Here is a 55,596-nt window from a genome sequence, read left to right on the forward strand (position 1 = left end):
GGTCTGAAGCATGACAGCCCCAAGCGTACCACCAAGCACGATGATAAGCGCAGGACCATTAAACAGTGCAGAAACAACCCCGCCCTCTAATGCATAACCAAAGGCGATGGCACTTACTGCGACAATTAAGCCAAGGAAAGACAGTTTATCCACAACCAGTCTCACGCGTTAAACGATTCGCAACATCTGCGAGCGCTAAGCTTTCACTCGCCAAGCCGGCATTAGCAACAGCTTGTGGCATACCATACACCACACTGGTTTTTTCATCTTGCGCCCAAACAGTCGCACCGACTTGCTTAAGCATACGCGCACCATCACGGCCATCTGCGCCCATGCCCGTTAATACTACAGCTAGCACATCACCGCCGAAGGTTTTTGCAGCACTTGCAAAAGTCACATCAACACTCGGCTTGTAAGTAATACGCGGACTATCGTCTTCAAATACTCGCAGAGTGCGAGAACCACCACGCCCCTCTATTAGCATTTGTTGACCACCTGGCGCTAAGTAAGCGGTGCCAGGCACTAAACGGTCACCATTTTGCGCTTCTTTAACATTGATTTTGCATAAGCCATTTAGCCTTGCAGCAAAAGCTGGCGTAAACGCAGCTGGCATATGCTGAATAAGCAAAATAGGATGTGGGAAATTAGCTGGCAGCTGAGTCAAAATTGTTTGAAGCGCCACAGGTCCACCGGTTGATGTACCGATAGCAACCAATTGATATTTCTTGCCCGAAGCGCGAATATTACTCGTATTCGATGACGATGCAGCCGGCGAACTTGCAGCAGCAGGACGACTAAAACTGCGATCAGGCTGGACAATACCGCTACTGCTTGTAGCGCCACTACTTCTTAGTGTAGGAGTCGGAGTTGATCTCGAAATAGGTGCTGGTCGCGAAAAACGAGAAATGCGACGGCGACCAATTTCTTTTACTTTATTTTGTAAAAGCGCGATTGCATCTTCATTATTGCGTGCAATGTCTTCGAACTTTTTCGGTAAAAAATCAAGGGCCCCAGCATCCAATGCATCTAGGGTTGCTGTTGCGCCATCACGGGTGAGTGATGAGAACATTAAAATAGGAGTCGGTGTTGCTGCCATTATTTCTTTCACGGCACTAATGCCATCAAGAACCGGCATTTCAACATCCATAGTAATTACATCAGGTTTTAATTCACGGGCTTTATCGACCGCTTCACGACCGTTTACGGCAAAACCAATTACTTGAATATTGCTGTCTTGCTCTAAAATTTCGCTGACTCTGCGGCGAAAAAAGCTTGAATCATCAACAACTAATACTTTGACTGCCATTGGCACTCTCTTGTTTTATATCACTTAAAGTGCAGTTAAACGCTGCACTTTATTATTTATTATTAGCCAACGTAGTGTTTAAGCATGCTAGGTACGTCGAGGATCAATGCAATCCCACCATCAGAAGTAATTGTCGCACCAGCCATGCCTGGCGTACCTTGCAATAAGGCATCTAAAGGTTTGATAACAACTTCTTCCTGGCCAATTAACGAGTCAACCACAAAGCCCACTTGTTTAGTACCGATTTGCACAATAACTACGTGACCTTCAGCTTTACGCTCTTGGCGGTTGGCACCTTTTACTAACCAATGTTGTAAATAGAAAAGCGGGATCGCTTTTTCACGCACAATTATTGTCAGTTGACCATCAACGACATTAGTTTTAGTTAAATCAAGATGGAAAATTTCACTCACACCAGCAAGTGGTAAAGCAAATGTTTGCTCGCCAACAATAACCATAAGAGTCGGTAAAATAGCCAGTGTTAATGGCACCTTGATTTCTAATACAGTACCTACACCCAGCTCTGACTGAATATTGACAGAGCCATTTAACTGGGTGATTTTTGTTTTTACTACATCCATGCCGACGCCGCGGCCTGAAATATCAGATATCTCTTCTTTGGTTGAGAAACCAGGCGCAAAAATTAAGTTGTAAGCTTCGGTATCCGACAAGCGGCTTGCTTGGTCGTGATCAATCACACCTTTGCTGATAGCAATTTTTTTCAACTTCTCAGCATCCATACCTGCACCATCATCACGAATGGTCAATAAGATATGATCGCCTTCTTGCGAAGCAGAAAGAGTGACTGTACCGGTACGTGGTTTACCCGCGGCTTCACGCACATCTGGCATTTCAATACCATGGTCAACCGAGTTACGAACTAAATGCACGAGCGGATCGGCAAGCGCTTCTACTAAGTTTTTATCTAAATCGGTTTCTTCACCAACCAGCTGCAGGTTAATGTCTTTTTTCAAGCTGCGAGCTAAGTCACGCACAACGCGTGGGAAGCGGCCAAATACTTTCTTAATTGGCTGCATGCGGGTTTTCATCACCGCACCTTGCAGGTCTGCAGTTACCACATCTAAATTAGAGATGGCTTTACCCATTGATTCGCTGTTACTGTTATTTGCAAGGCTAACCAAACGGTTGCGTACTAATACCAGCTCACCCACCATGTTCATGATTTCGTCCAAGCGCTTGGTATCAACACGAACCGTTGTTTCAGCTTGTGGTGGTGGCGCTTTTTTCGGTGCAGCAGAAGCTGCTGGTGCTTTTGCAGGAGCTGGAGCCGGTTTAGGTGCAGCTGCGGCAGGCTTAGGAGTAGGTGCCGGTTTTGATGCTGCTGGCTGTGCCGGTTTTGCAGGTTCAGCTTTAGGTGGTTCAGGCGCTTTTTCTGGCGCAGCCGTTTCTAAAGACTGTGGAGCTGTACCTTTACCATGTAATTCATCAAGCAACGCCTCAAACTCGTCATCGCTAATTTCATCGTCTGAGTCACTGCTTGTAGTATCTACTGCTGGCGCTTGAGGAGTTGGTTGTGCAGATTTTACTGTTTCAGGTTTGGCTATATTTTCTTGTTTTACTTCACCAAAATTACCAACACCATGTAATTCGTCTAATAAACTGTCGAATTCATCATCGGTGATGTCATCACTATCACTGCTAATAGCTTCAGGAGCAGCCGCTGCTGGCCCTTGACCTTTACCATGTAATTCATCGAGGAGGCTTTCAAACTCATCTTCAGTAATTTCATCAATATTCTGTGGTTCAGCCTTACTATCAGCAAGACCGCCGCCATCAAACAACATATCAAACGCAAATGGATCATCTTCATCAATATTGTCTGTTGCCGTGTTAGCTGTTACTTCAGGTGCATCAACAACAGCCTCTTCAACAGCAGGTTCTTCAGGTGCAACTGCTACATCGTCTGCTACTGATACATCTTCACCTGCAAGCTCTTCCGCTGTAGGTGGTTGGCTTAATTTATGAAGAACGTCTAGAAGCGCAGGATCTGCAGGCTCTGGTTGCTCACGATTTTGAATCGTTGCGAACATTTCGTTGATGGTATCCAGAGCTTGTAAAATAACATCCATAAGCTCAGGAGTGACACTGCGAACACCTTGGCGTAATAAATCGAAAACATTCTCTGCACCGTGACACGCATCAACAAGTTCAGTCATGCTTAAAAAGCCTGCACCGCCTTTGACAGTGTGGAAGCCTCTAAAAATGGCGTTTAAGAGATCTTTGTCTTCGGGATTGTTCTCAAGCTCAACTAATTGCTCTGACAAAAGCTCTAAGATTTCTCCTGCCTCAACAAGGAAATCCTGTAAAATATCTTCATCGACTTCAAAGCTCATGCAGCTACTCTCCTCTTAGAAGCCCAGACTTGATAATAGATCATCGACTTCATCTTGTCCTGAGACAACATCATCACGAGAGTCTTTATCAATAATCGGCCCTTCAGGACCTGCTAGTGTATCACTTGTTGCAGGTGCTTTTTCTATGGCCTGTTTTTCTTGTTGTTGATGACCATCTTCTTGACTGCCAAACACAGTTAAGAGATTAATTAAACTGTCTTCTACTTCTCGCACTAACTCAATGACGCGACGGATTACTTGCCCCGTCAAATCTTGATAGTCCTGTGCCATCAGCACATTGGTCATCAAGCCCTGTAGCTCATCGGTTTTAGTATGCGAGTTATTCATAAAATTATCTAAGCTATGACATAGCTTTTTAAACTCACCGAGCTCTATTTCTCGGCTCATTAAACGATCCCACGTTGGTTTTATCGTCGCTATTTCATCTGCAAGTTGTTGCGCTATAGGTAAACTAGCTTCAACTGCATCCATGGTTTTGTTAGCGGCGCTTTCTGTCATTTCCATAACATAATTTAAGCGCTGCTTAGCGTCTGGGATCGCATCGGTAGTTAAATCTGAAAGACGAGTATCTAGATCAAAGTTTTTTAGCGCTTCATGTAATTGTCGCGTCAGTTTACCGATTTCAGCAAACAGCTCTGATTGTTCTTTTGATGCTGTTTCAAGTATCAGCTGATCAGCTTTTTCTTGTTCACCATTTTCAAGAAACTCAACAAGTTGACGAGCTTGCTCTAAACTTATTTGAGGCGCAGCTAGTGCTGACATAAGCCTCTCCCCTTAGATTAACCTAAACGTTCAAACACTTTTTCCAATTTGGTTTTAAGTGTCGCAGCAGTGAATGGTTTAACGATATAGCCATTAACACCCGCTTGAGCAGCAGCAACAATTTGTTCTTTTTTCGCTTCAGCTGTCACCATTAATACAGGAATATGCTTAAGGCTATCATCAGCACGAATTGCTCTTAACAAATCAATGCCTTGCATACCTGGCATGTTCCAATCTGTTACAACAAAATCAAATTCTTGATTTTGTAGCATTGGCAATGCTGTTGACCCATCGTCAGCTTCCTGCACATTGGTAAAACCTAAATCCCTTAATAGATTTTTAATGATACGTCTCATTGTAGAAAAATCATCAACAACAAGAATTTTCATGTTTTTATCCAAAACATCCTCCGGTGAGGTTTGAACCTATATTTACTTACTACTAATTAATCCAGTCATTGATTTTTGCTTTGAGCTTAATCATCGCCTGACCATGTATCTGACTCACACGCGATTCACTAACATCGAGTATGTGTCCTATTTCTTTTAAGTTCATTTCGTCGTTGTAGTACAAAGACAAAACAAGTGCATCTCTTTCTGGTAACGATTGGATAGCCGTTAATAGAGACTGGTTAAACCGCTCATTTTTAACGTTATTAAACGGTTTGTCTAGTCCTAAATCCTGACCTACAGGTGTAATGACGTCTTCATCAACGCCTAAGTCCTCTATACCTAATACTTTACTAGAATTTACATCATGTAGAATATGATGGTACTCATCGAGCGTTATATCAAGTTTTTCAGCGACTTCTGTATCTTTAGGTTCACGATTTAGCGTGCTTTCTAATTCGGAAATGGTTTCAGCCACAAGGCGAGCATTTCGGTGAACTGAGCGTGGTGCCCAGTCACCTCTACGAATTTCGTCTAACATCGCACCACGAATACGAATTCCAGCGAAAGTTTCGAAACTAGCCCCTTTGCTAGCATCAAAGTTTTTTGATGCTTCAATTAGGCCTATCATGCCTGATTGAATTAAATCATCGAGTTGGACACTGGCAGGTAAACGAGCAATTAGATGGCACGCCACTTTTTTAACTAAAGAGGCATGTTTTTCAACAATCGCATTTAAGTTTTGTGCTGATTGATATCCCATCGCTTTATTCACCGATGTTGTCATAGTTAGCCGTTTACTAGTTTTTCAATGAAAAATTCTAAATGGCCAGAAGGTTGATTAGGGATCGGCCACTTAACTGCTTTTGTTGCTAATGTTTTAAACGCCACCGCAGCTGGTGAGTTTGGAAATAATTCAACAATCACCTTTTGACGTCGCGTAGATTTACGCATGTTCTCGTCATAAGGAATGGTAGCTACCAACTCCATTGAAACGTCTAAAAAGCGATCCGTTACTTTTGAAAGTTTAGCAAATAATTCTTGCCCTTCACGCAAACTGCGCACCATATTGGCAACAATTTTAAATTTATATACGCCATGCTCACGGCTAAGCACTTTTATAAGCGCATAAGCATCGGTAATTGAGGTAGGTTCATCGCATACAACCACAACAACATCTTGGGCTGCACGAGAAAAGCTTAATACCATGTCAGAAATACCTGCAGCGGTATCGACAATTAAAATATCAAACTCGGTGTTTAACTCACTAAAAGCGCGGATAAGGCCTGCATGCTCAGATGGTGTTAATTCCACCATGCTTTGCGAACCAGACGTCGCTGGTACAATTTTTATACCTGCAGGACCTTCAACGAGAATTTCGTCAAGCTCACACTCGCCTGACAAAACATGAGATAAGTTACGTTCAACACGAAGGCCAAGCATCACGTCACAGTTTGCCAAACCTAAATCGGCATCTAGTACTAATACACGATTTCCTTGCTGCCCTAATGCGATTGCGGTGTTGAGTGAAACATTGGTTTTACCCACTCCACCTTTACCGCCAGTCACAGCGATAACTTTAACGCCACTATTATTATTTTGATTCATTTTGCGCAGGCCGCTTGCTTGATCTAATACTATGTTAATCATACATCCCTACTGTGTTCGACGCTACTGCTTGACGTCGTGAATGTTGTGCTTTTGCTCGTTTTAAATACAATTGTTCAGCTTTTTTCACTAGTTTTTCAGCATTCGCTACGCGAATATCTTCAGGAACACGCTGACCGTTAGTAAGATACCCTATTGGCAGGCGATTTTGAATCGCTATACTAATAATCTCACCTAAACTTAAAGATTCATCCAATTTAGTGAAGATACAGCCACTTAGATGAACCTTTTTAAAGTGTCTTACGGTTTCTTGCAACACATTTATCTGTGCTGTCGCACTCAATACTAAATAACTACGAATATCAACACGCTGATTACGCATTAAGGTGTTTAATTGCTCAGTTAAACGTAAATCACGTTGGCTCATACCCGCTGTATCTATTAATACTAGACGCTTATTACGTAAATGGTATAGCACTTCAGCTAATTCATTCGCATCTTTTACCTGCTTAACACCACAGCCAATAATACGACCATAAGTAGCCAATTGTTCGTAGGCACCAATTCTATATGTATCAGTGGTGATCAACGCCACTTTATCAGCACCATATTTTTGTACGCCCAGTGCAGCTAATTTCGCAACAGTCGTTGTTTTACCAACACCCGTTGGGCCCACTAATGCGAATACACCACCTTGACGTAGGATTTCGTTATTCGTTGTATGCATTTGGTTTTCAACCATTTGCAGTAATGCTTGCCACGCTTGTTGACGTGATACATCATCAGGAATGAAACAGGCCATTTGTTCAGCAACATCACGTTCAATGCCCATACCCGCTAAGCGGTCAATCATACATGCACGAGTCGGATCGCGGCGAGCCATATCTTGTTGCATTAAGCCAGATACTTGGTGTTCAAGTAATTGACGAATCGCATTCATTTCTTCCCGCATAGTCGTCATTTCTGATTGATTCGCAGGTGCTGAGTTTTTATGCTCAGCGGGTGAATCTAAATCATCAAAACCTGAATCTAAATCGTCATCAAAACCAAGGCTATGAGCTTGAGTTTGTACACGAGGTTCTGCCTGCGGTTGATAACGAGGAGCTTGCTTGTATTGTGGCTGTTGCTGCTCAAAGCTTGGCTCTTTTGCTTGATAGTGTTCACTCGTATCAATACCAGATTGACTAAACATTGACGCAAGCTCTGGCGAACGAGGGCGTGGGGCTTGACGCTCAAGTAACGCTTGTAGGCTATCAGCAACTTTCGCTTGCGGCTCAGGTTTAGCACGCATTGGCTCAGGTTTAACAAAGTTATGCTGTGGAGCAGGTGCTGATTGTGCCACTGCTGGTTTAGCTTCGGCTTTCGGGGCTGCTTTGTCGTAATCAACAGCTGCAACGATTTCAACGCCGTTAGCAAGCTTTTTGTTCGACATAATAACCGCATCAACACCTAACTCATCTTTCACTTCTTTCAGTGCAGTGCGCATATCTTTAGCAAAAAAACGTTTAATTTTCATGGTTCAACCCCTTTACTATCCTATTGTTGGCCTACTGAGCTGACAATCTTAATCTGTCTTTCGTCTGGTACCTCTTGGTAAGACATCACCCTTAAACCTGGGATGGTGTACTTAACGAAGCGAGATAGCACAGTCCGTAACATTCCTGACGTTAACAGTATCGAAGGTTCGCCGGCCATTTCTTGGTTTTGGTGCGCTTCATTCAATGATTGTTGAAGTCGCTCTGCAAGGCCTGGCTCTATTCCGGCACCTTCGTCACCTGCATTCTGAAGTGACTGATGCAACATCTGTTCCAACTCAGGCGCCAAGGTTATGACAGGGATCTCAGAAGACATACCAACAGCGTCTTGAACAATCAGTCTGCGTAGTGAAATTCTCACTGCAGCCGTTAGTACATCTGGGTCTTGGCTACGTGGGCCATACTCAACAAGAGTTTGAACAATCGAGCGCATATCGCGAATTGCCACCCCTTCATTGAGTAAGTTTTGTAGCACTTTTACGATAGTAGTGAGTGGTAATACATCAGGAACCAGCCCTTCAACAAGACGAGGATGACTCTTCGCTAACATATCTAATAAGTTTTGCACTTCTTCATGACCAAGCAGTAAAGCTGCGCTATTAGTAAGTAACTGACTAATATGAGTTGCAACCACAGTTGCTGAATCAACGACTGTGTAGCCAAGTGATTGTGCTTCATCTTTTTGATCTGGTTTGATCCAAACCGCATCTAATCCGAATGCAGGGTCTTTTGTGGCAACCCCTTTGATTGGACCAAATACTTGGCCTGGATTAATCGCTAACTCATCACCATGCTTAAGCTCACCCTCACCGCTTGAAACACCCATCATAGTGATTCTGTAAGCGTTAGGGTCCAGTTCTAAGTTATCGCGAATATGCACAGGAGGTACCAAGAAACCAAGTTCCTGAGACAATTTCTTACGCACACCTTTGATACGATTTAATAGTTCACCACCTTGAGATTGGTCAACAAGTGGAATTAAGCGATAACCCACTTCTAAACCAATAACGTCAACCTGTTGAACATCATCCCAACCCAGTTCTTTTTGCTCTTGTTTATTAGCAACACCTGTTCCTGGCGCACCACCATTTGCTTCTTGCTCTGCTTTTTCGGCTTCTGCTTTGGCTTTTTGTTGTTGCGTGAAGTAAGCAAGGTAACCCAGTAATCCACCTAGGCTTAAAAATGCAATATGCGGCATACCTGGCACTAGACCCATGATGATCAAAATACCTGATGCGATATACAAAGACTTTTCGTTACCTAGCTGAGTCTTAACTTGGTCGCCCATGTTGTGCGATTCATTTTGACGGGTAACAACGATTGCAGTACCGATTGACAGTAACAATGAAGGCAGTTGTGCAACTAGACCATCACCAATGGTTAGCAAGGTGTACACTTCCATCGCACGGCTAAACGATAAATCATGTTGGATCATACCAACAAATAAACCACCAACGATGTTAATCACTAGAATAACGATACCCGCTATTGCATCGCCTTTTACGAACTTACTCGCACCATCCATTGAACCATAGAAATCGGCTTCGCGGGTAACCTCTTCACGGCGTTCACGGGCTTGCTCTGCACTGATAAAACCAGCGTTTAAATCAGCATCAATCGCCATTTGTTTACCCGGCATTGCATCAAGAGTAAAGCGAGCTGATACTTCAGAAATACGACCTGCACCTTTGGTGATAACCACAAAGTTAATAATGATTAAAATCAGGAAGACCACTAAACCAACTGCATAGTTACCGCCGATAACCACCGAACCAAAGGCCTCGATAACTTTACCGGCTGCATCACCGCCGTTATGACCTTCGAGTAATACTACACGGGTACTGGCGACATTCAGCGCTAAGCGCATGATGGTTGCAATCAGTAGAACCGCAGGGAACATACCAAATTCAAGGGGTTTCATGGTGTAAACTGTAACCAGTAACACCACCAGTGCTAACGCGATATTAAACGAAAATAGAATATCTAAAAGAAATGGCGGCAGGGGTAAAATCACCATACCCAGCGCAGCAAGTACCATTAACGGCGTGCCGATACCCTTCGCATATTCTTTTTTATCTCTGTTAAGCTGTTGTAATACCGCTTTAAATTCCATAATCCAACAATTTCAAAAAATTGACACTACACGGAATTTGCAATAACTATTCCAAGTTATAAATTTACTGTTTAGTATTTGTAGGCATCGGGTATTGGGAGCTTTTTATTGAGTGGTACAGGACGTTTACCGCGCCCTTTTTGGAAGCGTTTTAACTGGAAGACATAAGCTAACACTTGTGCAACGGCAGTGAATAGCTGATCAGGTATTTGATGACCAACATCGGTGGTGTGATACAGCGCACGAGTAAGCATGGGTGATTCAACAATTGGCACGTCATTCCCCTTGCCCACTTTACGAATTTGCATAGCAAGCTCGTCCACGCCTTTGGCAAGAACAATAGGCGCACCCGCTTTAGCTGTATCGTATTTTAGTGCTACAGAATAATGGGTCGGGTTAGTTACGATCACATCTGCATCAGGCACGTCTTGCATCATACGCCTTTGCGACATTTCACGCTGAGTACGGCGAATACGCGCTTTTATTTGCGGATCACCCTCAGAGTTTTTAAATTCGTCTTTTACCTCTTGTAAGGTCATTTTTAACTGTTTATGGTGTTTGTGACTTTGATAAGGAGAATCTATTGCTGCAATAATGATTAACGTACAAGTTAACCCCAAGAACATCCAAGATAGTATTTCGAGTGCATGGATAAAATTTCCGGGCGCGCTTTCAATGCTTAGGTGCAGTATTTCATCAAAGAAAGTATTAATTAAGAACACAGCAAAGCCTGCAACCACTACAAATTTTAAAATAGACTTAACTAGCTCTACTCCTGCTTGAGGGCCAAGCATACGCTTAATACCTTTAGCTGGTGACATCTTACTTGCTTTTGGGGCTGCCGCTTGCCAACTAAAGTTATAACCCCCCAGTAAAGTATTCCCAACAAAAGCGGCTATGACGATGATCAACACAAACATTGCCATAGGGAATAACAATGCATCCGCAACAATTCCCCACACTGAAAACATCTTAGTGGTGTCGTAGGTTTCATTACGGTTAAGGCTTAATAAACGTACCATTATATTATAAAGACCTTTACCAATTTCAGGGCCATACAATAAGAGTGATACTGCAGAAAAAATAAGCACAAACATGGTACCTAGCTCTTTTGAGCGGGCAACCTGACCTTTCTTCTTGGCATCATCAATTTTTTTCTGCGTGGGTTCTTCGGTTTTTTCTTGACCAGAATCTTCAGCCATGGCGCGCTCCTAAGGTGTACAACCAACAAGGCTGCACATTAACTCAACCATTTTTAACCACTGAAACTCAAATTGAGTCATAAAGTTGCCTAATGTTGCCCAAATAATCACAAGACCAGCTACTAAGGTAAACGGAAAGCCAATTGAGAAAATATTTAACTGCGGTGCCGCTCGGGTCATTACACCAAACGACATGTTAATAACAAGCATGGCTGTCAGTGGAGCTAAAGCAAGCACCAAGGCTGTGGTGAACATCCAACCACCCCAAGTAACGATATCCCAGTAATGATCAACCGCCCACCAATTGCCATCAATTGGTAGCACTTCAAAGCTATGAATGACCATTTGAATCATCATTAAGTGGCCATTGAACACAAAGAAAAGCAAGGTCGCCAAGATTAGATAAAATTGTCCCACAGCGGGTACACTCAGACCATTCGATGGATCAACTACGGACGCAAAACCAAGACCTGTTTGCATCGCGAGTATTTGCCCAGCAAGAACAAAAGTATTTAGCAATAAAACAGATGCAAACCCAATCGCCACACCAATAAGCATTTGCTGAATGACCACAAGAATCATCTCAAACGAAAAAAGATTGTTGAAAGTCGCAGGGGGCAGCATAGGCACAGCAACAAAGGTTACAACTACAGCTAAACCAAGCTTAATTCGGCTTGGTACATTCTTCGCACCAAGGCCTGCCATAATCATTATCATTGAGCTAATACGCACTAATGGCAGCAAAAAGTCGCTGAGCCATTGAATAATGACCGCAAATGGAAATTCCATTTAGCCTGCAATCTCCGGTATAGACATCACTAAACGGGTAAAATAGTCCATAAGCTCTTGCGTGAACCAGTGACCACCTATAATAAGTGCGCTTATGGTAATTAGCAAACGAGGTAAAAAGCTTAAGGTTTGCTCATTGATTGATGTTGCCGCTTGGAAAACTGCTACGACTAGACCGACTAATAAGCCAGGTACTACGATTGCAGACACTAACTTTATAACTAAAAATAGCGCGTCACTGAGTATATCGACAAAAATTTCGGGTTCCATTTTGTCTCTCCTACCTAATTATGTGCCTTGAATTGCATTGTTACACCCCGAGCCCAAAGCTCTTCGCCAGCGTGCCCATCACAAGGCTCCAGCCATCCACCAACACAAACAGCATGATCTTAAACGGCAAAGATACAATCATCGGCGAAAGCATCATCATACCCATGGCCATTAATACGGAGGCCACCACTAAATCAACTATCAAAAATGGGATAAAGAACATAAAACCAATGATAAAGGCCGTTTGCAATTCGCTGGTAACAAACGCTGGGATCAATACAATCAGCGGCGTGTCTTCTGGCGAATCTAATTGCTCATAACCAGCTATTTTCGCAAAGGTCTCTAAATCTTTTATACGAACTTGCGAGAGCATAAACGCTTTCATTGGCTCTTTGGCAAGTTCTAATGCTTGCACTGAAGTAACTTGCTCATTCAAGTACGGCTCAATAGCGCGCTCATTCACTTGCTGATAAATTGGCGCCATAATAAAAATACTTAAAAACAGCGACATGCCTAACAAAATTTGATTCGATGGTGTTTGTTGTAAGCCTATTGCTTGGCGTAATATCGCCAGAACCACAATAATCCGTGTAAATGAAGTCATCATAATGACCGCTGCTGGAATAAAACTCAGTGCCGTCATGATCGCTAATACTTGTAGCGTCACTGAGTAATCTTGAGAGCCATCAGGGTTGGTGGTAATGGTCAGTGCTTCTATGCCTTCAGCGTTAACCGACGGCAAAAACAACACACTTGCTAAAATAAGTATCCACTTGATCATAGCGTTAATTCTTTTTATTTGAAGGTGATTGTGGGTTCAGTAACTTTCCAAATTTCTTGGCAAGTTCTGGCAGTTCTTTTTCTTGTAATGGTGTTTCTAGTTTATGCAGATAGTTAATACTGTGCGGGGTCACACCAATTAAGTGCTGAGCGTTATCGATTTCAATGACCATCAAGCGCTCACGAGAGCCCAAAGGCAAACTGCGCACTACTTTAAATTCATCACTATTAGCAAGATTTGGATTTAGTTTTTTAACCAAAAAAGCCAAAGCAATGATAACCACCAGCACTAAAAGCAAAGACATCACCATAGACAGTAAATCTGCCGTCGGTGATGCCGTAGGAAATGCAGTGCTCGACGCACTTGTTAAAGCAACTAAAGCATTCATCGTAACTTTTTAATACGCTCAACTTGGCTAATAACGTCAGTTAAACGAATACCGAACTTATCGTTTACAACGACCACCTCACCATGCGCAATCAGCGTGCCGTTAACCAATACATCAAGCGGCTCACCAGCGACTCGGTCTAGTTCTACCACCGAACCTTGGTTAAGCTGTAATAAGTTACGAATGTTGATTTTTGAACGGCCCACTTCCATAGAAATAGTAACCGGAATGTCCAAGATGGTATCAAGTTTTCGCTTTTCGTCGCCCGATAGCTCATGTCTTTCATCTTTTAATTCATCAAGCTCTGCCACAGCAGCATCGCCTGAGCCACCCTCAGCCTCTTCAGCTTCGGCTAGTGCCGCGGCCCATTCGTCCATTGTATCTTGATCATCACTCATTATGTTTAACCTTATAAATCGACTACCAGTCTAAATCTACACCTTCAGATAGATGTAGATCTTCTTCTAGTTCTGCTAATTCTGCATCTGAATCCAGTTTTTTGCCACCTTTTGTGAACACATGTAGTTCTGACTTAACTGATTCAGGGCGTTTAATTTTTTCGCTAATTTGTAGTGCCACATTGTCACGTGAGCGGCCCATTTTCGCTCTAAATGTCGGCAGTTCTTCTACAAATACGGTGATATGCTCTGGCATTTCAACTGGGATAATATCGCCAGCTTTAAGCTCCATAATCTGTTGTAGCGTTAAATCAACCTCAAGCAATTGAGTCGATAGGTCGACTTCTACATCCATGATCTCATCACGTAATGCTTTACTCCAACGTAAGTCGGTGTCTTCGGTGTCTGATTGCACACCGGCATCGAGCAATTCGCGAATAGGCTCAAGCATTGAATACGGTAATGCGATATGGAAATCACCACCACCACCATCTAGCTCAATATGGAAGGAGCTAATAACAACCACTTCAGTTGGACTTACGATGTTCGCCATTGCTGGGTTAACTTCTGAGTCAAGGTACTCAAAAGATACATCCATTACCGGCGCCCATGCTTCTTTATAATCTTCGAAGATAATTTTAAGTAGCATTTGAACAATACGTCGTTCTGTTGGCGTAAATTCACGGCCTTCAATTTTTGCATGATAGCGGCCATCACCACCAAAAAAGTTATCCACTAAAATGAATACTAATCGGGCTTCCATGGTAATTAAGCCAGTGCCCTTCAACGGACGAAAACGTACCATGTTCAAACTGGTTGGCACGAATAAGGTATGGATATATTCGCCAAATTTAATCATTTGCACGCCGTTGATTGACACCTCAGCGGTGCGCCGCATCATGTTAAATAGGCTAATTCGCATATGACGGGCAAAACGTTCATTCACGATCTCCAAGGTCGGCATACGACCACGGACAATACGATCTTGTGATGAGAAGTCATACTGTAAGGTATTACTGTCTAAGTCATCACCTTCGTGAATATCTTCCTCTTCGACTTCATCAACGCCGTGTAAAAGCGCATCAATTTCGTCTTGAGATAATAAATCGCTCACGCTGACCCCTTATTGCATCACAAAGCCGGTGAATAATACCCGCTCTATCACTTTGCTACCTTCAACATCACTTAATGCTGATTGTACTTTTTCAAGTGCAGCAACACGCACTGACTCTTTACCTTCACTGGTACCTAATTCATCTGCGGTCGTTGTTGAAAGAACGCCAAGTAAGGTACTTTCGATAAGTGGAATATGCTTTTTGGCAGTTTCTTCGTTCACTTCACCGCGAACAAGTAGCTGAACTTTTATTTGTACAATACGGTCGCGACTCGCACCGGGTACATTAAATACAAATGGGCGTGGCATTGCGACATAGAGAGCCGAACCAATCTGTGCGGAGCTCGATGGTGCAGCAGCCTCAGTCACTGTGGTTTCATCTGCTAGGCTCTCTTCAGGGGCATCATCACCCATAAGTAAAAAGTAACCTGCGGCGGCGCCAACAATCAACACTACAGCTGCAATAATGATAATCAGCTTCTTTTTGCCTTTACCCGTATCTTCTATTTCTAAATTTGCTTCTTCGGCCATTGTTACTTCCCTCAAAGTTACAGCAAGCTGTTTATCACGCTGTAACTATTTTATTTCTTATAATAGCAGGACTTATGCATAGTAATCTATTGATGATGAAGATTGTTGTCGAGAAGTTTCTGCGCTTTGCGCTGTTACTTCTGGCTGTTGCTCCTCAGCTTGTTGATTTCCTGCAAGCTGCCCTTGCCCAGACTGCTCTTGTTGTTGCTCAGGGTTACCTTGCTGAATACTACTTTCACCCAATTCAATACCTTGCTGCGCAAGCATTTCGCGCAAACGTGGCATTGATTGCTCTAAAGCTTCTTTAGCCTGCTGATTTTGAACAACAAAATTAATTTGCGCTTGTTCAGCATCGCTACGTATACGAATTTGCATACTGCCCATTTCTGGTGGGTCTAAGCGAATTTCAGCTTCTTTATTATTAATATTTAGTAACGCACTAACTCGCTCTTGAAGCATCTTTGCGGCGTCACTCTTTATAATATTGATCGCTTGCATTACACCAGGGTCAATGCTCACCGATTTAGAGTGAGCCTGAGTTTGTGTCGTTGCTTGAGTCTGCATTGTTTGTGCGTCTAGTGCTTGCTCATATTGCTGATGAGCCACCTCATAGGCACCCGGTTGTGTTGCTGCATTGGCTTGAGTCGTTAACTGAGTAAATAACTGAGCTACACGCGAAGGCACAGCTTCTTGTGTACGTTCGGTATTAATTTTTGTATCAAGCTCTAAAGTTACTTCTTCACTAGTTGCAGCCTTTGTAACATCGGCTGTAACCTGCGCAGTATTGTTTTGTTTTGTATTATTATTTTCAGCATTGACTGTGGCGGCGGTTATCGGCATCGCTGTGTTGACTATTGCAGGAGCATTAATAGCCTCTTTGAGCACAGTTTGTGCCGCAGAAAGTTTTTCGTACTGAGCAGTACCCGGCGTTAACGTTTGCAGTTGAGTATTCACTTTATTTAACAGTGCTTGCTGCTCATCTTTCGTCAGTGCAGTGATTTGCTTTTCGATGCTAGTCGGCAGTTTAGTATCAAGCGCTTTATTATCAGCTAATTTAGCATCTTGTTTTGTCAGGCTTTCATCAGCAATGTCTTGCTCTACAGCAAATTGTGATACAGGGCTCTGTGCAGTTTGTGTTGTAGGCTTACTACTCATCACATCAGTCAATAGCGACTTGATTGTTGCCAGCTCATCAGCGCCAAGCTTATTGTCAACTTTTAGTTGATTGATTTGTTGCTCAAGTTGCTTTTGTTGATCAGTGCTGAGCGACAAACCTTTAGCGAACTCACTTACAGCCTGCCCGTCGCCACTTTGTAGTTTGGCAAGCAGGTTAACGATTGACTTATCAGTTACTGGTTTATCTGATGCTTTTGCCGCGCTTGCTTCAACGCTCTTCGGAGCTACCTGCTCAGTAGCTAGGTTTACTGCTGGCTTATCAACGTTGCCATGCGCTTGCTTTGTCGTCACTTCAGCCGCTTTTGCATCAGTTTGAACGCTATTATTTGCATCGCTATGCATCTTGCTTAAAACAGCTTTGCTTTTATCATTCGCGCTGAGTTCATTTCCATCAGCTGTTTTTACAGCGTCTAAATCAACAGTGGTTTCTTTACTGTCAGTTGCTTGTATTGCACTGGCAAAGTTAGCTACCTGAGGTTTTGTATCCGGTGTATTAACAGCTGAAACACCCTGCTTTTCTTTGTCTGTTAATGGGCCATCAACAATAGGGGTCACGCTATCTTTTGACGGTAAATCACCAATCGCTTTTAGTTGACTATCTACCGCTGTCGCAACTTTAGACTTATGTAATAAACTTGCGATTGAGTTGTCATCTTCTGCTGCGACTTTTGAATCATCGGTTTGCGCAACGTCTGTCATAGGTGAAGGTATTACAGGTGTAATGGTATCGATTGGGGTTGGTTTTTTATCAACAACTACCGGGCTAAAGTCATTATTTTCAATCAATTTATTAACACGTGTACTCATAGCTTGAGCCGCATTAATTTGCGAAAGCAGTGAGTTATCTTCACCTTCTACAAGTGCAAGCTCATCGCTTTGCTCTTTAGTTACAGCTTCATTACGAACATCTGGATTTATTTTAGGCTGCTGATCTGTAGTTGTGGGAGTAGTTGCAGCTTTAGCATCAGTCGCTGTATTCTCATCGCCTGGTTTTGCATCTGATTTAGGTTCTTCAGAAGTACTGATAGCTTTAGGTTCATCAATTGAGTCAGCATCTGCATCACTTTTTGCTTGCGCGTTTGCCGCTTCACTTGCTTCTGTCAGTGAAGTTAAAAAACTTAAGCCCGATGCTTTGTTGTTAGACTCTGAGTCTTTGCCTGAAAAACCAGTACCTTGCTCAGTTTTAACCTGCAAATTGATATCACTGATCGCCATAATTCACCTAAACCTAGTCATCTAAAGTAATGAGGCAATTTGCCGCCGCAAGTGCCAAAATTAATGCTACTGGTTAGGTAAATGCAATTAACATGCCTAAAAAGGAAGTATTTTAAAGAAGTGCATTTTTAAGTTGACGCTGATAAAACTGATTTGCAGCAAATTCATCCAGCATTTTTTGTTCTGCTTTTGCCACTTGCATCGCTTGTTTTTCAGCTTGCTTTTCGATTAACTTCGCTACTGCTTTTGCTTTCACTTGTTGCTTTAACCACAGTGCTTTTCGCTGTGTCACAACTTGTTTTGCGGTATTCACTGTACTTGCTTGCTGGCGTATCGCTTCTTCAATTTTTGCAATAAAAGCATGATATTGGCTGAAGCCAGCACTAGACAAACCAGAGCGACCTTTCAAATGTAACTGCTGAGAATACTCTAAACGAAAGTTATTAAGCCCTTGCAGTTTTTGTTGATTACTTTGTAAGTGCTGCTGTGCTTTTAAATAATCCATGCGTAAAGACTCTTCTTTATCGCTCTCAAGCTTTAACAATAAATCAAGTTTACTTTTAGCCATTAACCTTGCCCTAATAACTGCGCTAGACCTTGCAGACCTTCATCATAACTGATCACATCTTTCATACCTTGTTGAAGGAATTGATTGACTCGCGGCATCATATTAATTGCTTGGTCGAGCATAGGATCGGTGCCTTTTTGGTACGCTCCTAAGGTGATCATATCTTTGTTTTGTTGATACATTGAATACACTTGCTTGAGCACACGCGCTTGTTGCATATGCGCTTCAGATACAACCTGCGGCATTACACGAGAAATCGATTTTTCAATATCAATAGCCGGATAGTGACCACTGTCGGCTAAATCTCGAGATAAAACAATGTGGCCATCTAAAATAGCGCGGGCAGAGTCAGCAATTGGGTCTTGCATATCATCGCCCTCACTAAGTACAGTAAAAAACGCAGTAATGGCACCTTGCCCTTCACCACCATTACCGGCACGCTCCACCAGCGCAGGTAATTTAGCAAATACTGAAGGCGGATAACCTTTCGTAGCCGGAGGCTCACCAACCGCTAAGGCAATTTCACGTTGTGCCATGGCATAACGGGTAACCGAGTCAAGTAATAACAACACGTTAAGTCCTTGATCGCGAAAGTATTCTGCAATGGTCACTGCACTTTCACAGCCTTTTAAACGCATTAATGGTGACGCATCCGCAGGGGCTGCAACTACCACTGAGCGCTTACGCCCTTCGACTCCTAAAATTTCTTCAATGAATTCTTTTACCTCACGACCACGTTCACCCACAAGGCCAACCACGATTACATCTGCTTCAGAACCACGAGTCATCATACCTAGTAGCACTGATTTACCAACACCAGAGCCTGCAAACAGTCCCATACGCTGGCCTTGACCCACGGTAATAACGGAGTTGATGGCTCGTACACCTACATCCATAGGTTGACTGATTGGTCGTCTTGCCAGCGGGTTAATTGCGTTTTGCGCAAACTTTAAGTGATGCTCAGCATTAATAGCACCTAAGCCATCAAGTGGCCGACCAAGGCCATCTACTACGCGGCCAAGCAAGCTCATGCCTACAGGCAATCCTGTTTCGTTTACTTTTGGGATAACTCGCGCACCTGGTAGTACGCCAGAGATGTGATCATTTGGCATTAAGTACAGTGTTTGGTCATTAAAGCCAACAACTTCAGCATCAACAAAGCCGTTAATGGTTTCAATTTTACATTGACTACCAACAGGTGCTCTAAGCCCTTTTGCTTCTAGCGTTAAACCAACAACACGCGTCAGAATACCGGCAACAGCCGGTTTTGGAGCCTTGATATGTTTTTCATAGCGATGTAAGCGTTCGCTAAGAGTCATTGATTGAGCACTCATAATGAGCCTAAAAAGTGTTAGATACCACTGCTATGCAAAAAGTTTTCCAACGTTTCTTTGACGCGTGTTTTTAATGTCATATCGAGGGATGATTGCGGGGTTTTAATTTCGCAGCCACCACGTTCTAAAGTCGGTTCTGCCACTAACTGCCAATGGTTATCTGCAATAGTTTGTTCGCCATAACTTTCGGTAATTAAAGCAATATCATCAGGATGTAAGTGAATACGTACTTTCACTTGCTCTTCACCTAACGCATCAATGGCTTGCTTCAAAGCATGTAAAATGACTTCTGGTGAGGTTTTGATTTCTTGGTAAACTAAGACTTCAGTTAACATAACAGCTAATTGCACTAACTGCTTTTCGGCACTTTCATCGACTTTAGATAATGGTTGAGAAAGGCTATCAAGTAAGCTTCTTAAGTTAGTGAGCTGCTCTTCTAAAATAGGCTTAATTTCTTCTTGGCCTTGCTCCTTACCAAGCTCAACACCTTCTTTAAAACCAGCTTCTTTCCCCTCATGCGCGCCTTTTTCAAAACCATCTATATAGCCTTGTTCATGACCTTGCTTTAGCCCTTCTTCATAGGCATCTTGACGGATTTTTTCAAGTTCAGCCATGGTCAATGACGGAATTTCAGGCTCTTCTGGCTGCTCTTCGGCCTGCTGCTTTTGCTGCTCTTTACGATATAAGTCAGCTAAAGGCGTGCCATACGCCGTTGAGCGTCCAGCGAGTTTTGTTGTATCTTGCGTCACTTCAGGAATTGGCCAGTTTTCCAATAGTTCATCGGCTGCTTCACTGGCATGTACTGGGCGTCCTGTATGAAATGAAGACTTACTCATGGCTTACAGGAACTCCTCACCACCACCGCCACCAAGCATGATTTCGCCTGAGTCAGCTAAACGTCGTGCCGTAGAAAGAATTTCTTTCTGTGCCGCTTCTACTTCGCTAATACGAACAGGGCCCATTGCCTCAAGATCATCAGCGAGTAATTCAGCGGCACGTTTTGACATATTGCCCAAAATCTTCTCTTTTAATGCTTCGTCAGTACCTTTAATTGCTTTCATTAATACATCTTGCTGTACTTCACGAAGGATCGCTTGAATACCACGGTCTTCAACATCCATTAAGTTCTCAAAGACAAACATAAGGTCTTGGATTTGCTGTGACATCTCTTCATCGTGTTCACGGATTGAATCCATTAACTGACCTTCAACATTGGTATCTAGGTAGTTCATGATATCAGCAGCCGCTTTCAAGCCACCCATTTTCGCAGCTTGTGCACCAGCTTGACCTGCGAACTGTTTCTCCATGATTTCATTCAACTCTTGCAATGCTGCTGGTTGAACTTCTTCAAGGTTAGCAATACGCATGGTTAAATCTAAGCGCACTTTTTCTGGGAATTGCGACAAGATTTCCGCTGATTGCTCTGGCTCTAAATAAGATAAAACAATGGTTTGAATTTGCGGGTGCTCGTTGCGAATAATATTCGCCACTTGCTTTGAGTCCATCCATTTCAATGAATCAAGACCTTTCGCCCCTGAGCCCATAACAATTTGGTCAATAAGGCTGGCCGCCTTGTCTTCACCAAGCGCTGCAGTAAGGGCTTTTTTAATAAAGTCTTCAGACTGGAAGCCAATGGTACTGAAGCTTTGAATTTGCTCAATAAACAAATTATGGACTGCGCTAATTTTCGCTTGCGATAAATCATCTAGTGCGGCCATTGCCATACCCACTTTTTGCACTTGCTTTGGCTCTAAGTGCTTAAGGATTTGCGCAGCATCTTCTTCTGATAAGCTCAGCAATAAGATTGCCGCCTTATCAACACCGTCTAATTTATCAACATCAAACGCCGGTGGTAATTGTTTTTGTTCTTGATCAGTCATCTTCTGTTAACCACGCTTTCACTACTTGAGAAGACAGTTCTGGTTCATTTGCAACCAATGCACGAACTGCTTTGAGTAAATCTTCATCGCCATGTAAGTCTGGCAGCTGTAGTGTACCATCACTTGAGAATCCTACAGCAGCAGAGTCAAAGTCTTTATTTAGCATATCTAGCGTGCTATCACCAATATCTACACCTGCACTTAATGCATCTTCATCATATTCTTCTAGTGTATCGTCTGGGTAAATTAGACGTTTCAGCATAGGTCTTACAACAAAGACAATAAGTACGATGATAACCAGTGCACCTAATGCTAAGCGTAGCATCTTCATGAACCAATCTTGCTCCCAAAGTGGAACTTCAATCGCTTCACCTGTATCTTGTCTTACAAATGGCACTGTAACGACTTCAAGTGCATCACCGCGTTGCATATCAAACCCAACACCACCTTGTAGTAAGCGACGAATATTTGACAATGCTTCGACAGAGCGAGGAACCATAGTTGTTTCACCGTTTTCACCTACTTGTGGTACATAATCAACGGCAACTGACACACTGATGCGGCGGATAACACCGGTTTGCTGGCGCTTATGCGAAATTGTGGTATCAAGTTCGTAGTTACGTGTTGCTTCTTTATGCGAACGACTTGGGTTCGTTGCTGAACCTGCACTACCTTGGCCAGCGACCTCAGGAATATTAGAGTTAACTGGCGGCTGATTCGTTAGCGCACCTGGAATGCCGACAGCAAGACCACCAATGTTGTTTTCTTCGAACGTGGTTTCACTGCGCACAGCGGGTAAGTCTGGGTTATAACGTTTTTGTGTTTCTTCGACTGCACTAAAATCCATATTTAAGTCGACTTGCGCTGTGTAGTTACCTAAACCTACAACTGGAATAAGGATGCTATCGATTTTATTTAAGTATTCTTCTTCACGCTTACGCTCAATTTCATACTCTTTTCGAGAGCGAGCAGCAAGTGAGTTTTGTGAACCTGAATTCAGTAAACGACCATTTTGATCAGTCACAGTAACGCGCTCTGGCGATAAACCTTGGACTGCTGAGGCAACAATATCAACTACTGAGTCAACTTCTTCACCATCAAGCGTACGGCCGCGTTTTAAGGTTAGTACTACCGTCGCTGAAGGTTGTTTTTCACGACGAGCAAATACGTTTTCTTTTGGAATAGCTAAAAGTACTTTGGCGCGAGTAACATTTTTTAGCTCTTCTATGGTACGTGCAAGCTGTTGCTCACGACCATGTTTTAAACGTTCACGTTCAAGGCGTTGGCTTACACCAAACCCCATGTCTTGCATGATGATGTCAGTACCTGAGCTTGGCGCTTGCTCTAGGCCTTCACGAGCCATCAATAATTTGATGTTTTGGTATTCACCTTCTTCAACAGAGATGACGTTACCATCAAGTTCGTAATCAATCTTTTGAGCATCTAAAAAGTCCAGCGTTTGAATAAGCTCTTCCGTTGGCATTTTGCCAAGCGGACGCATATCTGGCTGACGAGCCCAAATAATAATAAAAATTGCGATAGCCAAACAGATTGCTAAAGCAATCACTAAAGTAGCCTGGCGTAAAACGTCTACACCATTTAAGGCACTTAGGTAGCCTGACTTTTGCTCTTGTTGATCGTCAGTATCGGTTGCATCGATACCGCCGCCTGCTAAGGCTAGATCAGTTGATTGATTAGATTGCGCCACAATAATTCTCCACTACCTAGTTACACAGGCATGTTCATAATTTCTTTATAAGCTTCAACAAGTTTATTGCGAACCTGTACCGTCGCTTCAAAGGCAACTGATGACTTTTGCGAAGCAATCATTACGTCCGCAAGTGAAACACTGCGATCGCCCATTTCAAGCGCGGTTACTTTTTGTTTTGCTTCTTGTTGTAAGCCATTCACTGTATCAAGTGCATTGGTAAGTAAATCACCAAACTGTGCCGATGAAGTTGGCTGAGTTTGTGTTGGTAAATTATTAATTGAGTTACCACGACCAACTTCTGAAGCCATAGATTGCATTTCTTGAAATAATGCGCTGTTTTGAACTTTCATAATACTCTCTGACAATGCAGTTTACTTATGCACTGATAAAGCACAAACCGTGCCACAAAATAAAACGAGAATTTTCAACAACTTAACACAGATAATTTACTTGTCAGAGTTTTGACAGCAAACAAGCTCACAAAAATGTGAGCTTGCTTAACTAACTTTTTGGAAGGAGTTTATGCAGGTAAAGCAATACCCAAGTCACGCATTTGCGCCAATTTATAACGTAACGTGCGCGGACTAATACCTAAGGTTTCTGCAACCTCTTTACGCTTACCGTTACAACGCGCTAAGGTTTCTAAAATAATACGATGCTCTTTGTCTTTCAGCTCGTCTTTGTAATTACCTTGCTCACTCACTTGTGGCACGGTATCTAAATTAACTTCAACAGGCTGTTCTTGATATACGGGTGCGTTGTGTGGCGGTGTAGCGACTGGCTTGATATCAACAGTAAGCAACTCTTCAATAAAGACATCATCTTGATGAATACTATTACCATCACATAATATCAATGCCCGTTGAATAACGTTATCGAGCTCTCGTACGTTACCTGGCCAAGCATGCGATAGCAGCTTTTGTTTCGCACCCTCACTTAGTTGAGCTATAGGTTCTTTACTTTTCAGGCAATGACGCTCTATTAAATGCTCAGCTAATACAATAATGTCGCCAGGACGCTCGGCTAATGGTTTCCACATTAGCGGGAATACATTTAAGCGATAATATAAATCTTCTCTAAATAGATTCTCGCTCACTGCTTCTTTTAAGTCGCGGTTACTTGTAGCCAGTACGCGTACATCAAGCTCTATGGTTTTACGGCCACCTAAACGCTCTACTTCGCGCTCTTGAAGTACACGCAGTAATTTAGCTTGTAAGCCTAAATCCATCTCAGTGATTTCATCTAGTAAGATGGTACCACCTTGAGCTTGCTCAAATTTACCCGGGCAAGCTTGAATCGCGCCGGTAAACGCCCCTTTTTCGTAGCCGAATAAGGTTGCTTCAAGCATGTTTTCAGGAATAGCAGCGCAGTTAATAGCCACAAAGGGAGCATCGCTACGATTTGATTTATCGTGGATAAAACGAGCCAACACTTCTTTACCCGAGCCACTTGGGCCGAGTACCATGACACTGGCATCTGAACGGGCAACTTTGCTCGCGAGTTCTAATAGCTTAATACTCGATGGATCGGCAACAATTGGGCCATCGGTTTCTTTTTCTTTTTCAGGCAAATAACGACTCACCATATTAAGAAGCACTTCTGGTGCAAACGGTTTTGCCATGTAATCAATCGCGCCTAAACGCATTGCTTCTACAGCATCATCAATAGTGGCATAGGCTGTCATCATTAAGACCGGCAGCTCAGGATAGTTAAGTTTAATGCTACGTAATAGGTCAAGGCCACTCATAGCGCCCATTTGCACATCACTAACAACCAATGAATAGCTATTTTGCTTGAGCAAGATCACCGCTTGTTCAGCGCTATCTGCAGCAACGCAATCAATACCCGACATTTCAAGGGTATCGATTAGCGCTTCTCGTAAACCTGCGTCGTCTTCAACGACTAAGATAGAGTTAGTATTCATTTTGCCTCCGCTGAGATTGGTTCTGCACTAATTGGCAAGATCAAACTAAAACATGCTCCCCCATGAGCATTATTAGTCACTTCAACCCGTCCTTGGTGCGCATTGGCGACTGAACTTACAACTGCAAGTCCTAGCCCCGTGCCCTGGCTTTTGGTAGTGTAAAAAGGTTCGAATAATTTGTTGGCATGGCGTAAATCAACACCCGGGCCATTATCACTGACACTGATACGAACACAGTTTTCGCTAGTTTCGTCACGTTCGGCACTCAGGGTTACCACAGCCTCAGAACCAATAATTTGAATACTGTTGTGGATCAGGTTTTGAATAGCACTCGCCAGAGCCGTTTTATTACCCATAATTTCAATATCTGGCTCAGGCAAGTTCACGCTAAGTTCACTGTTATTTTGTGCAACCATGGCATCAGCACCGGCTTTTACTTCATTAAGTAACTGTTGCATTGAAACGCTTTCGACCACTTGTTGCTCACCACTTTTGGCAAATAACAGCATATCGTTCACTTGGGTTTCTAAATCTTTTAAACGCGACATTAGCTTCGTATGAAAGTTACCACGCGAGCTTTCTGGCAATCGCTTTGAGCCTAAATTTGCAGCATAAAGCATGGCCGCTGATAACGGTGTTCTGACCTGATGAGCAAGCGAAGCAACCATTTTGCCAAGCGCACTTAAGCGCTGCATATGTGCAACTCGCTTTTGTAAGCGTCTGGTTTCAGTTAAATCTGTCATTAAAATTAATTGTCCTGGCTCTGGAGCAAGCGCAGTAATATCAAGCTTAATTAAACGGCCATCCTTAAGTGATACTTCATGTCCATCGTCTTGCTGTGGTCGAAATGAGCGCTGAATAACGCTAAACCATTTTTCACCTTCAAGCGGCTCACCTAGCATATCAATAGCAATTTGATTGGCTTTTGCGATCATGCCTCGGCCATCTAAAACCACTACACCCGCAGGCATGGTATCAACCAAGTGGCCTAACCAACTGGCTTGTTGGCGCAGCTCACTCAATTCACCCACATACTCTTCTTGCTGTAAGCATGGGTTATATTGTTTGGCTGTGATAAATTGTGGTTTTAGGACATTTGCTAAGGCCATAATCGATACTCAAAAAATCGTGTCTACCTAGCTAAATGCACAATCCGTACCAAATTTATTTTTGTTTTATTTCAATAAATTAAAGACAAAAAAACACTGACAAAAAAATGACAATCGCGAGGGAATAATGCAAAAAGAACACCAGTGTCGTTGCCCATGGCTCGATACCAGCAAAGAAGATTATGTGGCCTATCACGACCAAGAATGGGGGGTGCCATTATATGATGATCACCGCTTATTTGAGTTTATAACCTTAGAGTCAGCACAAGCGGGACTGAGTTGGTATACCATACTCAAAAAGCGTAATGGCTATCGCAGTGCTTTCAAAAACTTTGTTGTTGAAGACGTTGCCAAAATGACCGAAGACGACGTCGAACGATTAATGCAGTTTGAAGGTATTATTCGTAATCGCGCTAAAATCGCCGCCACTATCAATAACGCGCAACGTTTTATTGAGATTCAAAAAGAGTTTGGCAGTTTCTCAAATTACCAATGGCAGTTTGTTGGTGGCAAACCATTGGTAAACGATCTTGATAAATTAGAGGATTACCCGGCTATTACTGAAGCCTCTACAGCATTCGCCAAAGATTTAAAAAAGCGCGGCTTTAAGTTTTTAGGGCCAACCACTGTGTATGCGCATATGCAAGCCTGTGGCATGGTTAACGACCACAGTAATGATTGTTTTAGAAAACAAGAGATTATTGATAGTTATTAGGTGATATGGGCTAAGCTTGGCTTCTATCTTCTCGGTGCTGCAAGCAGCCTCCGGTGGTAAAAAGCTAATTAAGTAACTTATTCACAAAGAGGCTAAGAGACGCTGCGCTTATGAGGTAAAAATAAAGATGTTAAATTTTAGGCTCTAGGCTACTAGGTGTAGCGCGCAGCACCTCGATTACCTTGGTGGTAAAAGTATTAAGAGCCTGATTCACAAATAGGTTAAAGGAATATTGCGCTTTAAATATTAAGAGAAAGGGCTTGGTTTCTCATTTGTTCCTCATTATTTTCTCTTTGTGCAAAAAGCTTTTAGTGATTTATTACCACAGCAGACCCCGAATGAAAGACGGTGAGCGCGCTCGTAAGTTTAGCGCCTATAAATAAAGACACAGCCCATTCTATAGGCGTAATAACCATAGTACTTAGTTAATTTTTGCCTAAAACCTGCTCTTAACTATTAGTCACGCGTTAGGTTGTATTTCTTCATTTTTTCGACCAGTGTGGTGCGCCTAACACCTAAAATTTCTGCTGCACGTGCAACAACGTAATCATAGCGCTCTAATGCTTGGCTGATTAAGCTAATTTCTAGCTCAGCAAGATACTCTTTGAGCTCAATTCCTTCATCTGGTAATAAACCTGAGTCAGCCGTTGTTGCTGGTACTTCAGGTTCTTCATCATCGTAATCACTAAAGCCGGTACTGAAAATATCGTTGAAAGCATCTCGCTCCATCAACTCTTCAGGGTACTCAGGCTCATAGGCCTCAACTTCGATATAACGATATTTAGCTGGTAGGTCTGGCACATCAACTACTTTATCAGGGAACATGATCACCATGCGCTCAACTAAGTTAGCAAGTTCACGAATATTCCCCGGCCACGCATGTTCTTTTAAGCTTTGAATCGCACGCTCAGTGAATTTGGCCGTTGTGCCACTTTGCTCATTAACACGACGCATTAACTCTTTTAACAGCAAAGGAATGTCGTCAGCACGCTCACTAAGCGAAGGATTTTCAATTGGAAACACGTTTAAGCGATAAAAAAGGTCTTCACGGAAGTCGCCCTTTTCAATCATCTCTTCAAGGTTACGGTGAGTCGCTGCAATAATGCGTACATCAGCTTGAATAGGCTTAGTACCCCCTACTCGCTCATAGCTACGCTCTTGCAACACACGTAGTAGTTTAACCTGCATTTGCAAAGGCATATCACCTATTTCATCTAGAAACAGCGTGCCGCCTTGCGCTAATTCAAAGCGCCCTTTGCGTGCAGAAATAGCACCCGTAAAGGCCCCCTTTTCATGGCCAAATAGCTCACTTTCAAGTAGTTCACCAGGAATAGCACCACAGTTTACCGGCACAAATGGCCCTGTATTGCGTTTAGAGAGTAAATGAACGTTACGTGCAACAACTTCTTTACCTGTGCCTGACTCACCTAAGATCAGCACATTGGCATCGGTTTTTGCTACTTGCTCAATTAAAAAGCGCACATCTTTTACAGCTTCGGTTTCACCGACTAAACCATCAAATGATTTGTTAGATTTAGCTTGTTTATGGTCACCCGGTAGCATGCGCTGATATTGCTGACAATCATGTAATAGCTGAGTAGTTACGTCATGGTTAAACGGTTCACAAATTAAACCAACTACATTAGCAATGCTTAGCAGCGGTTTGAGTGTTTCACCAATTAATAAAAACGGAATGGCAGGAAACTGTTTGATCACAGCCTCGTGATTTAGCTGCTGTAAAGCACCAAGAATGACCATGCATTCTTGCTGTTGATGTTTTTCACAAAAAGACTGTAATGAAGTCTCATCAACTAATTGTGCAGTTTCACCAATGAAGGTAAGTGCTGCATGTAAACCTATCGCACGATTATTATTATTGTCTAAAATTAAGATCATTATTGGCGAACCACAGTTACCACGAGGTTAGTTAATTTCTAAATTGTAAGCGAGTTTAGGAGGGATGCAAGCGCTAAGCGGCAATTTATTGACATCAACGCCAAAAAATAGTCACTTAGCACTAAAATTTAATACTAAAGAATTAACTTACAAATTTAGCCTGTTTGAATTTTAAAATATTCTATACTCGTTGCTATAATCTCTATAGAAATGCTCAAAGAAAGATAACATCAATGGCATTAATATTGCTTATCTATTTTTATGAATCGGTGTTTTTAATATAGGATTTTCTCATGGCACATATATCGATAAAAAAGTACAGTCAAGTTAGCGTTAGCAACATTAATGAAATGTCTCCTTATGAGCAGATCAATTTGATTTTCAGCAATATTATCGGACGCTTAGCAGCAACTAAAGGCTTTATTGAGCGTAAAGAATTTGAAAAAAAAGGTGAAAATATTTCTACCTGCATTTTATTATTCGGTGCTCTACAAGATGCACTCAATTTTGAGCATGGCGGGGATATCTCTAGCAACCTACTATCGCTGTACGACTTTTGCCAACGCAGGTTAACTGAAGCAAATGTAAACAACGACATTGCAGCAGTAGATGATGTTATCCGTATCGTTAAAGAAATAAAAGAAGGGTGGGATTCTATTCCGCTCGAAGAGCGCATACCTAAAGCTGAGCAATAATGCCGAATTATAACGCTCTGAATGAATTACTCATTGCATTATCAGAGCACATAGATAAAACAGATATTGAGCTGGCAAGCCAAACGTTAATAGCTATTGACCAAGAGTTAAAACATTGGTGTGAGAGTGAAACACCACCTCAAGAAAAAGAGTTATTAGCTATACAAGCTAAAATTTTAGCCGCTACAGCTAGACTTAAAAACGCGAGAGATAAAACTCAGGCCGAGTTAATCAACCAGCGTAAATCACAAAAAGCTATTTCTAAATATAAAGCAACTAAACGCTAATTTTCGTTTAGTTGCTTTTGACATACTCAGTTATATAAACGCGTTATTAGCGCTATATCAATTGTGAAAAATAAAGTCGCGGTTGTAGATAGTGAATTGGTTTTTGTACTTCTATTCAAACAAAGTAAAATATTTACTAAATAGATCGTTTATGAACCAAAAGCAAAAAAGCGCCAAAAGAGTTGGCGCCTAAATACCGATAAGAAAATAGACTAATCAATTATTTACTTTGCTTAACAACCCCTGGCATATTATCAAGCTGCGCTTGCACATAGCTACTGGTTGAGTTCATCTGGGCTACAAGTAAATCCATGCTATTGTACTGTGCGTATAAACGAGACTCTAACGACTCCATTTTTCTTGCAAAATCAATTCGCTCATCATCTAAGCCATCTAACTGGGTTTGTTTACTGTCAATTCTGTTTTGAACAATACCATCTGAGTCTGTATAAAAGCTCATTAGCTCATCAAAAGACTGTGCAAAACCGCCCTCGTCTTCATTTTCACCTATAAAGAACTCCTGCACTAGGTCTACATCTGCTTCGACTTGCTCGTTTAGGCGTTCTGTGTCTAGGCTTAATTTACCGTAACGGTCTGCTTCAACCCCGAGTTTTGATAACGACAAACTACTGCCATCACTCAGGGTTACTTCACTGGTTAATTGCTGACGGAGTTTTGACATTACCCCACGAAGCATAGAATCACCAGCCATCACACCAGCGCCGTCTTCACCTGATTTACCTAAATTATTACTAAGCTCAAGTAATTCGTTATAACTTTCAATAAAACTGTTTAAGCCTGCTTTAATATTATTGTTATTTTCAGTAATTTTTAACGTGCTATCATCGTCATCAGTGCCATGTGCTTTTTTGGCGGTAATCGTTACACCGTCAATAACATTTGCAAACTCGTTATCACTGCTAGTAACTGTTAAATTACCATCTATGGTAATTGAAGCGTCTATTGCAGCAATTACTTCACTAATGTTTGTCACCCCTGCATCTGTGTCATAGGCTAGAGCCGATAAACCTGCCGCGTCAGTATTATCGCCATCAGCATCAGTTGCTGTAACTTTTATTGCGTTTTCAACACCACTATTTTTTGCGGATAAAACTAAATGCTGGCCATTATCGTCGGTAATAATCGTTGCTGTTACACTGTCGTTATCTTTACTGTCATTAATCGCATCACGAATTTCAGACAAAGTTGCAGTATCTGACACATCAATATCAAAACTATTCTCACCTGACGCTATAGTTAACGTCCCTTCACCAACTGCGGCATCTTCTGCAAATGCACTTGACATCAATTTATGTTCAGTCGCAAGATTGTTTACTTTTACATTATAACCACCAGGCTGAGCCTCTTTATCTGAGCTTAGTGTTACAAAATCATCACTACCAGAAATACTACGTTTTTGGTAGTTATCAACTTCGCCTAGTGCCTCCATCGAGGTTTGCAGTTTTTCAAGCGCTGATTTTAGTGCACCTGCAGCTGAAATATCTGTAGTTAACGTGGCTTCTTTGTTGTTTAAACGTGAAGTAAAAGGGGTACTTTCAGCGCTAACTAACGCATCAACAATATCTGATACTGCTAAACCTGAACCTAAACCATTAAATGAAATAGCCATAACACTTCCTCACATTACACATTTAACTTAACAAAAAACTTTAAACAGTTTGATCAATTAAAAAACCCGCAGTTTCAGAAAGCTTAGCCACTAAGCTTAACACTTCTTCAGATGGGTATTGCTTTATTAGCTCACCACTGTTTTTATCAACCACTTTAATAACATCACGGCCTGAATCTTCATCTACTTGAAACTGCAAACTACGATTCATTTCGCCCATGAAATCTTGCAATTGTTGCGCCATTTTCTCAAGCTGCTCACGGCCTAGCTCGTCTTTATCAGCGCTTTCGTCCAATTTACGCTGCGCTTGTTGATAATTTTGCTGTGTTTGTTGTTGAAGTCTACTGTCCGTTTTATTTGATTCATCAATCGCCGTTGCTGTCAGTTGCGGGCTCGCAGCTAGCTTGTCATCCGCTTTTTGTGGAGCCACTGCAAAATCAGGGTTTTGGGTTATTGCACTCATAACGCCTCCTTAACATTTTACCCTATAGCTAATGCAACAAAAGGAGATTAGCGTAAGCCTATCTCCTTTTTATTTTAGTTAACTAATGCTGACTTAACCATTAGTTGTTGTACTAATCACACTATTAACCAATTAAGCTAAGCGCTGCTTGTGGTAACTGGTTCGCTTGCGACAAGATTGATGTACCCGCTTGTTGCAAGATTTGGTTTTTAGTCATTTGCGCAGTTTCTGTTGCAAAGTCAGTATCTTGAATACGACTACGTGAAGCAGATACGTTTTCAGAGATGTTTGCAAGATTACTGATTGTATGACCAAAACGATTTTGAATCGCACCTAAATCAGCTCTCTGGCCATCTATAGATGAAATCGCCGAATCGATTATTGATAAAGCTTTCTGAGAACCAGCTTGCGTTGAAATATCAATCTTATCAACCATTGAGTCTGCTGCTGTTCCAGTGACTGCGCCTGTAACTTCAGTACCACCCGCCACAGTAAATGAATTGTTTCCAGAAAACTCTATGCCTGAAGTTACAGTAGACGTTGTACCATCAACTATAGCGGTAGTGCCCCCTCTTACATCAAAAACACCATCTGCACCAGTAACACTTAGAGAAACACCATCTACTCCACTTACATTTAGCTGCACGGCAGTACCGCTATCAGTGGCATCGTAGCCAAGGTCACTTAACTTCGCAGCTATTTCAGCAGTAGTTCCAGATACATCTATTTCATGATCACCTATTGTCAATTTACCCGTTGATGTAGCCCCGAGACTAAAATCAACTTTACTGACCGCTTCTGCAAAAATACTAGTATCAGATGCATTAATCTTGCTAGCTGCATCCGTTGCACTAGAGCCTGCATCAATAGTAACCGTTTCGGCTACACCTGCAGATGTAATAGTTAATGTTTCGTCTGCAGTGGACTTACCATATACAGCACTATTAGCAGCAACTGCGCCAAAAACACTACCAGCTGTACTACTAGTTGCATATTTACCACCAAGTTTATCTGCCGATACATCTTTAAGCGAAACATTAATAGTCTCGTTTGCATTCGCTCCGATTTGAAATGATTTAGTTCCAAAACTACCATCAAGCAATTGCTGCCCACCAAACGAAGTTGTTTCTGCAATTCGAGTTAGTTCTGTTTGTAATGCAGACACTTCTTTTTGTAGTGAATCTCTATCTTCTTTAGAGTTTGAACCGTTTGCAGATTGTAGTGCTAGTTCACGCATACGCTGAAGTATATTAGTTGATTCATTCATCGCACCTTCTGCTGTTTGCGCGATCGAAATACCATCATTGGCATTACGTTGTGCTACGGCTAAGCCATTTACTTGTGATGTTAAACGGTTTGAAATTTGTAAACCTGCCGCATCATCTTTTGCGCTATTGATACGCATGCCTGATGCTAAACGCTCCATTGAGGTTGCTAGGCCTTGACCTGATTTGTTCAAGTTACGCTGAGCATTTAATGAAGATACATTTGTATTTACTGATAAAGCCATGATAAAACTCCTGATTACTTACGTAATATAACTGTGTTGATTTAACCAAGAACTTTCACAATTGTATGCTCAAGCTCCGTACTGGTTAAGTTAACGGCAGCTGAGAATTTATCTTTAGACTTTTTTTAAAAAAAATGGATTTTATTTGAGCTTTCCAGATTAACAAACTGATTTTACTTATTTTTTTATTTAAAAAATTCTACTTTTTTCTCTTAAGTCGTATCCCCCCATTTTTTCCTCATTTTTCTCTCTGTGCAAAAAGCTTTTAGGTGAATTAGTTACAAAGAGGTTAAGAGGCGCTGTAAACTTCAATGAAAAATAAGAAATTAGCGATAAAAGAGCACTGAGCAAATTACCGCCTACCTATTTTAATGTTAGGCAATAAAAAAGCGCAACCAGTGCGCTTTTCGTATATAAACTATAACTTTAATTAACCACCTAACAAGCTAATTGCAGCTTGCGGTATTTGATTCGCCTGCGACAGAATTGATGTACCCGCTTGTTGCAAGATTTGATTTTTAGTCATCTGCGCAGTTTCAGTCGCAAAATCAGTATCTTGAATGCGACTACGAGATGCAGATACGTTTTCAGCAACATTGGCCAAGTTACTGATTGTATGACTAAAGCGGTTTTGAACCGCACCTAAATCAGCTCTTTGACCATCTATAGATGAAATCGCTGAATCGATTATTGACAAAGCTTTCTGAGAACCTGCTTGCGTTGAAATATCAATCTCATCAACCATTGAGTCTGCTGCGGCTCCAGTGACTGCGCCTGTAACTTCAGTACCACCCGCCACAGTAAATGAATTGTTTCCAGAAAACTCTATGCCTGAAGTTACAGTAGATGTTGTACCATCAGTTATAGCAGTAGTGCCCCCTCTTACATCAAAAACACCATCTGCACCAGTAACACTTAGAGAAACACCATCTACTCCACTTACATTTAGCTGCACGGCAGTACCGCTATCAGTGGCATCGTAGCCAAGGCCACTTAACTTCGCAGCTATTTCAGCAGTAGTTCCAGATACATCTATTTCATGATCACCTATTGTCAATTTACCCGTTGATGTAGCCCCGAGACTAAAATCAACTTTACTGACCGCTTCTGCAAAAACACTCGTATCAGATGCATTAATCTTACTAGCTGCATCCGTTGCACTAGAGCCCGCATCAATAGTAACCGCTTCAGCTTCGCCTGCAGATGTAATAGTTAATGTTTCGTCTGCAGTGGACTTACCATATACAGCACTATTAGCAGCAACTGCGCCAAAAACACTACCAGCTGTACTACTAGCTGCATATTTACCACCAATCTCATCTGCTGCAACACTTTTTAACGACACATTAATAAGCTCATTAGCATTGGCACCGACTTGAAATGATTTAGTCCCATAGCTCCCATCTAATAATTGCTGCCCACCAAATGAAGTTGTCTCCGCAATACGAGTTAACTCTGTTTGTAAAGCACTGACTTCTTTTTGCAATGCATCTCTATCTTCTTTTGAGTTTGAGCCATTTGCAGATTGCAGCGCAAGCTCACGCATTCGCTGCAAAATGTTAGTAGATTCTTGCATTGCACCTTCCGCGGTTTGCGCCATAGAAATACCATCATTGGCGTTACGTTGTGCCACCGCTAAACCATTTATCTGTGAGGTTAAACGGTTTGAAATTTGTAAGCCTGCCGCATCGTCTTTTGCGCTATTAATACGCATGCCAGACGCTAAACGCTCCATTGAGGTTGATAGACCATCGCTCGATTTTGTTAAGTTACGCTGTGCGTTAAGTGACGACACATTAGTATTGACTGTTAATGCCATTTTACCATCTCCTAGTTTTAATTAGGCTGTGGTCCAATGAACTTGTGAGGAACCACGCGCTTTGTTAAAAACTTAAAGCAGGAAATATGCCAGTTCATTAAAAATATTTAATCAGTTGTTTTTAAATAAGTTTTAGATGTTCTGCTTTGTAAATGTAAGAAATAAAAAGGCCAGTGACAATTTTTTGCCACTGGCCCGATATAAAGGCAAACTTTTACCGTATGGGTTTAATTATAAATAATCAAAAAGCGTTAAATTAGCTAAGCGACCAAAGGTTGCTTGCGAAGCCTGTAACGCTGTTTCATGCCTTGTTAAGTCACTAATTGCTTCGGCCATATCAACTTCAACCAAATTTGATTTACTCGATTTATTGTTAATATCTATTGCGCTATTTGAATCTGTGACACTTTCAACCAAATTCATTCGAGCACCTAAACTTGCTTGTGTAAATACCACTTGTTCGCTGGCGCTTTGTAATTGGTCTAAGCCGTCTGCCAGTGCATCATTAAGCTCATCACCTGCTAAACTGCTATTTAAACTGATGATTAAGTTTTGCATAGTATTGAGTACATTTTCTTTATGTGGGGCTTCTAATTCAAACTCGAATGTCCCTGGTGCAGTGCCTTCAAGCTTAAACTCCATGCCTGCATATTCAATAGGCTCCCCTGTAAATTCACCAGTGACAGCCGGTGTAACGGGGTTACCATAACCATCATTAATTACATAGGTATCTGGATCGCCCGAGTTAACGCCGGCGACAAGCTCAACCTGAAAAGAGTTATCTGCAGCTGTAGCTGTGGGATCTAAATCAAAATTTGCTTTGTGGAACTTATCAAAATCAGCTTGGTTTTTTACATACACAGTACTTTGTGCAGTAATACTTCCCGTCACAGTGCCTTCGTTATCAACAACATTTAAACGCGCATTTACATTTTCAAAAGCACTAAAACCATTATCGCTCGATTTAACATTCACCCCTTGTGCAATAGTGACTGAATGCTGGCCTTGGTCGCCTTGATAATCGTATTGACCTGTATTTGAGTTAAAGCTATAGGTTTGAGTTGTATCTTGATAGCCAGAAAAAATATATTTACCGTCTTCTGACTGACTATTCATTAAGCTCACTAGGCTTTTTTGCAGCTCGCTTAATTCACTCGCAATAGATTTTAAATCATCATCACTCATGGCACCACTACCCGCTCGAATCGTCAGCTCCTGGGCTGCCTGAATGGTGGTGTTGATACTTTGTAAGATACTTTCTTCTGTTTCTAGCCGCCCATTCAACTGATTAATATTTTTAGTATACTGCTCGTTTGTTTGAATTTTATTTGTATATAATGCTGCTTGTGAGTAAGCAGACGGGCTTTCAGAGGTCGATAAATACTTTTTACCTGTTGTTACACGCTCTTGTGCATTAGCAACACCTTGCTGACCTTCAAGAATTTTATTAACGCTATTTTGGTACATTAAGTTATTTGATAAACGCATAATTACCTCGCCGAATTAAGTAAGGTGTCGAATATTGAACGAGCAGTGGCAAGTACTTGCGCTGATGCTGCATACGACTGTTGAAAGCGCAGTAAGTTTGCCGCTTCTTCATCAAGGTTTACCCCTGATAATGATTCATACCAAGCTTCTGACTGCTCTGCTAATGCGCTAAACGCCTGTTGACTTGTTTGTGCCTGCGAAGTAACTACACCAATATCTGATACTAAACCAGTGTATGCTTGATTTAGAGTTTTATGATTATTCTTTGAATTACCTGAAACATTTTGCCTGACAATGTTATCGTTTTGAATGTCAGCTAATAGTTGCCCATTACGGTTATCATCAAAGCCTCCTTCGTTCGCTTCAATAGTGAACGTATCGCCAAGTGCTGGCGTTCCTTCAATATTAAAGTCAAAACCATAATCTTGAAATCCGCCGCCAGCAGCTTGAAGAACATTATTTAATGGTGGTGTGCCAGTAAAACTTGAAGTATTAACCCCATCAGTAACTGTATACACATCAGGTTCGGCTGTTTTTTGAACGGTTATTTCACCATTTGGTAAGTTGATAGGGTCAGTTAAAAAGGCACCAACATCTAACACAGTCCCTGCTGAAATATTGGCAGTGCCTGTATTGTTAATATCGTTTGCGGTACGAATAGGTGAAGCGAGTGCAATATCTTCTGGACGATTTGTTGCAAGCTCTAAGCTTGTTGATGCTTGAGAGTTGAGTTTAACCATAAATTGGTCATCAACACTTGGCGGATTAGTCATATCGAGGGTAACTTCTAAACCAAACAAATCTAAACCATCATTTGCAGGGCTGTTATCGGCTAAATTAACCTTACCTGTTGCTGGATCAACGGCTGCTATAGTAAAAATATCATCGCCGTTGGCATCTTTAATCGTCTCGCCTTTATTATCAACAGGGTAAATTTCAACTTCATTTGTATCACTGTATTTCACAATAAAATCACTGGCCGGCAAATTACTGCCTTGTCCAGGTTCAACCGTTGCCGTCATACTCGAATTACCGTTATTAGCTTGATAAGCAAATGCATCAACGGTAGGAATTTTAAATATATCCCCACCTAAATTGCCATCACCATCCATACCTAAATGATTTTGCTGATTAAAAGCATCGGCCAATGTTAAACCCATTTGACCCAATTGATTTTGTGCTGGCACTAAAATATCGTCACGAAATGCCAGTAAGCCACCAATTTTGCCTTTTAACTTATCTGTATCTAATTCTAGCGAAATAGCTTTACCGTCATTAGTATCTAAGTGTAATTCTTTAAAATTAGGATCAGGGTCGCCCGTTAAAGAAAATAGATTAAAAGCACCATGCTGCATTACTAAGGCTTGGCCTGTTCCCATATATACTTGTTTAGAACCATTGGGCCCATCAACTGTTTCAAGATCGATTAGCTCAGATAAATCACGAATTGCTTTATCTCGTTCATTATAAAGCGAGCTAGATCCTGATTCTTGTGAGGTGCCATCTACTGACGCGATCTTAGTATTTAATTCACTGATAGTTTGAATAAGGTCGTTTGCTTCTTCAGAGAAAATCTCTAATTGATCATTAACTACGGTTTGCTGATCTGCAACAATGCCTGATAAACGCTCCATTTGGTCAATTAGACTTTGTGCATCAGTCATTACTAATGACCGTGCTACAGATGATGAAGGCTGGTTTAAACTTTCTTGTATGTTGTTAAAAAACGAGTTGATACTGGTTGATAAGCTGTTTGACTCTTCAGAAAACAAGCTATCAACTCGACTCGCTTCTGTGACGAATTGATCAAAAAAAGTTTTACTAGAGGTATCTCGATTTAGTTGCTTTTGCGCAAATTCATTCAGTAAACGATACGTTTCACCACGACCAACTTGATTATCGATCATGGTTGTGAACTCAGTGCGCTCACGCACATAGCCCTCGGTATTAACGTTGGCGATGTTTTTACTGGTGGTTTGTAAAAGCTCAGAGTTAGCTCTGATACCTGCATTTGCTATGTCATATAAGCTAAATGACATGAGGGTCTACTCCTTAACGTACCAATGAAGCAGCGACGCTTTGAAGCTCAACGCGCTTCAATACCTGCTTAATTTTATCGGCATAATTTGGATCAGTTGCATAACCTGCTTTTTGTAACGAATCTAAAAAGGCTGCAGGCTCTGCGGTATTATTGAGTGCTTCTTGATAACGTGGATTTTCATTTAAGAAATCCACAAAATCATTAACACTGTCTTTAATCGATTGATAAGAGCGGAAACTGGCTTGCTTTTTAACTGGCACGCCTTGTTCAAATTCAAGCGTGACTTTGCTTGCTTTATCACCTTGCCAGCTCCTATCCGATTTAATATTGAATAAGTTGTTACTACTGGTGCCATCAGCTTTACTGATGATGTGTTTACCCCAGCCCGTTTCAAGTGCTGCTTGAGCAACCATCACAGCTGGATTTAAGCCAATTTTCTCAGCCGCATTTTTAGCGTGCTCCCAAACAGAGCTAATGAAAGACTCAGCATCTTCAAAGCGGTTTTCTGTTTGCTCGTTCGCAGCAGTATCTGCAACAGCGTTTGGCTCAGCTTTAATCTTGTGACTGTCGCTCGTTGCACCGGTTGCGCGCTTATCACTGTCGAACTCAGCCGTCGTTCTAAGCACAGAACCTGGAGTAAACTGTTTACCATCTGGCGAGAGTTGTTGAACGATTAAGTCAGCTAGGCCTAGCGAGCCGTTTGATGAAAGCTCAACCGATAACTGTTGGTCATGCATCTCTTCAAAAAACTTAACGCCGCTTGAATTAAATGGGCTATCCTTATCTTCAAACGCTTCATTTGCTTTACGCATGCTTTTCAGCAGCATTTGAGTGAAGATAGATTCAAATTGTGCCGCCGCTTTTTTCAGCGCCTCTTTTGACGCATCGCTAGAGGCATCACTTTTTAGAGCACTTTGACGTAGCGAGTCTAAGTTGCCTAAATCAAAAAAGTTTTGCTTGTCGAGATGATTAGTATCCATCAGCTTTTTGACACAATAGTTAATAATGAAAATTAAAATGCAAAAATTGCGCCAATAAAAAGCTTTATAAATGAGTAGCTAATAACTGATACAGGAATGGAGTAACTTCAGGGCCAAGATTTTGGCTGATGTTTATACACTGAAGGATTAAAGGTTATAGAAACAAAAAACGCGCTCGACAGCGCGTTTTAATTTAAATGATAACCAGTTGCCCGTTTATCGCCCCCGCTTCTTTTAAAGCTTCAAGGATTGCCATTAAATCACCCGGTGCGGCCCCCACCTCATTGATTGCGCGTACGAGATCATCAAGATTAACACCTGGATTAAATACAAAAGCACGTGAATCATCTTCGTTCACATCAATAATACTTTGATTGGTAACGGTAGTTTCACCATCACTTAAAGCGTTTGGCTGTGACACATTTTGCTGCTCAGCAATCGTAACCGTTAAACCACCATGAGTTATTGCCGCAGGCTGTAGCTTCACGTTTTTGCCAATCACAATTGTACCTGTGCGGGAGTTAACAATAATTTTTGCTGCTGTGTCTGCAGGCTTAAACTCTAAGTTTTCAAGGGTAGATAAATACGCAACACGTTGAGATGCATCTCGCGGTGCTAACACTCGCACTGACGCTGCATCAATTGCCTGAGCACTGTCAGGCCCCACCAAATCATTGATGGTTTGCTCTAGGCGCTTTGCTGTTGTGAAATCTGGGCGATTTAAATTAAAGGTAATATAGTCACCTTGCATAAACGGGCTCTTAATAGCACGCTCTACAATGGCACCGTTTGGAATACGACCCACTGTGGGTGTGTTAATAATTACACGGCTACCATCAGCCCCTTCCGCACCTAAACCACCTACAACTAAGCTACCTTGTGCAATCGCATAGGTATTGCCATCAACCCCTTTTAAAAAGGTTTGTAATAAGGTACCACCACGTAAACTACCCGCACTACCAATAGACGAAACCGTAATATCAATGGTTTGACCGGGTTTTCTAAATGCCGGTAACTCTGCATGCACAGCCACAGCTGCAACATTTTTAATCTTAGGTTTTAAGCTATCTGGTAAGGTGATACCAAAACCATTTAACATGGCTTTAAAGCTTTGTTGAGTAAATCGGCTTTGTTCACCTGTGCCAGGCAAACCAACAACCAATCCATAACCCACTAATTGGTTAGAGCGTACGCCCTCAACCATAGATACATCTTTGACTCGCTCAGCCTGTGCAGAAAACTGCAGGCTAATTAAGCAAAGAGCGATGATGTATTTAAACCCATTCATGACTTTATTCCTCTAAAATGGGAAAAGCGAACTACTAAAGAAACGAGACAGCCAACCTGCACTTTGCGTTTCTTGAATTTGCCCTTTACCTGAGTATTGAATTCGCGCATTAGCAATACGATTGGAAGTTACTGTGTTATCTGCTTGCACATCTTCAGGACGAACTAAACCTTCTAGGCGAATAAATTCTTCACCAGTATTCAAAGTGAGCCATTTTTCACCACGAATAACCAAGTTCCCATTCGGTAAAACACGCATCACATTGACAGAAATATCACCAAATAAGCTATTTGATTGGTTAGACTTTGAATCGCCTTTAAACGATGCCCCTGAGCCAATACCAAACTGAATGCTGTCGCCACCAATGTTAACCGGGTTTCCGCCAAGCCCAATAACAGGGTCTAAACTAGCATCTGTTTCTTTGTCGGTTTCAGTTTTTGCCGCTTTAGTTGCTTGGGTAGACTCTTGCAATTTAACAGTGATGATATCGCCGGCGCGTAATGCCTTTTTATCTGAGTACAAGTCATTTGCCGAATAACTATCAAACAACGAACCTGTTGGTACCACTTGTTCAGTACTTGGTTCCGGATACATAGGCGCATAGTAAGGGTCATCCTGAACCACATGATGATTTTGCGTTGTCATACAACCACCCAGCATCAATGCTGCTGATGTGACTAAGATAATATTACGCATGCTGCCTCCTACCCATTAAAGTTGCTGATTGATGTAACTAAGCATTTCATCAACCGCTGAAATCACTTTTGAATTCATTTCATAAATTCGTTGCGTTTCAATCAAGTTAACAAGCTCTTCCGTTACATTCACGTTAGAGGTTTCAAGGGAACCTTGAACCACAGTGCCTAAACCGTCGATACCAGGATTACCTTGCACAGGTGCGCCACTCACAGCGGTTTCTGTGTATAAGTTTTGCCCCATAGGCTCAAGACCCGATGGATTAATAAAATCACTAATGGTGAGCTGACCGATGACCACGTTCTCTGCTTGACCTGAAATACGCACTGATACTTCACCGTCTTGTGAAACAGTAATTGATTGTGCATCGTCCGGTACGTTCATTTCTGGCTGTAATGGAAAACCCGCGCCGGAAGTTACAATGCGACCATCTTCGTCAGTCGTGAATTGACCATTACGTGAATAGGCAATATTGCCATCTGGTAATTGCACTTCAAAAAAACCTGGGCCTGAGATCATCCAGTCCAATGAATTTTCAGTGGTAAGCATATTACCTTGTGAAAAGTTCTTTTGGTTAGCAACCACTTTGGCACCGGCACCAAGCATTAAGCCTGACGGCATTTCAGTGTCTTGCGACGAGCGGCCACCTGGCTGGTTAATGTTTTGATATAGTAAATCTTCAAATACGGCGCGGCTTTTTTTGTAGCCTACCGTGCTGGCATTCGCGAGATTATTTGAGATCACCGAAATATCGGTTTGCTGGGCGTCAAGCCCGGTTTTACTGATCCATAATGCAGGATTCATAACTCTACCCTCTCAGTCATCTTAAACAATGCGTAACAGCTGATCTTGACGCTCATCGAGCTCTTCGGCTGTTTTCATCAATTTAACTTGTAATTCAAATTGGCGTTGATTGCTGATCATATCGACCATTTCATGCACTGGGTTTACGTTCGACATTTCAAGCGTTCCCGACAATACTTTTACGTTTGGTGAAATGTCACAAAAACCACAAAGGTCATTGACCAACATGTCTTCTTTTGGTCGAAATAAACCGTCATTGCCTTTTTCAAGCTGAGTGTTATCAGCCTCAATCACTTTTAAGCGATCAACCACTTCCAAAAAGTTAGCAGGCGCACCTTGCGGGCGAACCTGAATAGCGCCATCTTCACTAAACTCAACTTTTTCAATAGGCAATGGCAAAATGATTGGACCACCTTCGCCAATTACTTGACGGCCATGGCTGGTGATCAATGCGCCATCTGGAGTAATGTTTAATGTGCCAGTTTTGGTGTACGCCTCATTGCCGGATGCATCTTGTACGCTCAACCAACCACGGTCGCTCATCGCGATATCAAGCTCACGGCCAGTTTCAACAAAACCACCCGATTCCATATTAGATCCTGGGCGTTCTTGCATTGCAAACACCCTAGATGGCAGACCTTCACCGAAGGCTTGCATAGAGCGAGCTTGTGCAAAATCAGCTTTAAAGCCAGTGGTGTTAGCATTAGCAAGATTGTTGGCCTTGAGCTCAAGACCTCGCAAACTTTGCTTAGCACCCGACATGGCAATGTAGACCATTTTGTCCATAACATTGACTCACTAAAAATACGATAATTAGGAAATGCAATAAAAGTGCCAAAGTAAAATTGACGCTAAAATAGAAGAGAAAAATGAATAGTAAGAATGAAAAAAGGCTGCCAATAGAGGAAGCAGCCTTCGTGTCGGATTAAGCTTAGAACCGTTAAGATTAACGGATCTGTAGGATGTTTTGTTGTAGTGTTGAGTTAACCTCAAGCGCACGTGAATTTGCTTGGAAGTTACGCTGAGCACTAATTAAGTCAACAAGTTCATTGGTTAAGTTAACGTTTGATTGCTCAAGCGCTGATGAGTTAATTGAACCTAGAGTACCTGAACCTGGTTCACCCGCAATCGGCTCACCTGACGTTAAACTCTTCTTCCAAGATGTATCACCAACTTGTTGCAAGCCCTGAGAATTAGAGAAGCGCACCATAGCAACTTGACCTAGGAACGACGTATCTCCATTACTGTATGACGCAACAATTTTACCGTCAGAACCGATATCAATTCCTGATAGACGACCTACAGTCGCACCATCTTGCTCTAATGCTTTTACTTCAAAGTTACTTGCGTATTGAGTTGGAACTTTATTTGCTGTTGCCGCTTCATCACGCCAGTTAATAGTCACATCATCAGGGAAACTTGCACCATTCGAAAGTAAATCAGAAAGGCCTGTCGCAGCACCTAAACCACTCGGTAACGTTAATGGATTAAATGTTGTATCAGTATTCGCTGTACCATCTGTACTTTGTGGTAAGCCACTGGCATCAAACTGAAAAGTTGATAATGGTGTATAAGGTGTTGTGGTTTGCTCAACACCTGTTGCATCAAATGGCTTTTCATCTAATGTAGCGTATACTTCCCACTCATTTTCATTACCAGTCACTGTAGAATCAGTTTTCACAAAGAAGAACTGTAGAATATGCGGTTCACCTAATGAGTCATACACCGTTGTCGATGTAGAGCTGTTATAAGTTGCACTTGTTTCTGGATCGAATGGTGTCACAGTTGGCGCAGAGGCACGTGAATCAAGGTTAAATGACGAATAGACATTCGTGGTTGCACGTGGTGAACCTGATGCATCTGGAATTTGTAGCGCAGAAGATGTACTTAAGCTTACAGAGGTTGTGTCACCGGTTGCTTCATCAACAGGGAAACCTTGTAAGTAATTACCGCTCGCATCCACAATAAAGTTATCTTTATTAAGTTTGAACGCACCAGCACGCGTGTAAGTAAAGTCTTGTGCACCTAAGTCATTCGCCATTGCGAAATAACCTTCACCAGTAATTGCTAAATCAAGTGAGTTATTTGTGAAAGAGAGTGAACCTTGGTGGAATTGTTGTGCCACCATTGTTGTCCTTACACCGTCACCATTTTTTGTTTTACCAGAACTAAATACTGATGATGCGTATACATCAGCGAACTCTGCACGAGACTCTTTAAAGCCCGTAGTGTTAACGTTAGCAATATTATTTGCTGTTACGTCTAAATCTTTTTGTGCGGCTGCTAAGCCTGTTAATGCAATATTGAAGCTCATAACTCACCTCTAACCTATCTCTTAGCCTAAGCTAACCCAAACCTTTTATACTTATGCGATTTCAGCTATATCAGTTAGCCTAACCGCACCCTCTTTTGTATTTACGATAATGCCGCTTGCGCCATTAATATTGACACTTTCAATATTCTTAAAGGTCGCCATAGGCATACTGCTGTAGTCTCCATTTACAAAGCCTTCAGCACTGATGTCATACTCGCCTTCAGGGAGCACATTGCCATCGTTATCTTTACCATCCCACTCAAAACGCAGTGCGCCCGCAGACTGAGAACCTAGTTCAATGGTTCGTACTAACTGACCTGAAGAATCTGTTATTCTTAGCGTTAAAGATTCAACGGCTGTCTCAGCAACCACCGACCCTTTAGCAAGGTTTTCACCGTCAAAGTCAATGGTGTCAGACTCTAATAACGCTTGCTTACCAACCAAAGTGGAAGCCTGTAACGCAGAATTTGATGTCATTGATGCAGTCAGTGAGTCAAACTTCTCGTTTAAGTTTGAAATACCTTCAGCCATAGTAAAGTTCGTCATCTGCGCGATCATTTGATCGTTATCAGCAGGGTTACTCGGATCCTGGAACGACAACTGCTGTGTTAACAACGAAAAGAAATCTTCCTGAGAAAGTGTGTTGTTGTCTTCCTCAGTTGTTTGCGTATTGCTTTGATTCCAACGCAAGCTATCCATATAGGATGATGATGCAGAGCTGATGTCGTTACTCATAACTTATCCTCGATTACCGTTGTCCTAACAACAGTGTTTTACTTAACATTTGCTTAGCTGCATCAGCAACTTGCACATTTGTTTGGTAAGAGCGAGAGGCAGAAATCATATTTGCCATTTCTTCTACAACATTAACGTTAGGTTTGTAGATATAACCATTTTCATCCGCACTTGGGTGATTCGGGTTATATTCAATTTGTAGCGGCTTATCGCTCTCTACAATACCTAAAACTTTAACGCCTACAGAAGAGCCCTGAGGATTGCTTTGCGATGCTGACGCTTTGGTCAACTCTGCAGCAAAAACAGGATGGCGCGCTCGGTATGTCTGGTCTTGGCTAGAGCTAATCGTGTTTGCATTCGAAATATTACTCGCTGTGGTATTTAAGCGCACATTTTGTGCACTCATACCCGTGCCTGAAATATCAAAAACATTATATAAACTCATGATTAAGCTCCTTGACTACCGAGGGCTTTTTTAAGGCCTTTAATTTTACTACTCATAAATTGCAGGCTTGCCTGATACTCTAATGAGTTCTGTACATACAAGTTTCGTTCCACTTGTATATCTACAGAGTTACCATCGCCTGTATCTGCTTGATTTGGCGTACGAAACATTTCTGCACCGCCAACAAAACGGCTGCCTCCGGCAATATGTTTAGCATCGGTTCTTACCATGCTATTGCCGCCTTGTTGGTTGCTTTTTGCCGCTTTTAATGCCGAGGCAAAATCAATGTCTTTCGCTTTATAGCCCGGCGTATCAGCATTAGCGATATTGGTCGCTAATAACTCAGCGCGTTGTGAACGGATCAACATTGCATGGGGGTGAACACCAAATGCTTTATCAAAACTGATAGCCATAACCATCTCCAAAAAATTGACTCTAGAGTGATTAATGCAAAAGCTAAGCCAATAATGAAGGGGATATTTTATTTACGTAAGATATTGAATAATAGATAAATTTAGCAACCTAAGAGCTAGGTTGCTAAGAAAGGTTTACTTTTTCTGGTAGATGATGCCTGGATTACAACGAACCATCTCAAAGCTATCACTTAAGCCCGCCATTGATTCTGACGCACCTAAAAAGAGGTAACCTTTAGGGTTTAGGGCTTGAGCAAATTGCGAGATAATTTTAGCTTTTACCTCTGGTGAGAAGTAAATGAGCACGTTACGGCAAAATATAATGTCAAACTTGCCCATTAAAGCGTATGAATCCAGTAAGTTAAGGTGTCTAAAGCTAACCATTTTACGTATAGGGTCAATGACTTGAGCCATTCCATTGCCGCTGTCTTTAAAGAACTTTTGACGGCGTTCCATCGACAAACCACGCGCAAGCGCTAGCGAGTCATACTCAGCGTTTTTGCACATATCAAGCATGGTATTAGAGATATCAGTGCCGATTATTTGCGCCCCCATCTTTAATACACCTGGGTTTTTTGACTGAAACTCGGCAACCGACATTGCAATTGAATACGGCTCTTGTCCTGATGAACTTGCCGCTGACCATATTTTTAATGGTCTACGCACATCTTTAAGCTCAGGAAATAATTTCGTTTTCAATAACTCAAACGGATACTGGTCACGAAACCAAAGCGTTTCATTGGTTGTCATTGCATCAACCACAGCGGCACGAAGCTGCCTCTCATGAGGACTCAGTGTTTTACTTACCAACTGCGATAAAGACTCGACATTAAAACGCGCCATAAGTGGAGCGAGACGGCTTTTAACTAAATAAAGTTTATTATCGCCAAGCACAATGCCGCATTGTTGCTCTAAAAAAGAGCGAAATTGATCGTATTCGCTTTGTTGTAAATGCTTATTTTCCAAAGTAATACCACCTATAAACTATTAATCACAATGAACCCATTTTTTTACAGCAGTCGCTAGTTCATCTGGGTTAAATTTAGCAATAAAATCGTCAGCTCCCACTTTCTCAATCATTGCTTGGTTGAATACACCACTTAAAGAAGTATGTAAGATCACATGCAAAGGTGATAATTTTGGATCGGCCTTTATCTCGGCGGTTAAGGTATAGCCATCCATTTCTGGCATTTCAACATCTGAAATTAATAAGCCAACTCGCTCAGTAATATCGTTCTGGCAATCAAGTTGAGCTATTTCTCTTAGTCTTAGTAAGGCCTCTTTGCCATTTTTAGCAAGCTCAGTTTGTACACCAAGTGGCTCAAGCGCTCGTTTTACTTGATTTCTCGCGACAGCAGAGTCATCAGCAATAAAGACGATTCTTTCACCTAAATCTTTCTGGAACTCACCTTCACCAACAACATCTGCGCTAACTTCAGTGTTCACTGGGCAGATTTCATTTAGGATCTTTTCAACATCCAAAATCTCAACCAGTTCGTTTTCTATTTCTGTGACTGCTGTTAGGTAAGAATAACGTCCAGCTCCCGAAGGTGGTGGCATTATTTTTTCCCAGTTCATATTTACGATACGTTCTACACCACCAACCAAAAACCCTTGTACTGAACGGTTGTATTCGGCAATGATGATAAAGCTGTCTTTTATGTTTTCAATTGCAGGACCACCGACAGCCATTGATAAGTCAATAACAGAAATAGTTTGTCCACGAATATGCGCAACACCGCGAATATAGGCATTTGATTTTGGCATGTTCGTAAGTGGCGGGCATTGCAAAACCTCTCTTACTTTAAACACGTTAATACCAAAGCGCTGACGCCCTCTGAGTTTGAATAATAGTAATTCAAGGCGGTTTTGCCCAACCAACTGAGTTCGCTGGTTAACTGAGTCTAAAATGCCTGCCATTTCAATCTCCTAAAGATAAACAATCAGAGCTGGAACAATAATTGCCTTCTTTGTGTTAAAGCTACATAAGGTTACGAAGCGTCTATTTTTTGACGCAAAATATTTATACCTTGTTTTCAACAATAAGCATAGTCGAAACAATATGAGTTTGTTAAAAAAAAGCCGAAGATACAGTGTTTTTTATTTTCTTTCTAGCCTGTTGTTTGCAACACAACTACAAGCAGAAGTCTATAACAACGAGCAACTTCAACAGATCGCTGTTGATTTTGTGAGTGAACACATGCCTGACTTGAACACAACACCACAGATAAGCGCTTTGCCTCTGGATAGTCGCATTCCTGATAGGTTATGTGAGTCGCCATTAAACAAAGAGTTACCAACAGAGCCTCCTTTTAATCGGCAGGTCACGGTACAACTTAAGTGCCAAGACATAAATAGTTGGACCCAATACGTTCACGTTAGAATTATAGAACTTGAGCCAGTCGTTGTTGTTACAACGAGTCTTACTCGAGGTGAAGTTATTCGTGCCGAACATTTACGCCTAGAAATGAAACCTAAGCAATTTGTTAGAACGCAATACGTACAAGATGAGTCTATACTTATTGGCAGTCGCAGTAAGCGAAATTTACGCGGTGGTACACCTATTGTTATGAGCCAAGTTTGCATGGTTTGCAAAGGCGATAACGTAACTATCTATGCTTCGTTACGGGGCTTAAGGATCAAAACCACCGGAATTGCGCTAGAAGATGGCACGTTAGACGAATTAGTACGTGTAAAAAATAAAAAATCAGGTAAAGTATTAAATGCGCGTGTGGATGGAGTCGAGTCTGTACAGGTAAATATTTAATTTTAACTATTTATGCTAAAGTATCCGCTGTGCCCGCCGATATAAAGGCATAAGTTGGGTAATGTATAGGTCAAAAATTATGGTAAGCAATGTCAATAATGGTCAACAACAGCCTTCTGTGTTGACAAATACCAAGCAAAAAAAGCTTGATTTACAAAAAGATAATGCTAATGCAGCTGCTGCTAAATCAGCCGCACCTAAAGCAAGTGCAGATTCTGTCAGTTTAACACCTCAGGCAAAGCAGCTTAAATCATTGCAAGAAAAAGCAGAGCAGTCTTCTGGTTTTGATAGCAATAAAGTGGCTGAGCTGAAAAAAGCGATCAGCGAAGGTAAATACCAAATTGATGCTGAAAAGCTAGCAAAGAACATCGCTGCATTCGAGTTTGATGTCTATGGCTGATCATAATCATTTAATAGCCAGCAAACTAACACAGCAAGTTTCGTGCTTGGAGTCTATTGCTGCGTTGTTAGATGATGAATTGACAGCCATTGCTGCAAAACGTGGCGAAGGATTAAAGAGTATTGCCCAACAAAAAATTTCTTTGCTCCAACAAATCCAAACCATAGATAAAGAAGTGCAAAAGCTTGTCGCGCACAACGAATCGCAAGATGATGACGTGAGTGCACTTATTAAGCAAGTTAACACTCTCCTAGCAAGCTGCAAAAAGAAAAACGATGTAAACGCACATGCGGCTCACCAAGCACAGTTAAGTGTTAAACAACTTAAAGATATTCTAATCGGTGCGCCTTCATCGATGACCTACGACCAAGGCGGCAGCGTAATTCAAGGCGATAAAAAAATCGTCCACAACTTGAAAGCCTAAACCCCAATATTATTCTTTTAAAAAAACGCGATAACTAAGTTAGTTATCGCGTTTTTTAATGTTTGCAGAGTTAAATGAGCCAAAAGTAATACCAATCCGCTTAATTAAGTTGTCTATTTTGAGGCAATAAAACCTTGTTGATAACAAGGCAAACATTTCGTTATTTAGTTGTTCTAAATGAGAAATTTTTAACGCAGTTAGCGACAGGTTTAATCCCTCAAAATGATTAAGTATTATTGCGGGTTGGTATAATCCGCAATATCACTCAATTAAGCAAGGTACTTTAAGAAAAGCGCATTTCAGCGCTTTTCTTTTATTGATTAAATATCTACAGATTTGTTTCCATCTTCGATTAGTTTCTTAATCATGTCCTCTGATTCACTTTGAATATCACTTGCAGGTTGTGAACTTATTGAGTCATTAGGATCAAAAGCTAAACTTTGCTGTTCGCTATCGATATTCAATGCCAGTACCTCACTTTGTTCAGAGTCACTTAAAACATCATCGATTGTTACTTCAAGCGGGGCAGAGTTAGAGTGCAATGTCGGTTCCGTATCCGCTTTAGCTAATATCACGCTTAAATCAATACTTTCACCGAGCTGCTCAGCGCCTGAAGTTGAACTTTCATTTTCTGGTGGCTCTTCAGAGTTATCTAAGCCTGCTAAAACAGGTTCTGCCCCAAGAGATATGATGCCGCTATCAGGCTCTGATTCAATCACACCTGTACCGACTAAATCGTTAGAGGTGTTCTTGACGATATACTCACCAGTTTCAGTATCAACAATAGCAAAGTAATATTCATTCCCTAAATCAAGAAAAGAAAGCCCTATGCTCCAGTCACCGTCGCTATCAGTTGTGGTGCTTGGCGAAGAACTAAGAACTGAAGCGTCGATAATATTGAGTAAATTAAGGCCGATTAAGTTAGAGCCAATGGCATAAACCTCAGTTCCCGGCTCAGCAGTGCCTTCGGCGAAAGGTAAGAGTAAACCTAATATACCTGGATTATAGTTAGTAACATCAAAAGCATCTAAGCTAGGGTCATTACTATAATCAATACTCGATATAGTGGTTGTATTACCTGCAGCATCTGTCGCAGAGGCCTCAACATATGCGAGAGTTAATAAAGAGACTGACAAATTAAGCACTTGCCAATCACCATTAGCGTCAACGGTGGCTGTGTAAGGAACTCCTATGCCACCTCCAATTAGGTAGTTTGTAATGGTAATAACACTTCCTTCAGGCAAATCTGAAGTACCAGAAAGCGATACCAAGTTACCTAATAAGAATGACGGCGTGATTGATAACTCTGGAGCTACAGTGTCAACTTCTCCGCCCGTTTTACTATCAGTTCCTGTGTTACCTGCGGTATCTGTGATGCTTGCAGTGACCGAATACACTCCATCAGCTAACGCTTGACCTGCTTCAACTTGCCAATTGCCACTTGCATCAGTTGTGGTAGTAACTGTATGTTGTAAACCGCCTGCGGCAGTGAACACAATTACTACTGTACTATTTGCAGCATCAGATGTGCCGCTGATAACAGGGGTTGAGTCGTTTGTGAGTATTAAACTGCTTTGATCAATGCTCACAATCGGTGCCGTAGTATCAACCGCAGACGTTGTACTTACTGAACCATCATTCCCAGCTGTATCTGTCACAACAGCGGTTACCGTATACTGTCCTTCGGCAAGGGCTTGGGTTGCTTCAACTTGCCAGTTAAGGCTTGAATCAAGCGTTGTTTCAACACTATGACTAACACCTGCTGCATCAACGAAGGTGACAACCACTCGATTACCAGCGACTGCTCCTGTTGCACTGCCAGAAGCGAGCGGTGTTAAATCGGTTGCAACAGCAATCGTGTCTATAACAACATCAGGCGCAGTGATATCTATAATGCCAGACACCGAAGTGGTTGCGCTATTACCTGCAGCATCAGAGATACTGGCTTCAACCGTGTATGCTCCTTCAGCTATTGAGGAAGGTAATGCCACAGACCAATTACCTGATGCATTAACAATAGCAGAAGCAGTAACATCATTACCTAAACTATCAGACACAACTAACGTGACAACGGTGCCCTGAGGTGCATCACTGGTACCACTAATTGTCGGTGTAGTATCATTTGTAATTGCTGGTGCATTAACCAAGATTGATGGCGCCGTGAGATCTATCTCACCAACCTTTGATGCTGTTCCAGTTAAACCATTTTCAGTTACACTTGCATCTACCGTGTATTGTCCTTCACTGAGTACAGTAGCAAGCTCAACACTCCAAATACCACCCGTTACCGTTGTAGTTATTGTTTGTGTATTTCCAAGTGCATCTTCAACATTTATTGTAACTTGTGTGCCGTCTACTGCATCACTGGTACCTGAGATGATGGGGGTTGTATCATTTGTAATTGCCAACGTGCCAATAGATACTGTTGGTGCATTAGTGTCTAATGTTGCATTGTCTGTGGCAGTCGTCGTGTTATTTGCAGCATCAGTGATGCTTGCAGTAATAGTAACTGAACCATCGTCAAGTGGTGTAACAACATCAACTGACCAAGTACCATCAATTTGCACTGTAGCTGATAATGAATAAATATTCCCACCGTTAGAAACACTCAAAGAGACTATGCTACCTGCAGGTTCATTACTTGTACCGCTAATTATAGGTGTAGAATCATTTGTCGTTCCTAAGCTATTAATAGTGAGCGAAGGAGCAAGTGTATCTATAGAACCAGATTCAGTATCACTGCCAATATTACCCGCAACATCCGTTATTGACGCTGTTACAGTATAGTTTCCATCAGGTAACGCGGCTGGTGTAACTTGCCATGTTCCATCTCCCAACACTGTCGCAGTCAGTGTTTGGGTATCACTATTGCTGTCTGTAATCGTGACAGATACTTGAGTTCCCGGCGATTCTGTTGATGTACCTGAAATAACTGGCAAACTTGAGTTTCCAATTCCCAATACGTCAAGCAATACAACAGGCGTAACTGTATCAACTGTTATTGATGCTGTTGCAGTTTGCGTGTTGTTTGCATCATCCGTTATGCTAGCCGTAATCGTGTAACTACCATCAACGATGTCGACAGGTACTACAAGCTGCCATGTGCCATCTGTATCAACCGTCGTAGTCAGAGTTTGACCCGCTATTTCAACAACCACTGAACCACCTATCTCATTACTACTACCCGTGATAGTTGGTCGAGCTTCAGCTATGCCACCAATAGCATTTACGCTTAAAGTTGGTGCTATACTATCCAGTACACCTGTTGTTTGTTCAGTTGTTAAATTACCCACCTGGTCTCGAACCGATGCTGTTACTGTGAATGTGCCATCAGCAAGTTCTGCTGGTACATCAACAGACCAAGTTTGATCGCTTTGCACAGTTGCAGTAAAGCTTTGCGAATCTCCATTAGCGTCTTGAACAGTCACATTAATAACCGTTCCTTGACCCATATCCGTTGTACCCGAGATAGTTGGTGTTGTGTCATTAGTAAGTGTGGCAACAGACACTGTTAGTTCAGGTGCTACATTATCAAAATCAAGGGTGCTCACCGTTGCAGTGTTACCTGCTGCATCTGTTCCACTTGCTGTTACATAAGCTAAATTAAGCAGTGGTACAGTAATATTTGCTAAAGTCCAATCTCCATTCGCATCTGTAATGGCAGTGTATGTTAATCCAATTAATCCACCGACAAGGTGCTCAGTGATCGTGATCACACTTCCTTCTGGTAAGTCTGAAGTCCCAGACAAGCCAACCAAATTACCCAGTAAAAATGAAGGGATCACACGAATGTCTGGCGCTATAGTGTCGACTTCACCACTGTCACTGGCACTGCTGTTATTACCTGCTGCATCACTGATACTGGCACTGACTGTGTAGTTGCCATCGGCTAAGGCTTGCCCTGCTTCGGCGCTCCAATTACCTGAAGCATCAGTGGTGACTGTCACGCTATGGCTGATACCATCAGCATCGGTAAAGGTCACGGCGAGTGAGGTATTGGCTAAGTCTGAGGTGCCTGTGACCGTCGGCGTATTGTCGTTGGTCAGCGCTGGCGCATCAATGCTAATCGTTGGTGCCGTCACATCGATGGTGCCTGTTTCAGTATCGCTGCCTTCGTTACCCGCCGCGTCACTCACAGTGGCCACCACGGTATAATCACCTTCGGCTAATGCCGTACTTGGCTCAACAGACCAACTGCCATCCGCTTGCACCGTCGCTGTCGCACTTTGGACATTACCGGCACTGTCAGTGATAGTAAGCAGCACTAAGCTGCCCACTGCCGCCCCAGTGGTTTGCCCACTGATGAGCGGTGTCACATCATTGCTATCGGCCAAGGTATCAAGGCTAATCGTCGGTGCGGTAATGTCGATTTCACCAGTGGCACTGGCTGTTGCTGGGTTACCTGCTTGATCACTGACCGTCGCCGTAACCGTGTATTCTCCTTCTGCTAACAATGTGCTCGCCGCCACTGACCAGGTGCCATTGCTTTGCATCACGGTAGTGACTGTGTGGCTGTTGTTGTTTGCATCGGTAAAGACCACAGTGACTGTACTGCCTTGTGGGGCACTGGCTGTGCCACTAACTGTTGGCGTGGTGTCATTGGTGACGTCTAATGCATTTATATCAATCGCTGGCATGGTGGTATCAATGATACCTGTTCGTGTGGCCGTTCCATCAATGCCGTTTTCTGTCACGGTTGCGGTGACTGTAAAGTCGCCTTCAGCCAAAGCACTGCTTGCTGTGACTGTCCATGTTCCGCCATTAACCGTGGTGGTTAATGTTTCTGCTGGGTTGATACCATCATCAATTACCACAGTCACTACGCTGCCATTGACCGCATCACTGGTGCCGTTAATCGTCGGTGTCGTATCATTGGTTTCGCCAATGACATTAATCGTGATACTTGGTGCGGTGGTATCCAGCACCGCGGTGTCATTGGCGGTTGTTTCATTCCCCGCAGCATCGGTGATACTGGCATCAATGCTGATGCTGCCATTGTTTAATGGGCTTGGTACATCTGCTGACCATGTGCCATCTCCCAGTACCGTGGCTGTAAAGGTATAGGTGTTTGTGCCGTCTGAAACACTTAAGTTAACCACACTGCCCGCCGGCTCATTGCTGGTCCCACTGATTGTTGGGGTATCGTCGTTGATGGTACCCAAGCTGTCTATCGCTAAGCTTGGTGGCAAGGTATCGATGCTGCCACTGCCTGTATCGGTGCCAACGTTGCCTGCCGCATCAACAATCGTTGCTGTCACGGTATAAGCGCCATCAGGCAAGCTCGGTGCTGTGGCTTGCCACGACCCAT

General features: G+C 42.1%; 51 protein-coding genes (1 of these 51 running past the window's edge). 6 read left to right on the plus strand and 45 right to left on the minus strand.

The features are described from left to right. The 26 genes from L1266_RS11255 to L1266_RS11380 form a co-directional block, all read right to left on the minus strand. Positions 1–153, minus strand: partial view of a flagellar motor protein gene (locus L1266_RS11255; RefSeq protein WP_054553255.1) — the beginning only. Its footprint begins 612 nt before the window's first position; 153 of the gene's 765 nt are visible here — the first part of the coding sequence; it begins with the start codon at positions 151–153; its stop codon lies beyond the left edge, outside the window. Then, positions 146–1,306: a protein-glutamate methylesterase/protein-glutamine glutaminase gene (locus tag L1266_RS11260; RefSeq protein ID WP_235377547.1), complete on the minus strand. Its 1,161-nt coding sequence runs from the start codon at positions 1,304–1,306 to the stop codon at positions 146–148. The genes L1266_RS11255 and L1266_RS11260 overlap by 8 nt, the downstream gene beginning before the upstream one ends. 62 nt (positions 1,307–1,368) lie before the next feature. Continuing rightward, positions 1,369–3,660, minus strand: a complete 2,292-nt coding sequence (locus L1266_RS11265; protein ID WP_235377548.1) for a chemotaxis protein CheA — start codon at positions 3,658–3,660, stop codon at positions 1,369–1,371. Positions 3,661–3,675: 15 nt separating this feature from the next. Continuing rightward, positions 3,676–4,443 (minus strand): protein phosphatase CheZ, encoded by a 768-nt coding sequence (locus L1266_RS11270; protein ID WP_138599034.1) that lies wholly within the window; start codon positions 4,441–4,443, stop codon positions 3,676–3,678. A 17-nt stretch (positions 4,444–4,460) separates the two neighbouring features. Then, positions 4,461–4,844, minus strand: coding sequence for a chemotaxis response regulator CheY (cheY, locus tag L1266_RS11275; RefSeq protein WP_016708035.1), 384 nt, complete (start codon positions 4,842–4,844; stop codon positions 4,461–4,463). Between the two features lie 40 nt (positions 4,845–4,884). Beyond that, positions 4,885–5,595, minus strand: a complete 711-nt coding sequence (locus tag L1266_RS11280; protein ID WP_054562345.1) for an RNA polymerase sigma factor FliA — start codon at positions 5,593–5,595, stop codon at positions 4,885–4,887. 26 nt (positions 5,596–5,621) lie between these two features. Next, a complete protein-coding gene (locus L1266_RS11285) occupies positions 5,622–6,482 on the minus strand; it encodes a MinD/ParA family ATP-binding protein (protein ID WP_235377549.1) in 861 nt (286 codons plus the stop codon). Beyond that, positions 6,475–7,956 (minus strand): flagellar biosynthesis protein FlhF, encoded by a 1,482-nt coding sequence (gene flhF, locus L1266_RS11290; protein WP_235377550.1) that lies wholly within the window; start codon positions 7,954–7,956, stop codon positions 6,475–6,477. The genes L1266_RS11285 and flhF overlap by 8 nt, the downstream gene beginning before the upstream one ends. Before the next feature lie 20 nt (positions 7,957–7,976). After that, complete coding sequence (flhA, locus tag L1266_RS11295) at positions 7,977–10,088, minus strand: flagellar biosynthesis protein FlhA (RefSeq protein ID WP_138599036.1); 2,112 nt, start codon at positions 10,086–10,088, stop codon at positions 7,977–7,979. 71 nt (positions 10,089–10,159) lie between these two features. Then, entirely contained in the window at positions 10,160–11,290 is a 1,131-nt protein-coding gene (gene flhB, locus L1266_RS11300; RefSeq protein ID WP_235377551.1) for a flagellar biosynthesis protein FlhB, read from the minus strand. 9 nt (positions 11,291–11,299) lie between these two features. Then, on the minus strand, positions 11,300–12,079 hold the full coding sequence (fliR, locus tag L1266_RS11305; RefSeq protein ID WP_054553263.1) for a flagellar biosynthetic protein FliR: 780 nt from the start codon (positions 12,077–12,079) through the stop codon (positions 11,300–11,302). Further along, on the minus strand, positions 12,080–12,349 hold the full coding sequence (gene fliQ, locus L1266_RS11310; protein ID WP_054553264.1) for a flagellar biosynthesis protein FliQ: 270 nt from the start codon (positions 12,347–12,349) through the stop codon (positions 12,080–12,082). 40 nt (positions 12,350–12,389) lie between these two features. Beyond that, positions 12,390–13,130, minus strand: coding sequence for a flagellar type III secretion system pore protein FliP (gene fliP, locus L1266_RS11315; protein WP_054553265.1), 741 nt, complete (start codon positions 13,128–13,130; stop codon positions 12,390–12,392). A gap of 4 nt (positions 13,131–13,134) precedes the next feature. Beyond that, on the minus strand, positions 13,135–13,518 hold the full coding sequence (fliO, locus tag L1266_RS11320; protein WP_054553266.1) for a flagellar biosynthetic protein FliO: 384 nt from the start codon (positions 13,516–13,518) through the stop codon (positions 13,135–13,137). After that, positions 13,515–13,916, minus strand: coding sequence for a flagellar motor switch protein FliN (gene fliN / locus L1266_RS11325; RefSeq protein ID WP_054553267.1), 402 nt, complete (start codon positions 13,914–13,916; stop codon positions 13,515–13,517). Before fliN ends, fliO begins: the two co-directional genes overlap by 4 nt. A gap of 22 nt (positions 13,917–13,938) precedes the next feature. After that, positions 13,939–15,030, minus strand: coding sequence for a flagellar motor switch protein FliM (gene fliM / locus L1266_RS11330; RefSeq protein ID WP_054553268.1), 1,092 nt, complete (start codon positions 15,028–15,030; stop codon positions 13,939–13,941). A gap of 9 nt (positions 15,031–15,039) precedes the next feature. Continuing rightward, a complete protein-coding gene (fliL, locus tag L1266_RS11335) occupies positions 15,040–15,561 on the minus strand; it encodes a flagellar basal body-associated protein FliL (RefSeq protein WP_235377552.1) in 522 nt (173 codons plus the stop codon). Between the two features lie 72 nt (positions 15,562–15,633). Further along, positions 15,634–17,952 (minus strand): flagellar hook-length control protein FliK, encoded by a 2,319-nt coding sequence (locus L1266_RS11340; RefSeq protein WP_235377553.1) that lies wholly within the window; start codon positions 17,950–17,952, stop codon positions 15,634–15,636. A gap of 112 nt (positions 17,953–18,064) precedes the next feature. Next, the gene (gene fliJ / locus L1266_RS11345; RefSeq protein WP_054553271.1) at positions 18,065–18,520 is read right to left on the minus strand and encodes a flagellar export protein FliJ; all 456 of its coding nucleotides are present in this window, start codon (positions 18,518–18,520) and stop codon (positions 18,065–18,067) included. Beyond that, complete coding sequence (gene fliI, locus L1266_RS11350; protein WP_235377554.1) at positions 18,520–19,854, minus strand: flagellar protein export ATPase FliI; 1,335 nt, start codon at positions 19,852–19,854, stop codon at positions 18,520–18,522. The genes fliJ and fliI overlap by 1 nt, the downstream gene beginning before the upstream one ends. Before the next feature lie 17 nt (positions 19,855–19,871). Then, a complete protein-coding gene (fliH, locus tag L1266_RS11355; protein WP_235377555.1) occupies positions 19,872–20,690 on the minus strand; it encodes a flagellar assembly protein FliH in 819 nt (272 codons plus the stop codon). Between the two features lie 3 nt (positions 20,691–20,693). Next, positions 20,694–21,734 carry a flagellar motor switch protein FliG gene (gene fliG / locus L1266_RS11360; protein WP_054553274.1) on the minus strand — a complete coding sequence of 347 codons (1,041 nt, stop codon included), beginning with the start codon at positions 21,732–21,734 and terminating at the stop codon, positions 20,694–20,696. Then, positions 21,727–23,442, minus strand: coding sequence for a flagellar basal-body MS-ring/collar protein FliF (gene fliF / locus L1266_RS11365; protein WP_054553275.1), 1,716 nt, complete (start codon positions 23,440–23,442; stop codon positions 21,727–21,729). The genes fliG and fliF overlap by 8 nt, the downstream gene beginning before the upstream one ends. Before the next feature lie 20 nt (positions 23,443–23,462). Next, complete coding sequence (fliE, locus tag L1266_RS11370) at positions 23,463–23,795, minus strand: flagellar hook-basal body complex protein FliE (RefSeq protein WP_138599040.1); 333 nt, start codon at positions 23,793–23,795, stop codon at positions 23,463–23,465. Between the two features lie 170 nt (positions 23,796–23,965). Then, a complete protein-coding gene (locus tag L1266_RS11375) occupies positions 23,966–25,369 on the minus strand; it encodes a sigma-54-dependent transcriptional regulator (RefSeq protein WP_235377556.1) in 1,404 nt (467 codons plus the stop codon). Further along, on the minus strand, positions 25,366–26,478 hold the full coding sequence (locus tag L1266_RS11380; RefSeq protein ID WP_054553278.1) for a sensor histidine kinase: 1,113 nt from the start codon (positions 26,476–26,478) through the stop codon (positions 25,366–25,368). The genes L1266_RS11375 and L1266_RS11380 overlap by 4 nt, the downstream gene beginning before the upstream one ends. Positions 26,479–26,605: 127 nt before the next feature. Here L1266_RS11380 and L1266_RS11385 point away from each other — a divergent pair, with 127 nt between their 5' ends. Continuing rightward, a complete protein-coding gene (locus tag L1266_RS11385) occupies positions 26,606–27,193 on the plus strand; it encodes a DNA-3-methyladenine glycosylase I (RefSeq protein ID WP_235377557.1) in 588 nt (195 codons plus the stop codon). Between the two features lie 456 nt (positions 27,194–27,649). On the opposite strand, the gene L1266_RS11390 is transcribed toward L1266_RS11385, so the two are convergent. Continuing rightward, complete coding sequence (locus L1266_RS11390) at positions 27,650–29,089, minus strand: sigma-54 dependent transcriptional regulator (RefSeq protein ID WP_235377558.1); 1,440 nt, start codon at positions 29,087–29,089, stop codon at positions 27,650–27,652. Positions 29,090–29,382: 293 nt separating this feature from the next. On the opposite strand from L1266_RS11390, the gene fliS reads away from it, so the two are divergent. Then, the gene (gene fliS / locus L1266_RS11395; protein ID WP_138599045.1) at positions 29,383–29,784 is read left to right on the plus strand and encodes a flagellar export chaperone FliS; all 402 of its coding nucleotides are present in this window, start codon (positions 29,383–29,385) and stop codon (positions 29,782–29,784) included. Continuing rightward, positions 29,784–30,071, plus strand: a complete 288-nt coding sequence (locus tag L1266_RS11400; RefSeq protein ID WP_138599046.1) for a hypothetical protein — start codon at positions 29,784–29,786, stop codon at positions 30,069–30,071. Before fliS ends, L1266_RS11400 begins: the two co-directional genes overlap by 1 nt. Positions 30,072–30,291: 220 nt before the next feature. On the opposite strand, the gene fliD is transcribed toward L1266_RS11400, so the two are convergent. The 17 genes from fliD to L1266_RS11485 form a co-directional block, all read right to left on the minus strand. Next, complete coding sequence (gene fliD, locus L1266_RS11405; protein ID WP_138599047.1) at positions 30,292–31,701, minus strand: flagellar filament capping protein FliD; 1,410 nt, start codon at positions 31,699–31,701, stop codon at positions 30,292–30,294. Between the two features lie 40 nt (positions 31,702–31,741). Then, entirely contained in the window at positions 31,742–32,164 is a 423-nt protein-coding gene (locus L1266_RS11410; RefSeq protein WP_235377559.1) for a flagellar protein FlaG, read from the minus strand. 124 nt (positions 32,165–32,288) lie between these two features. Continuing rightward, on the minus strand, positions 32,289–33,674 hold the full coding sequence (locus L1266_RS11415) for a flagellin (RefSeq protein WP_235377560.1): 1,386 nt from the start codon (positions 33,672–33,674) through the stop codon (positions 32,289–32,291). Between the two features lie 430 nt (positions 33,675–34,104). After that, complete coding sequence (locus tag L1266_RS11420; RefSeq protein ID WP_235377561.1) at positions 34,105–35,493, minus strand: flagellin; 1,389 nt, start codon at positions 35,491–35,493, stop codon at positions 34,105–34,107. A 231-nt stretch (positions 35,494–35,724) separates the two neighbouring features. Next, the gene (gene flgL / locus L1266_RS11425; RefSeq protein WP_235377562.1) at positions 35,725–36,981 is read right to left on the minus strand and encodes a flagellar hook-associated protein FlgL; all 1,257 of its coding nucleotides are present in this window, start codon (positions 36,979–36,981) and stop codon (positions 35,725–35,727) included. 2 nt (positions 36,982–36,983) lie between these two features. Beyond that, positions 36,984–39,020, minus strand: coding sequence for a flagellar hook-associated protein FlgK (flgK, locus tag L1266_RS11430; protein WP_235377563.1), 2,037 nt, complete (start codon positions 39,018–39,020; stop codon positions 36,984–36,986). 13 nt (positions 39,021–39,033) lie between these two features. Beyond that, positions 39,034–40,002: a flagellar assembly peptidoglycan hydrolase FlgJ gene (flgJ, locus tag L1266_RS11435; RefSeq protein ID WP_054553303.1), complete on the minus strand. Its 969-nt coding sequence runs from the start codon at positions 40,000–40,002 to the stop codon at positions 39,034–39,036. A gap of 193 nt (positions 40,003–40,195) precedes the next feature. Next, a complete protein-coding gene (locus L1266_RS11440; protein ID WP_054553304.1) occupies positions 40,196–41,290 on the minus strand; it encodes a flagellar basal body P-ring protein FlgI in 1,095 nt (364 codons plus the stop codon). A gap of 12 nt (positions 41,291–41,302) precedes the next feature. Then, the gene (gene flgH, locus L1266_RS11445; RefSeq protein ID WP_054553305.1) at positions 41,303–41,986 is read right to left on the minus strand and encodes a flagellar basal body L-ring protein FlgH; all 684 of its coding nucleotides are present in this window, start codon (positions 41,984–41,986) and stop codon (positions 41,303–41,305) included. 15 nt (positions 41,987–42,001) lie between these two features. Then, entirely contained in the window at positions 42,002–42,790 is a 789-nt protein-coding gene (flgG, locus tag L1266_RS11450; protein WP_054553306.1) for a flagellar basal-body rod protein FlgG, read from the minus strand. 21 nt (positions 42,791–42,811) lie between these two features. Continuing rightward, positions 42,812–43,576 (minus strand): flagellar basal body rod protein FlgF, encoded by a 765-nt coding sequence (locus tag L1266_RS11455; RefSeq protein ID WP_054553307.1) that lies wholly within the window; start codon positions 43,574–43,576, stop codon positions 42,812–42,814. A 160-nt stretch (positions 43,577–43,736) separates the two neighbouring features. Then, positions 43,737–45,104 carry a flagellar hook protein FlgE gene (gene flgE / locus L1266_RS11460; protein ID WP_054553308.1) on the minus strand — a complete coding sequence of 456 codons (1,368 nt, stop codon included), beginning with the start codon at positions 45,102–45,104 and terminating at the stop codon, positions 43,737–43,739. 51 nt (positions 45,105–45,155) lie between these two features. After that, positions 45,156–45,839 (minus strand): flagellar hook assembly protein FlgD, encoded by a 684-nt coding sequence (locus L1266_RS11465; RefSeq protein WP_054553309.1) that lies wholly within the window; start codon positions 45,837–45,839, stop codon positions 45,156–45,158. A 13-nt stretch (positions 45,840–45,852) separates the two neighbouring features. Further along, on the minus strand, positions 45,853–46,284 hold the full coding sequence (gene flgC / locus L1266_RS11470) for a flagellar basal body rod protein FlgC (RefSeq protein WP_036970207.1): 432 nt from the start codon (positions 46,282–46,284) through the stop codon (positions 45,853–45,855). 2 nt (positions 46,285–46,286) lie between these two features. Continuing rightward, positions 46,287–46,697, minus strand: a complete 411-nt coding sequence (flgB, locus tag L1266_RS11475) for a flagellar basal body rod protein FlgB (RefSeq protein ID WP_054553310.1) — start codon at positions 46,695–46,697, stop codon at positions 46,287–46,289. Between the two features lie 135 nt (positions 46,698–46,832). After that, positions 46,833–47,663 (minus strand): CheR family methyltransferase, encoded by an 831-nt coding sequence (locus L1266_RS11480; protein ID WP_054553311.1) that lies wholly within the window; start codon positions 47,661–47,663, stop codon positions 46,833–46,835. Between the two features lie 21 nt (positions 47,664–47,684). Beyond that, positions 47,685–48,617 carry a chemotaxis protein gene (locus tag L1266_RS11485; protein WP_054553312.1) on the minus strand — a complete coding sequence of 311 codons (933 nt, stop codon included), beginning with the start codon at positions 48,615–48,617 and terminating at the stop codon, positions 47,685–47,687. A 142-nt stretch (positions 48,618–48,759) separates the two neighbouring features. Between L1266_RS11485 and flgA the strand changes: the two genes are divergently transcribed. From flgA to flgN, 3 genes are all read left to right on the plus strand, one after another. Next, a complete protein-coding gene (flgA, locus tag L1266_RS11490; RefSeq protein ID WP_054553313.1) occupies positions 48,760–49,464 on the plus strand; it encodes a flagellar basal body P-ring formation chaperone FlgA in 705 nt (234 codons plus the stop codon). 79 nt (positions 49,465–49,543) lie between these two features. Beyond that, the gene (gene flgM, locus L1266_RS11495; RefSeq protein WP_054553314.1) at positions 49,544–49,864 is read left to right on the plus strand and encodes a flagellar biosynthesis anti-sigma factor FlgM; all 321 of its coding nucleotides are present in this window, start codon (positions 49,544–49,546) and stop codon (positions 49,862–49,864) included. Beyond that, complete coding sequence (gene flgN / locus L1266_RS11500) at positions 49,857–50,288, plus strand: flagellar protein FlgN (RefSeq protein WP_054553315.1); 432 nt, start codon at positions 49,857–49,859, stop codon at positions 50,286–50,288. The genes flgM and flgN overlap by 8 nt, the downstream gene beginning before the upstream one ends. 320 nt (positions 50,289–50,608) lie before the next feature. Here the strand turns inward: flgN and L1266_RS11505 are convergent, their stop codons facing one another. Then, positions 50,609–55,546: a beta strand repeat-containing protein gene (locus L1266_RS11505; RefSeq protein ID WP_235377564.1), complete on the minus strand. Its 4,938-nt coding sequence runs from the start codon at positions 55,544–55,546 to the stop codon at positions 50,609–50,611. Between the last annotated feature and the right edge of the window lie 50 nt (positions 55,547–55,596).

Origin of the sequence: Pseudoalteromonas sp. Cn5-37 (assembly GCF_021532495.1) — a bacterium.
Taxonomy (GTDB): domain Bacteria; phylum Pseudomonadota; class Gammaproteobacteria; order Enterobacterales; family Alteromonadaceae; genus Pseudoalteromonas; species Pseudoalteromonas simplex.

Excerpts from the sequence above, each read along its gene's own strand:
- fliP (WP_054553265.1), bottom strand. The coding sequence starts at position 13,130 with ATGATCAAGTGGATACTTATTTTAGCAAGTGTGTTGTTTTTGCCGTCG.
- flgL (WP_235377562.1), bottom strand. The coding sequence starts at position 36,981 with ATGCGTTTATCAAATAACTTAATGTACCAAAATAGCGTTAATAAAATT.
- fliE (WP_138599040.1), bottom strand. The coding sequence starts at position 23,795 with ATGAAAGTTCAAAACAGCGCATTATTTCAAGAAATGCAATCTATGGCT.
- flgJ (WP_054553303.1), bottom strand. The coding sequence starts at position 40,002 with ATGGATACTAATCATCTCGACAAGCAAAACTTTTTTGATTTAGGCAAC.
- L1266_RS11415 (WP_235377560.1), bottom strand. The coding sequence starts at position 33,674 with ATGGCTTTATCAGTAAATACAAATGTATCTTCATTAAATGCTCAGCGT.
- fliS (WP_138599045.1), top strand. The coding sequence starts at position 29,383 with ATGGCACATATATCGATAAAAAAGTACAGTCAAGTTAGCGTTAGCAAC.
- fliN (WP_054553267.1), bottom strand. The coding sequence starts at position 13,916 with ATGAGTGATGATCAAGATACAATGGACGAATGGGCCGCGGCACTAGCC.
- flgH (WP_054553305.1), bottom strand. The coding sequence starts at position 41,986 with ATGCGTAATATTATCTTAGTCACATCAGCAGCATTGATGCTGGGTGGT.
- L1266_RS11270 (WP_138599034.1), bottom strand. The coding sequence starts at position 4,443 with ATGTCAGCACTAGCTGCGCCTCAAATAAGTTTAGAGCAAGCTCGTCAA.
- L1266_RS11465 (WP_054553309.1), bottom strand. The coding sequence starts at position 45,839 with ATGAGTAACGACATCAGCTCTGCATCATCATCCTATATGGATAGCTTG.
- L1266_RS11280 (WP_054562345.1), bottom strand. The coding sequence starts at position 5,595 with ATGGGATATCAATCAGCACAAAACTTAAATGCGATTGTTGAAAAACAT.
- L1266_RS11285 (WP_235377549.1), bottom strand. The coding sequence starts at position 6,482 with ATGATTAACATAGTATTAGATCAAGCAAGCGGCCTGCGCAAAATGAAT.
- fliO (WP_054553266.1), bottom strand. The coding sequence starts at position 13,518 with ATGAATGCTTTAGTTGCTTTAACAAGTGCGTCGAGCACTGCATTTCCT.
- L1266_RS11420 (WP_235377561.1), bottom strand. The coding sequence starts at position 35,493 with ATGGCATTAACAGTCAATACTAATGTGTCGTCACTTAACGCACAGCGT.
- L1266_RS11375 (WP_235377556.1), bottom strand. The coding sequence starts at position 25,369 with ATGAATACTAACTCTATCTTAGTCGTTGAAGACGACGCAGGTTTACGA.
- L1266_RS11340 (WP_235377553.1), bottom strand. The coding sequence starts at position 17,952 with ATGGCGATCAGTGATATCAATTTGCAGGTTAAAACTGAGCAAGGTACT.
- L1266_RS11400 (WP_138599046.1), top strand. The coding sequence starts at position 29,784 with ATGCCGAATTATAACGCTCTGAATGAATTACTCATTGCATTATCAGAG.
- flhA (WP_138599036.1), bottom strand. The coding sequence starts at position 10,088 with ATGGAATTTAAAGCGGTATTACAACAGCTTAACAGAGATAAAAAAGAA.
- flgK (WP_235377563.1), bottom strand. The coding sequence starts at position 39,020 with ATGTCATTTAGCTTATATGACATAGCAAATGCAGGTATCAGAGCTAAC.
- flgA (WP_054553313.1), top strand. The coding sequence starts at position 48,760 with ATGAGTTTGTTAAAAAAAAGCCGAAGATACAGTGTTTTTTATTTTCTT.
- L1266_RS11485 (WP_054553312.1), bottom strand. The coding sequence starts at position 48,617 with ATGGCAGGCATTTTAGACTCAGTTAACCAGCGAACTCAGTTGGTTGGG.
- fliJ (WP_054553271.1), bottom strand. The coding sequence starts at position 18,520 with ATGGCTAAAAGTAAACTTGATTTATTGTTAAAGCTTGAGAGCGATAAA.
- flhF (WP_235377550.1), bottom strand. The coding sequence starts at position 7,956 with ATGAAAATTAAACGTTTTTTTGCTAAAGATATGCGCACTGCACTGAAA.
- L1266_RS11455 (WP_054553307.1), bottom strand. The coding sequence starts at position 43,576 with ATGGACAAAATGGTCTACATTGCCATGTCGGGTGCTAAGCAAAGTTTG.
- fliI (WP_235377554.1), bottom strand. The coding sequence starts at position 19,854 with ATGAGTGCTCAATCAATGACTCTTAGCGAACGCTTACATCGCTATGAA.
- fliD (WP_138599047.1), bottom strand. The coding sequence starts at position 31,701 with ATGGCTATTTCATTTAATGGTTTAGGTTCAGGTTTAGCAGTATCAGAT.
- L1266_RS11260 (WP_235377547.1), bottom strand. The coding sequence starts at position 1,306 with ATGGCAGTCAAAGTATTAGTTGTTGATGATTCAAGCTTTTTTCGCCGC.
- flgN (WP_054553315.1), top strand. The coding sequence starts at position 49,857 with ATGGCTGATCATAATCATTTAATAGCCAGCAAACTAACACAGCAAGTT.
- L1266_RS11380 (WP_054553278.1), bottom strand. The coding sequence starts at position 26,478 with ATGGCCTTAGCAAATGTCCTAAAACCACAATTTATCACAGCCAAACAA.
- L1266_RS11390 (WP_235377558.1), bottom strand. The coding sequence starts at position 29,089 with ATGATCTTAATTTTAGACAATAATAATAATCGTGCGATAGGTTTACAT.
- fliQ (WP_054553264.1), bottom strand. The coding sequence starts at position 12,349 with ATGGAACCCGAAATTTTTGTCGATATACTCAGTGACGCGCTATTTTTA.
- L1266_RS11385 (WP_235377557.1), top strand. The coding sequence starts at position 26,606 with ATGCAAAAAGAACACCAGTGTCGTTGCCCATGGCTCGATACCAGCAAA.
- L1266_RS11410 (WP_235377559.1), bottom strand. The coding sequence starts at position 32,164 with ATGAGTGCAATAACCCAAAACCCTGATTTTGCAGTGGCTCCACAAAAA.
- fliG (WP_054553274.1), bottom strand. The coding sequence starts at position 21,734 with ATGACTGATCAAGAACAAAAACAATTACCACCGGCGTTTGATGTTGAT.
- fliL (WP_235377552.1), bottom strand. The coding sequence starts at position 15,561 with ATGGCCGAAGAAGCAAATTTAGAAATAGAAGATACGGGTAAAGGCAAA.
- flgB (WP_054553310.1), bottom strand. The coding sequence starts at position 46,697 with ATGGCTATCAGTTTTGATAAAGCATTTGGTGTTCACCCCCATGCAATG.
- flgE (WP_054553308.1), bottom strand. The coding sequence starts at position 45,104 with ATGAGCTTCAATATTGCATTAACAGGCTTAGCAGCCGCACAAAAAGAT.
- L1266_RS11440 (WP_054553304.1), bottom strand. The coding sequence starts at position 41,290 with ATGAATGGGTTTAAATACATCATCGCTCTTTGCTTAATTAGCCTGCAG.
- flgG (WP_054553306.1), bottom strand. The coding sequence starts at position 42,790 with ATGAATCCTGCATTATGGATCAGTAAAACCGGGCTTGACGCCCAGCAA.
- flgC (WP_036970207.1), bottom strand. The coding sequence starts at position 46,284 with ATGAGTTTATATAATGTTTTTGATATTTCAGGCACGGGTATGAGTGCA.
- fliH (WP_235377555.1), bottom strand. The coding sequence starts at position 20,690 with ATGAGTAAGTCTTCATTTCATACAGGACGCCCAGTACATGCCAGTGAA.
- L1266_RS11265 (WP_235377548.1), bottom strand. The coding sequence starts at position 3,660 with ATGAGCTTTGAAGTCGATGAAGATATTTTACAGGATTTCCTTGTTGAG.
- flgM (WP_054553314.1), top strand. The coding sequence starts at position 49,544 with ATGGTAAGCAATGTCAATAATGGTCAACAACAGCCTTCTGTGTTGACA.
- flhB (WP_235377551.1), bottom strand. The coding sequence starts at position 11,290 with ATGGCTGAAGATTCTGGTCAAGAAAAAACCGAAGAACCCACGCAGAAA.
- fliR (WP_054553263.1), bottom strand. The coding sequence starts at position 12,079 with ATGGAATTTCCATTTGCGGTCATTATTCAATGGCTCAGCGACTTTTTG.